Source organism: Sphingomonas phyllosphaerae, assembly GCF_029623345.1.
Lineage (GTDB): Bacteria > Pseudomonadota > Alphaproteobacteria > Sphingomonadales > Sphingomonadaceae > Sphingomonas > Sphingomonas phyllosphaerae_C.
The window spans coordinates 167,979-224,867 of record NZ_JAPYKH010000003.1 but is presented as its reverse complement, the minus strand read 5'-3'; the positions used below and the strand labels follow the sequence as shown (position 1 = coordinate 224,867).

Genomic DNA, 56,889 nt, shown 5'->3' with positions numbered 1-56,889 from the left:
CAGCGATATCTCCGACGCCTCGCGGCTCGACGCGCAGCTCAGCCGCGCGACCTTCGAGCCGGTCGACCTCGAGGCGATGCTGGCGGCGATGGTGGCGCAGCGCGACGCCCGCGGGGTGCCGCGGGGCGTCCGTGTGCGGCTCGACGCGCGCGATCACGGCGAGCTCCACGTGCTCGGCGAGGGCGGGCGGCTGGAGCGAGTCTTTGCCAACCTGATCGACAATGCCATCTCCTTCTCGCCCGATGACGGCGTCGTCAGCGTCGCGGTGCGGCGCGACCGCTCGATGCTGGAGGTGCGGGTGGAGGACGAGGGTCCTGGCGTGCCCGAGCAGGCGCGTGAGGCGATCTTCCAGCGCTTCCACTCGGTGCGTCCGACGCAGGAAGGCTTCGGCGAGCATAGCGGCCTGGGCCTCGCGATCGCGCGCACCATCGTCGACGCGCACCAGGGCGAGATCGGCGTCGAGTCGCGCGAGGACCGGCTGAGCGGCGCCCGCTTCGTCGTGCGGCTGCCGCTCGCCGAGCGGGAGGCAGCGGCGTGACCGCGCCGGTGACGCTTCATGCCACCGCGGTCGCGCTCGGCGGGCGCGCGGTGCTGCTCACCGGACCGTCGGGCGCGGGCAAGTCCGACCTGGCGCTGCGGCTGATCGATCGCGGCGCCGAGCTGGTGGCGGACGATTACACGTTGCTGGTGCATGACGGCGAGCAGTTGGTGGCAGGTTCGCCCGCGACGATAGCGGGGCGGATGGAGGTGCGCGGGCTCGGTATCGTCGATCGGCCGTACCGGCGCGGCGCACCGGTCGCGCTCGTGGTGGCGCTCGGCGAGGAAGACGAGCGCATGCCCGATCCGCGCTGGATCGAGCTCGCCGGCGTCACCCTGCCCGAGATCGTGATCGACCCGCGCTGGCCCTCGGCACCGATCAAGGTCGAATATGCGTTGGCACGGCTGAAGGAGATGCCGTCGTGACCGAGGTGCTGCTGATCACCGGCATGGCCGGCGCGGGCGTGACCACCGTACTCAAGACGCTGGAAGACCTCGGCTGGGAGACGGTGGACAGCGTGCCCTTGTCGCTGCTGACCCGCGTCGTCGCGCTGCCGCCCGACAGCGGCGAGACGCCGCGCCCGCTCGCCTTCGGCTTCGGCACGCGCACGCGCAACTTCGACCCCGCCGCGGTGCTGCGCCGCTTCGAGCAGCTGCGCGAGGAGCCCGGGGTCGAGGTCGGCATGCTGTTCCTCGACTGTTCGGAGGGCGAGCTGGCACGGCGCTTCGCCGAAACGCGCCGCCGTCACCCGCTCGCCGACGACCGCCCGGCCGCGGAGGGAATCGCGCTGGAGCGGCGGCTGCTCGAGCCGCTGCGTGCGCGCGCCAACCGGCTGATCGACACCACCCGGCTGACCAGCAACCAGCTGGCGCAGGAGATCCGCCGCACCTTCCGCCGCGACGGCACCGTCGGCACGACGCTGACGGTCGAGTCGTTCGGCTTCGCGCGCGGCGTGCCCGCGGGGGTCGACCTGGTCTTCGACATGCGCTTCCTGCGCAACCCGCACTGGGTGCCCGAGCTGCGCCCGCGCACCGGGCTGGACCCCGAGGTCGCCGCCTATGTCGCGGCGGATCCGGCCTATGATGAGGCAGTTGGCCGGATCGAGGAGTTGCTCCTGCTGCTGGTCCCGCGCTATCACGCCGAGGGTAAGCCCTACGTCACCGTCGCCTTCGGGTGCACCGGCGGCAAGCACCGCTCGGTGCATGTCGCCGAGCGGGTCGGTCGTCGGTTGCGCGAGGCGGGCTTTTGTCCCACCATCACGCATCGTGACCTGGCGGCGGCACCGCAGGATGCGCTCGAAGGACGACCATCGCGTCAATGAACGAAGTATCGAAGCCCATGCTCGGACCCGTGATCGGTCTGGTGCTCGTCACCCACGGCCGCCTCGCGGACGAGTTCGTGACGGCGATGGAACATGTCGTCGGCCCGCAGGGACAGGTGCGCACGGTCGCGATCGGCCCTGACGACGACATGGAGGCGCGGCGCGCCGACATCGCCGGCGCGATCGCCGAGGTCGATTCGGGGCGCGGCGTGATCGTGTTGACCGACCTGTTCGGCGGCACCCCGTCCAACCTCGCCATCTCGCTGATGGAGCGCGGGCGGATCGAGGTGATAGCGGGGATCAACCTGCCGATGCTGATCCGGCTCGAGTCGGCGCGCAAGGCGATGACCGTCACCGCCGCGGTCGCCGCGGCGCGCGAGGCGGGGCGCAAGTACATCTCGGTGGCGTCGGAAGTGCTCGGCGAGGCGGCGGCGTGACGGTGTCGCGCACCGTGGAGGTGACCAACCGCCGCGGGCTGCATGCGCGCGCCAGCGCCAAGTTCGTCACGCTCGCCTCGGGCCTGCCCGCGCCGGTGAAGGTCGCCAAAGGCGACTCGGAGGTGGTCGGCACCTCGATCATGGGGCTGATGATGCTCGGCGCCGCCAAGGGCGACCAGATCACGATCAGCGCCGAGGGCGATTCGGCCGAGGACGTGGTCGCAACGATGTGCGCGCTGGTCGAAGGCAAATTCGGCGAGGACTGAGCTCCGCGCCGCGACCCGCTCATGCCCCGCACCGTCACCGCTTACTCCAACCCGCTCGTCAAGCGCGTGCAAGGCCTGCGCGACAAGCGCCACCGCCGCGAGGAAGGGCTGTTCCTCGCCGAGGGGCTGCGCATCCTGACCGAGGCGCGCGAGACCGGGCGCATCCCGGTCTACCTGTTTTTCGCCGCGGCGAGCGCGCGCCATCCGCTGGTGCTCGCCCTGGTCGAGGCGGTCGAGGCGCGCGGCGGCGAAGCGATCGAGACCATCCCCGACATCCTCTCCAAGCTGTCGGGCAAGGACAATCCGCAGGCGGTGGTGGGCGTGTTCGAGACGTTCGAGACGCCCCTCGCCGCGCTCGACCGCCATGCCGCGCCGATCTGGCTGGTCGCGGAGCGGCTGCGCGATCCCGGCAACCTCGGCACGATCCTGCGTACCGGCGATGCGGTCGGCGCGGGCGGGCTGATCCTGGTGGACGAGTGCGTCGACCCTTTCTCCACCGAGGCGGTGCGCGCGAGCATGGGAGCGCTGTTCACGGTGCCGATCGTGCGCGCGCCCTGGGGTGACTTCCTGGCGTGGCTGCGCGGCGGCGCCGGACAGCTTGTCGGGCTGAGCCTGCAGACCGAGCAGGGCTATCGCGACGCGACCTATGCCGCGCCGACCTTCCTGCTGACCGGCAACGAGGCGCAGGGGCTGCCAGAGGCCTATGAGCGCGAGTGCGACCTGCTGGTCAAGCTGCCGATGCTGGGCAAGGCGGACAGCCTCAACGCCGCGGTGGCGACCGCGGTGATGGCGTACGAGGTGCTGGCGCAGCATCGCAAGTGACGGAACGAGCGTGCGCCAACGGCCGAATGTTGCGAATGTTGAGTCGCCGGCGAGGTTCGCGGCAGGGGCGAATGTTGCGAATGTTGAGTCACTGGCGCGAATAGCGATCGGTGCAGCGACGCGCGTGCGGATCGCCCGTGAGAGACAGGGGCGGCGGGGTGGCGGCTGTGCGGTCACGCCGTCGTGATAACGCCTCGGCGCCGACGTAGGACAGTACACCTGCGCGCACCTTCGATGCCGAAGCGGCGCGCAGCGGTGCCGAGCGGGCGCCGGATAGCGTGATCGGGGAAGCGACAGCGTCTTCTCCGCGGTGGGCGTTTGCGCCGACGCGCGCGCCGCTCACAGGCAAGTGACGGGGCCGCCCGCGGCACCCTTCGACTTGGCGCAGAGCAGGATCGGTTGGGTCTGGATCAGCCGTAACGATCGCACCATCCGCTCGGTCGCGCTCTTATAGCTAAGGAAGTGCGGCGATCGGATGTGCGCCTCATAAGCGGCGCGACTGGCATACACTTCGAGCAGCCGCACCGACGTCGGCCGCTCGACCAGCGCGACCGAGTGAAGCATCAGCACGCCGGGTTCGAGCCGAACCGAAGCCTCCTGTTCCTCCGCGAGGAGCCGCTTGTACGCGTCGAGTTGCGCCGGATCGATCTCGAGCTCGGCGATGCGGACCATCGGCGCGGGCTCCGGCGCCGGCCCCGCGGCCGTGCTGGCGGCGAGCGCCGTAGAGGCAAGGAACAACACACTCATGGCGATACTCTCGTCATCCCTTATGACCGGCAGGTCACGCTATTCCGCGGCCTCCTCCAGCGCGCCCTCGCTCGGCACGGCCGGCTCCGCCACCGCCAGCTTGGTCAACGGCCGCGCCGCCTGCTCCCCTACCGGCAGCGGTTCGATCGTCTTGTTGCCGGTGTCGATGTTGAGCGCCTCGAAGCGCCGCGCGCTGGTCAGCACCTGGCTCTCGAGGCTTCCCACGAAGCTGTTGTACGCGCCCATAGCAGTGTCGAGGTTCTTGCCGAGCCGCGCCACGTGCGTCCCCATCGTCGCCAGCCGTGCGTACAATTCCTTGCCGAGCGCGCCGATCTCCTGCGCCTCGCGCGCCAGTTTCTCCTGCCGCCACACCGCCGAGACCGTGCGCGCGATCGCGATCAGGTTGGTCGGCGTGGCGAGCAGCACGCGGCGATCGAAGGCAAAGTCCCACAAGGTCGGATCATGCTCCAGCGCGGCGGAGAGGAAATGCTCGCCTGGCACGAACATCACGACATATTCGGGCGCGTCGCTGAACTGGGTCCAATAGGCCTTGGCGCCGAGCGCGCTGACGTGCGCGCGCATCGACTGGGCGTGCGCCGCAAGCCCGAGCTGGCGCTCTGCCTCGTCCACCGCGCCAAAGGCATCCTGATAGGCATTGAGCGAAACCTTGGCGTCGACGATCAGCGACTTGCCGCCCGGCACCCGAACGATCGCGTCGGGGCGCAGCCGCCCGCCGTCTTCCGCAGTGACGCTGACCTCCATCTGAAAATCGGTGTGCTCCGCCAGCCCGCACGACTCGAGCACGTTGCGCAGCTGCTGCTCGCCCCAGCGCCCGCGCGCCTTGGGCGCGTTGCGCAGCGCGTTGACCAGCTTCGCCGCCTCGCCGGAGACACGCTCCTGCCCGGCGCGCATCGCCTCGATCTGCCCGTGGAGCTGGCCGAACGCGTCGCGCCGCTCGGCTTCGATTTTGGCGACGCCCTCCTCGTAGCGCTGGAGCCGGTCGTTGACCGGCTGGAGCAACGCCTTGATCCCCTGCCCGGTCTGCTCCTCGGACTGGCGCAGCCGCGCCTCGGCGCGCTCGAGAAAGGCTTTCTGCGCGTCGGTGAGCGCGATCTGCGCGGCATCGCGGAAGCGCGCGCTGAGCTCGTCGGCGGCGAGCTTGAGGTCGGCGATGCGCTGCTCGGCGGCGCGTCCCTCAGCGGTCAGCCGCGCGACCTCGAGCCGCGCCGCCTCGCGCTCGTCGCGCACCTGGACGAGTTCGGCGCGGAGCGGCTCGACCGCGCGCGCGCGCTCCTCCGCGCCGGCGAGATCGGCGATGGCGCGGCGGAACAGCTCGGCCTGCGCGTCGCGCTCGGCGCGGAGCCGCTCGGCCGCGGCGCGGGTCAGCAGCCAGCCGGCGAGCGCGCCGAGCGCAAGCGCGATCAGCGCAACGGGAAGGAGGTCGATCATCGCCGGAACATAGATCGAACGGGGGCGCGGTCGCAAGCGCGGGGTGCGAGAGCGGGGATATCGGCGGTGGCGGTCTTCCCGCGACGGTAGAAATCCTGAGCGGCGAGCGGGACGCTCGCGGCCCTGGGTGCCTGCGTGCACCGGCATACGGACGCGCGCGGCGCATCTCACCCACCGCGGGCATCATCCTGAACTCGTTTCGGGATTCCCCCGGCCGCGTGTCACCGCCCGATGGAGGCACCGCACCGTAGATCCTGAAACGGGTTCAGGATCACGCCGATAGATAGGTTAGGACGTTGGCGCGGCTACCCTCCGCTCACCCGCCGCGGCGGAGCTTGTCCAGCTTCTTCAGCAACATGCCACGCTTCAGCCGCGAGATATGGTCGATGAACAGCACGCCGTTGAGATGGTCGATCTCATGCTGCATGCAGGTCGACATCAGCCCGTCGAACTCCGCCTCGTGGCGCTCGCCGGCGGTGTCGAGCCAGGACACGCGGCAACGATCGGGGCGCGTCACCTCGGCATATTGCTCGGGGATGGACAGGCAGCCCTCGTTGTAGCTCGACTGCGCCTCGCTCACCCAGGTGATTTCGGGGTTGATGAAGGCCTGAGGGGCGCGCGCCGCTTCCGGTGGCTCGCCTTCCTCCAGCTCGCGCTCCTGCAGGTCGATCACGACGATCCGCCGCAGGATGCCGACCTGGATCGCGGCGAGGCCGATGCCATGCGCATCGTACATCGTGTCGAACATGTCGGCGACGATGCCGCGCACCTCGTCGTTGACCTCGGCGACAGGGGCGCAGGTCTCGCGCAGCCGCGCGTCGGGTACCTCTACGATCGGAAGAATGGCCATGCGCGCGAGCTAGGGGCGCACCGGAGAAGCGTCAAGCGAGCGCGCTCACCCCACCGGCCGGCGCGCGCGCAGCGCCTGCGCCAGCGTGCCCTCATCGAGATAGTCGAGTTCACCGCCGACCGGCAGACCGTGCGCGAGCTGCGTGAGCCGCACCGGAAAGCGCTCCAGCCGCTCGACGAGATAATGCGCCGTGGTCTGACCCTCCAGCGTCGCGTTCATGGCCAGCACGACTTCGTCGACCCCGCCCACGGCCACACGCGCGAGCAGCGGCTCGATCGCGAGGTCCTCGGGCCGCACCCCCTCCAGTGCGGAGAGCCGCCCACCGAGCACGTGGAAGCGCCCGGGGAACAGCCGCGAGCGTTCCAGCGCCCATAGGTCCGCGACATCCTCGACGACGCAGAGCGAGCGCTCGTCGCGGCGCGGGTCGGCGCAGATCGCGCACGGATCGGTCGTGTCGACGTTACCGCACGTCGAGCAGGTCGACAGCCGCTCCTCCACCGCCACCAGCGCCGAGCGCAGCGACGCCAGCGCACCCTCACGCTTCTTGACGAGGTGGAGCACCGCGCGGCGCGCCGAACGCGGGCCGAAACCAGGGAGCCGCGCCAGCGCGTTGGTCAGCGCCTCGATCTCGGGGGATGCCATGTGGAACAGATAGGGGGTTGCGTCGCGCCGCGCCAGCGTGTCGAGAGCTGGCGCCATGCGGATCATCTTCATGGGAACTCCAGACTTCGCCGTGCCGACGCTCGACGCGGTGGTGGCCGCGGGGCACGAGGTCGTCGCGGTGTACAGCCAGCCGCCGCGCCCGGGCGGTCGGCGCGGTCGCGAGCTGGTCGCCTCGCCGGTGCAGCGCCGTGCCGAGGCGCTCGGGCTGGAGGTGCGGACGCCCGTGACGCTGCGCGACGCGGGCGCACAGGCCGCGTTTGCGGCGCTCGGCGCCGATGTCGCGGTGGTCGCCGCCTACGGGCTGATCCTGCCGCGCGCGGTGCTCGACGCGACCCGGCTCGGCTGCCTCAACGTCCATGGCTCGCTGCTGCCGCGCTGGCGCGGCGCAGCGCCGGTGCAGCGCGCGATCCTCGCCGGCGACGCCGAGACGGGAGTCGGCATCATGCAGATGGAGGCGGGGCTGGACACCGGTCCCGTGCGGCTCGAGGGGCGTACCGCCTGCGCGGGCAAGAGCGCGGGCCAGCTCACCGCCGAGCTCGCCGCGATGGGCGCGCGATTGATGGTGCAGGTCCTCGCCGACCCCGACGCCTATCCGCCCCGGCCGCAGCCCGATGAGGGCGTCACCTACGCTGCCAAGATCAGCAAGGAGGAGGCGCGCCTCGACTTTACCGCACCCGCCGCGCAGGTCGAGCGCCAGGTGCTTGCCTTCGACCCCGCGCCGGGCGCCTTCGTCGAGCATGCCGGCGAGCGGATCAAGGTGCGCGCCGCGCGCGCCGAGGACGGCACCGGCGCGCCGGGCGAGGTGCTCGACGACTCGCTGCTGGTGGCCTGCGGCAGCGGCGCGATCCGGCTGCTGCGGGTGCAGCGCGCCGGCCGCGGCGAGATGGACGCGGGCGAGCTGCTGCGCGGCTTCGCGCTGCCGCCGGGCACGAGGCTGTGACCCGGTACGCGCTCACCGTCGAGTTCGACGGGCGTCCGTTCATGGGCTGGCAGCGCCAGGCACATGGGCCGAGCGTGCAGCAGGCGATCGAGGAAGCCGCGCATGCGGTCACCGGCGAGACACTGGTGGTCCACGCCGCGGGTCGCACCGACGCGGGGGTCCACGCCAGCGCGATGCGCGCGCATCTCGACGTCGCCAAGCCGCTTACCGCCTTCCGCCTCGGTGAGGCGCTCAACGCGCGGCTTCGCCCCGCCCCGGTGGCGATCACCGCGTGCGAAGCGGTGGCGGACGATTGGCACGCGCGCTTCTCCTGCCTGGGCCGCGCCTACACCTATCGGATCGTCAACCGCCGCGCGCCGCTGACGCTGGAGCGCGGCCTCGCCTGGCAGGTGACGCAGCCGCTCGACGCCGAGGCGATGCACGCGGCGGCACAGCGGTTCGTCGGTCAGCATGATTTCACCACCTTCCGCTCGGCGCACTGCCAGTCGGCGAGCCCGGTCAAGACGCTCGACTCGATCGTGGTGACGCGTGCCGGTGACCGGCTCAAGGTGGAAGTGGCGGCGCGGTCGTTCCTCCACCATCAGGTGCGATCGATGGTCGGCTGCCTCGCGCTGGTCGGACTCGGACGGTGGACCGCGGACGATCTGGGCGACGCACTGCGGGCAGCGGATCGAGCGCGGCTCGGGCTCAACGCGCCACCGGACGGCCTGTATTTCGTCGAGGCGCGCTATCCGGCGTGAGGTGTCGAGCCCACGCTCCCGGCTTTCCGTCGCCGTACGCTACTTCCCCGCCGCCCACTTAGGCCCTCCCGCCGTCATCCCGAAGCAGGCAGGAATCCAGAGAGGCGCGCGCCAGCGATAAACGCCGCTACGTGCGCGCGTCTGGATCCCCGCCGCGGCGCGGATGACGAGAGTACGGGCTTCACGATCAGGCCGTCTCCGACCCTTCCCGCGACAGCCGCGCCGCGAGCTCGACATGGGTCGACCAGCGGAATTGCCCCACCGGCTGCACCCAGTCGAGCCGATAGCCGGTCTCGACCATCTCCTTAGCATCACGCGCGAAGCTGCTGGGATTGCACGAGATATAGGCGACCACCGGGACCTTGCTCGCGGCCAGCTGCGCGGCCTGCTCGCGCGCGCCGGCGCGCGGCGGGTCGAGCACCACCGCGTCGAACCGGTCGAGCTCGGCCGCGGTGAGCGGGCGCCGGTACAGGTCGCGGTGCTCGGCGAAGACCGGCCGCCCGGCACGCCCCGCCGCCGCCTTCAGCGCCAGCAGCGCGTCGCGCCCGCCCTCGGCGGCATAGACACGCGCGGGCAGCGCCAGCGCGAAGGTGCCGAGCCCCGCGAACAGGTCGGCCACGGTGCGCGGCGCACCGACCGCCTCGCGCGCCGCCGCGACCAGCGCCGCCTCGCCCTCGCGCGTCGCCTGGAGAAAGGCGCCGGGCGGCAGCGGCACCGCGACTCCGCCGAGCGTCACCGTCGCGGGCTCCGGCTCCCATCGCGTCTCCGCGCCGACCCCGGCGTCGAAGGCGACGCGCGCGACGCCGTGCGCCTGGGCGAAGGCCGTAATCGAGTCGTGGTGCTGCAAACCCTCGGGCGCGACCCCGGTGACGAGCACGTCCGGCCCCTGGTCGGCGAGGGCGAGATGCACGTCGAGACGCCGCTTCGCCCTGAACGAGGCGAGCAGCCGCTTGAGCGGCTTGACCAGCGCGAACAGCTCGGGCGCGAGCACGTGGCATTCGTGCAGGTCGACGAGCTGGTGGCTCTTCTCCGCGCTGAAGCCGAGCCGTCCTGACGGCTCGAAGTGGAGCGTCGCGCGACGTCGCGTCAGCGGCGGCGACAGCAGCGGCGCGCGGATCGGCGCGACGAGCCCCTGCGCCGCCAGCGCCGACTCGATCTTCTCGATGATGAAGCTCGCCCAGCTCGGATCGTCGAGATGCTGGAGCTGGCAGCCTCCGCAGGTCGGGAAATGGCGGCACGGCGGCACCTGGTGGTGCGGGCCGGGCAGGACGCTGCCGTCGTCGGCAAGCGTGTCGCCCGGCGCGGCGAAGGCGGCGTAGCGGCCGTCGGCGGTAACGCCGTCGCCGCGACCGGCGACCTTGACGATCAGGCTCACGCAGGTGTCTCCCGGATCAGCGCGGTGAGCGCCGGGGCGAGCGCCGCGGCGAGATCGTCGGCGATGAAGCCCGCGCCGAGCCGGCGCGCCGCGGCGGCATGGAGCCACACGCCCGCCGCGGCGGCGTCAAGCGCGTCCCCGCCCGCCGCCAGCCGCGCCGCGATCGCACCCGCCAGGACGTCGCCGCTGCCCGCGGTGGAGAGCCAGCTACTCGCCTCGCCCGCGAGCAGAACGCGGCCATCGGGCGCGGCGATCACCGTGTCGGCGCCTTTGTAGACCACGACGGCGCCGATGCGCTCCGCCGCAGCGCGAGCGGCTGCGAGCTTGGAGCCGTGGGCCGCGCCGAACAGCGCGTGGAACTCGCCCGCGTGCGGCGTGAGCACGATCGTGCCGCCGCGCGCGCGCAGCCGCTCGGGCGTGACGAGATGGAGCGCGTCGCCGTCGATCAGCAACGCGCGGTCGCTCGCCAATGCCCGCTCGAGCAGATCGCGCGCGTGATCGTCGCGGCCGAGCCCGGGGCCGACCACCAGCGCGCCGATACGCGCGTCGGCGAGCGGGTCGTCGCGGTCGAGCGAGCGGCGTACCAGCGCGTGCGGCGGCTGCGGGATGGTCGCGCCGAGCAGCGCTACGTACCCGGCGCCGGCGTGCATCGCGGCGCGCGCGGCGAGCTCACCCGCGCCCGCCATGCGGCCCTTGATCAGCGCGACCATGCCGCGACTGAACTTGTGGCTGTCCACCGGAGGAGCCGCGAGACGGGGCGGTGCGAGCGCGCGCGTGTCGCCGTTCAGCGTGATGCCGAGCGGCAGCACGCGCACCGCGCCGCAACGCGCCGCGGCGGGCTGAAGCAGATGCGCCGGCTTGGCCGCGCCGAGCGCGAGCGTGACATGGTGGTGCGGGACCTCGCCGAGCACCGCGCCGTCGTCACTGGCCACCCCGCTGGGCAGATCGACCGCGATCGCCAGCGTCGCACCGGCGGCGAGCCGCACCAGCGCGGCGGCCTCGTCCGCCGCGAGCGCGCGGCTGAGCCCGGTGCCGTACAGCGAGTCGACCAACACGGGAGCTGGCTTGGCCGTGCCAAGCGGCTCGACCGCCCCGCCCCACGCCTCGCGTGCGGCGATGGCGGCGGTACCGCGCGGCTCGGCCGCAGCGGCGACGCGGACGGTGCGACCGAGCGCGCGCAATCGCGCCGCGGCGAGGTAACCGTCACCGCCATTGTTGCCGGGGCCGCACACCACCAGCACCGCGTGCGCACCCGCGAGCCGGTGGACCGCATCCCCGACCGCGCGGCCGGCGCGCTGCATCAGCGACTCGACGCTGTTCCCGGCGGCGATCGCCGCATGCTCGGCGGCCCGCATCGCCGCGGCGTCGAGCACGATCGTGCCGTCAAGCGGCGTCATTGGCGTCAGGTCCCTCATCTCACGGCGCGGGCGCGATCGGCGCGGGCGCGAGCGGCACGTCTGAGCCGCATGGCGGCGCGCCTGTCAATGCGGGTTGATGCTGCGGATCGAAGATGCGGGCGATGCGAACGCTTGGCGGGCGTCGCCGCGACTGGCTGCGATCAAACGTCGACGTCGTCGTCCGGTCGCGCGAGGCACGCCGCGCCTTTGACACTTTCCGTCGTCCCGGACCGGGTGCGGGATTCATGCGGCCGCGTACTCGGAAGCCGGTGCTCCGGCGGAGCCTGGATCCCGGATCAAGTCCGGGACGACGGGGGAAAGTGGCCCGATCCGCTTCCTCAGCTGGGTGACGGCACCTCCGCCCCCTCGGTCCTCGGTGCCGCGACACTGGCCGTGGCGACGCAGGGCACCCCCGCTCAGATATCCGCGAACATGTGGCGCTCCGCCTTCGCGCCGGGGTGCGTCACCGCGCCCTGATAGGCCGGCCCGACGCTCTGCGCGTAGCGCCACAGCGCGCCGGCGCCATAAGCGTTCTCACGCGCCTGCCAGCGTGCACGGCGCTCGGCCACCACCATTTCGTCGACCAGCAGGTCGATCGTCCCCGCTTCGGCGTCGATGCGGATCGGATCGCCGTCCTCGACCAGCGCGATCGGACCACCGTCGGCCGCCTCGGGGCCGACATGGCCGATGCAGAAGCCGCGCGTGCCGCCCGAGAAACGGCCATCGGTGATCAGCGCCACCTTCTCGCCCATGCCGAGGCCGTAAAGTGCCGCGGTGGTCGACAGCATCTCGCGCATGCCCGGACCGCCCTTGGGCCCCTCGTAGCGGATCACGATCACCTCGCCCTCGGCGATCTGGCGTGCCTCCACTGCGGCAAAGGCGTCCTCCTCGCAGTCGAAGCAGCGCGCCGGCCCCTCGAACTGGAGCCGGTGCATGCCCGCCACCTTGACGATCGCGCCGTCGGGCGCGAGCGAGCCGCGCAGCCCGACCACGCCGCCGGTCGGGGTGATCGGCGTGGCGACGTCGTAGATCACCTTCTGATCGGGGTTCCACGTCACCTGGTCGATGTTCTCGCCGAGCGTACGCCCGGTGACCGTCAGGCAGTCGCCGTCGAGCAGCCCGCCCGAGAGCATCGTCTTCATCAGCATGTAGACGCCGCCGGCCTCGTACATATCCTTGGCGACGTACTTACCACCGGGCTTGAGGTCGGCGATGTAAGGTGTTGTTTTAAAAGCCTCCGCAACGTCGAACAGGTCGAAGTCGATGCCCGCCTCGTTGGCCATGGCGGGGAGATGGAGCGCGGCGTTGGTCGAGCCGCCGGTGGCCGCCACCACGCGCGCGGCATTGATGAAGGCCGCGCGCGTGCAGATGTCACGCGGGCGCAATTGGCGGCCCACCAGCTCCATCACCTGCGCGCCCGCCGCGACGGCGATCTGCTCGCGCGTCGTATAAGGTGCGGGCACCATGTTGCTGTTGGGCAGACTGAGGCCGATCGCCTCGCCGACACAGGCCATGGTGTTGGCGGTGAACTGGCCGCCGCACGCGCCGTGGCCCGGACAGGCGACCTTCTCGAGCTCGTGCACCTCGGACAACGGGCAGGCGCCCGCGGCATATTTCCCGACCACCTCGAACACGTCCACGACGGTGACGTCGCGGTCGTGGAAGCGGCCGGGCAGGATCGAGCCGCCATAGACGAAGATCGACGGGATGTTGAGCCGGAGCATCGCCATCATCATGCCCGGCAGCGACTTGTCGCAGCCGGCGAAGCCGACGAGCGCGTCATAGCAATGGCCGCGCACGCTGAGCTCGACCGAGTCGGCGATCACCTCGCGGCTGACCAGCGAGGCCTTCATGCCTTGATGCCCCATCGCGATCCCGTCGGTGACGGTGATCGTGTTGAAGCGCCGCGGCATCCCGCCGCCCTGCTCGACCCCGCGGCGGGCGGCATCGGCCTGGGCGTCGAGCGTGGTGTTGCACGGCGCGCTATCGTTACCGGCCGAGGCGAGCGCGACGAACGGGCGCGCGATCTCCTCCTCGCTAAGTCCCATCGCGTAATAATAACTGCGATGCGGCGCGCGCTCGGGTCCGACCGACACGTGGCGGCTCGGCAGACGGGATTTGTCAAAGGTCTGGGTCATATTGCGCACGCCTATGTCGCGGGAGGTAGCGCTCGCGCAAGTATGTTGTGGCAGAGAGATGGCTCAAGCGGCTGACGGTTCGTCAGCGCTGTGATCCCCGCCACCGCGGGGATGACGAGAGTGGAACGGGACGACGAAACAACGCTCCGCCGCGAGCGGCCTCAGCGGCAGAGGGCGCGAGGCAACTGGAGGGCACCGGGACCCAGACGCCCTGACCTTCGCCGCACGCTGCCAAGCCCCTCCGCCCTCACCCCAGATCGGCGAGCGCCTTCTCGACATTGTCCATCGTGAAGGGCTTGGCGAGGCGCGGACGCGCGCGATGCTCGAGCGCGATCTCGTCGCCGCCGCCGCCCGTGGCGAAGACGAACGGGATGTCGCGTGCCGCCAACGCGTCGGCGATGGCGAAGCTCTTCTCGCCGCCGCGCAGGTTGACGTCGAGGATCGCGGCGTCGAAGCCGCCCGCCTCCACCATCGGCAGCGCGGCTTCCACGCTGTCGGCGGTGCCGGCATGGCTTTTATCGAGCGCGTCGAGGAAATCCTCGAGCATCATCGCGATCAGGGGTTCGTCTTCGACCAAAAGCACGCGCATCGTCATGCCGCGTGCCATAGCGTGCTCCCGCGTGGGCGCAACAGATGGTTGGACCCGTTATGATCCGCCACGGGCCTCCTGCGCCACCAGCGCGTCGCGCGTCGCCTCGGCGAGCTGCTGGACCGAGAAGGGCTTCGGCAGGAAGGCGACGTTGTCGAGGTCGATAGAGCGGCGCAGCTGCTCCTCGGCATAGCCCGACATGAAGAGGATCGGAATGTTCGGGTGCGTCTGGCGCAGCTGGCGCGCCAGCGTCGGCCCGTCCATCACCGGCATCATCACGTCGGAGATCACCAGCGTCGGCCGGTCGACTCCCTGCATCAGCTCCAACGCCGCCTCGCCATTCTCGGCGGCGAGCACGGTATAGCCCTGGCGCGCGAGCGCTCGCTCCGCCACCGCGCGGACCATGTCCTCGTCTTCGACCAGCAGGATCGTGCCGCTGCCCCACAGGTCGCCGGTGCGCTGGCGCGGCGCCGGCCTGCTCGCGGCAGGTGCCGCCCCCGCCTCCGCCCCGGCGGCGGCATAGACCGGCAGGTACATGGTGAAGGTGGCGCCCTGCCCCGGCTTCGAATCGGCGAAGATGAACCCGCCCGATTGTTTGACGATGCCGTAGACGGTCGACAGACCGAGCCCGGTACCCTTGCCGACATCCTTGGTGGTGAAGAAGGGCTCGAAGATCTTGGGCAGCACCTCGGGCGGGATGCCCGTGCCGGTGTCGGACACCTCGAGCGCGGTATAATCGCCGATCGGCATGATGTCGCTGTTGCGACGGCGGATCTCGGCGATCGGCACAGATCGCGTCTGGATCGTCAGCTTGCCGCCGCTGCCCTTGCTCAGCATCGCGTCGCGCGCATTGACCGCGAGGTTGACGACGACCTGCTCGAGCTGGCCCGGGTCGGCGCGCACCGGCCCGAGGTCGCGGCCGTGCTTGACCTCCAGCGTCACCGTCTCGCCCATCAGCCGGCGCAGCAGGTTGGACACTTCCGAGACGACGTCGGGAAGCTGTAGCACCTGCGGGCGCAACGTCTGCTGGCGCGAGAACGCGAGCAGCTGGCGCGTCAGGCTGGCGGCGCGATTCGAGTTGGCACGGATCTGCTGGATGTCGTCATAGTCGCTGTCGCCGGGCGAGTGACGCATCAGCATCAGGTCGCAGTGGCCGATGATCGCGGTAAGGATATTGTTGAAATCGTGCGCGACGCCGCCGGCGAGCTGCCCCACCGCCTGCATCTTGGTGGCCTGCGCCACCTCGCGCTTGAGCCGGTTCTCCTCATTATTGTCCTTGAGGCTGAGCAGCACCGCGGCGTCGCCCAGCCCGCGCGCGGCCGCGATCGAAAGTGCGACCGGCTCGTCGGGATGGTCCTTGAGCCGTACCGCCAGATCCATCGGGCGGCCGCCCCCGCTGGCACGCCGGATCGCGTCCGCCACCGCGGCCTTGTCCTCGCGCACGACGAGGTCGCCGGGATAGGTCGGGGTCGCGCCGGGCTCGACGCTGGCGGCACGCGCGAAGGCGCGGTTCATCTGGGTGAAGCGCCCCTCGCGATCGACCAGCGCGACGCCGAACGGCATCAGCATCAGCAGTCCCTCGAGGTCCTCCGCCGCGCCGCCGCCGGCGATGCCGCTGTCGACGTCGACCATCGCCACCAGGATCGGCGCTTCCGGATCGTCACCGAGCGGTATCTGGAGCAGCCGCAGCGGCGTCGCGCTCGCCCCCTCGGCGAGGAAGCGCACGGTGCCGCCGGGATCCTCGCTGAGGAAGCGCGCGAGGTCCTCGTCCACGATCGTGCCGTCGGGCGTGCCCGTGGCGCGCGTGCGCAGCACCGCGTTGGCGGAGAGGACATGGCCGTTGGCGGTGATCAGCGCCGCCATCACCCCCGCCGCGCCGAGCTGCTGGCCGAGCCCGCCGTCGATCGATTCGAGCAGCCGCGCCACCTGCCCGGTGGGCGCCGCCGCGCCGAGGAAGCGCCAGATCAGGAAGTCCTGCTGCTGCCCGGTGCGTGCGATCACCGCGTCGATCGCGCCCGCCGCCCCGCGCAGCGAGGCGCGCGCGGTGCCATCGCGCCACGCCGCGCGACCGCACACCGCCAGCTGCCCGGCACCGTCGCCGACCAAAGGCAGAGCAGGCGGCGTCGGGAAGCCGCCGAAGAGCTGCTCGTAGCGATCGTTGGCGCAGACCAGTTTTCCGCCGCGATCGGTGATCGCAACCGCGTCGTCGCTCGACTCGGCGAGCGAGCGGACGAGCTCCCAGTCATGCTCGACCGCCGGCCCGACCGTCTCGGGCGTGCGCAGCCGCATGACGGTGACCGCGACGCCGGCGAGCACCAGCGCGGCAGCGAGGAACCCGCATGCCACTGCCATGTCGCCGATCAGCCACAGCACCAGCGCCGCCGCAAGCGCGCCGGCGAGCAGCGCTATGCCGAGCGCGCCGCGCTGGCCGCGCCACCAACCGCGCGAGTCGAGCGAGGCGAGCGGGATCATCGTCCCGCGCTCACCACATCGTCACGCGCTGGTTCGGGACGAGGTACGGCGTCTCGCCCGGCGTCGCGCCGAATGCCTGACGCCGAGGCGACACGTCGCGCACGAGCGATCGCGCTGCTCGGTGGACGCACGCGGACGGGAAGGCAGCCGCCGCAACCCGTCGATCCCGCGCGAATTGCATCACGGGACGGGAAGCGAGCAGCGACGTCGCGGCCGCAGCGGTCAAACGCATGTACGTGGCACCCTCTCGTCTGTCACAGCTGGGCTGCGCTCTCTTAACCATGCGGGGCACAAGGCGCCAGCGTCGCGGGGGACTTAGTGGCAGCCACCATTGCGGCGATGCTCGTGGCGATGCCGCCACTTGCGCGCGATCCACAGCCGCCAGCCGAGCGCTGCCAACGCGTAGCCGAGCGCCGCGGCGACCGCGGTCAGCACCAGCAATCCGAGCACCAGCGGCGGCCCCGCGTCCCACAGCCACTGCAGCCAGCCCGTCGCCGCATCCGCCACCGGTTGGGCCGCCGCGGGTGCGTTGGAGCGCAGCAACCAGGCGCCGATCTGATAGGCCACGAACAGGATGAAAGGCGTGGTGAAGGGATTGGTGATGAAGGTCACCAGCGCCGCGACGGGGACGTTGGCGCGGAACGGCAGCGCGATCAGCGCGGCGATCGCGATCTGCGCCACCGGGAAGAGGATCCCCGCGACCATGCCCAGCGCCACCCCGCGCGGCACCGAGCGGCGCGTGAAGCGCCACAGCTCGGGCGCGAGCACGCGGTGCGCGACGGGGCGGAGCAGCCGGCTGCGCTCCATCGACTCGCGCGTCGGCAGGTTGCGGCGGCTCCACGCCGCGATCCGGTCCCAGGCGGTGATCGGCCGTGCCGACATTCAGCTGTGCTCGCGCAGCACGCGTCCGGCCTCGCGCTTCCACTCGCGTTCTTTGATATGCTCACGCTTGTCGTGCGCCTTGCGGCCCTTGGCGAGCGCGAGCTCGACCTTGGCGCGGCCCTGGCCGTTGAAATAGACGGTGAGCGGCACGAGCGTCATGCCCTCGCGCGCGACGGCGCCGTGCAGCTTGTTGATCTCGCGCTCGTGGAGCAGCAGCTTGCGCGGGCGCTTGGGCTCGTGGTTGAAACGGTTGCCGTGACTGAACTCGGGGATGTTTGAGTTGACCAGCCAGACCTCGTCGCCCTTCACTTCGGCATAGCTCTCGGCGATCGAGCCCTCGCCGAAGCGCAGGCTCTTCACCTCGGTGCCGCTGAGCACAATCCCCGCTTCATAGGTGGTGTCGATCGCATAGTCGAAGCGCGCGCGGCGGTTCTCGGCGACGATCTTCTTCTTGTCGAAGGTGGCGGGCTTGGGACGCGACATGGGCGCGATGTAGGCGCAGCCGCGCGCCAGGGCAAAGGGGGACGTGCGGGTTGGTCGGAATGGGGCTGAGACGATCGCCTGTGCGGCAATTCTACTTGCCGCGACGACCGCAGACACAGAGACGAGAGAGGGCGCGCGTCTCGCGATCTACAGACCAGCGTGCGCCAGCGCGGCGTCGACCGCCTGCCGGCTCGCCTCGCTCGGCCAGGTCATCGGCAGCCGCAGCCCCGCGGGGAACGCCGGGCGTACGCGCGTCATCGCGTACTTCACCGGTCCCGGAGACGCGTCGCTGAACAGAGCGACGTGGAGCGGGAACAGCCGGTCGTGCAGCGCCAGCGCGCGCGCAGCGTCGCCCGCGGCGCAGGCTTGCTGGAAATCGGCGCTGAGCCGCGGCGCGACATTGGCGGTGACCGAGATGCACCCCACCCCGCCCGTGGCGTTGTAGCCGAGCGCGAGATCGTCATTGCCCGAGAGCTGGCAGAAGTCCGGCCCGAGCGCGGCGCGGTGCTGCGACACGCGCTGGAGCACGCCCGAGGCGTCCTTCACCGCCACGAACACCCGCGGGAAAGCGGTGACGATCCGCACCAGCGTGTCGGGCAGAACGTCGGTCACGGTGCGCGCGGGCACGTTGTACAGCACGATCGGCAGCGGCGCGTCCTGCGCCAAAGCCTCGAAATGACGGTAGATGCCCTCCTGCGAGGGGCGGTTGTAATAAGGTGGGACCATCAGCGCCGCGTCCGCGCCGGCCTGCTTGGCGGCGCGCAGGTTGGCGGCGGCGACCCGCGTGTCGTTCGAGCCAGCGCCCGCGATCACGGGGACGCGCCCGCGCGCCTGATCGACGCAGACCCGCACGATCGCGAACTGCTCCGCTTGCGTCAGCGTCGCGGCCTCGCCGGTGGTGCCGCAGGGAACGAGCGCGGACGAGCCCTCGGCAATCTGCCACTCGATCAGGTCGCGGTAGGCGTGCTCGTCGAACGCGCCGGTCGGGTCGAACGGGGTCACCAGGGCGGGGATGGAACCGGAGAACATGAGGTGAATTTGCTCCTGCGACCGATTGGGGGGCGCCGTTCAGCGCAGATACGGCTAGGGTCGCTAGTCTGTCCACCGGTCGCGTCGGTCAGAGAGTGAAGGCAGGTTCGTTGATCTTCGTCGTAGCAGCAGCAGGCGCCGCGGTTCTCGCGGCGAGTCACTATGGTAGCGTCTCCGAGCCGCAGGGTGCTCCGGCCCCAATCCCCGGCCCGGCGGCGTCGTTACCCGGCATGGCGCAGCCGCTGGCGCAGTGGAAGGTGCTCCAGCAGACCGACGCGCTGCCGTTCGACAGCTATGTCAGCTTCCTCACCGCGCACCCCGGCTGGCCCGGCGAGGCGGCGATGCGCCGCACCGTGGAGCGCAAGGCGTCCGACCCGAACGTCGCGCCTGCCAGCGTTGCGGCCTATTGCCGCCGCTGGGCGTCGCTGACCGCGGCGGGCTGGGTCGCCTGCGCGCGCGCCTATATGGCCACGGGCTCCAGCGCGCAGGCGCAGGAGGCGGCGCGCACCGCGTGGCGGCTGGGGTCGCTTTCGGCGCAGGACGAGGCGGCGGTGCTGGGCCAGTTCGGCTCGGCGCTCATCCCGGCCGACCACGACCGCCGCTTCGACGCGCTACTCTGGCAGGGCAATGTCTCGGCGGCGGCGCGCGTGCTTCCCTACACCAGCGCGGCGGCGCGGCCGCTGTTCACCGCGCGGCTCGCCTTTCGCAGCGACTCGCCCGAGGCATCGTCGCTGGCGGCGAGCGGCGATGCGATCGGCGCACGCGACCCGGGCTATATCGCGGACAAGGCGACATGGCTGCGCAATGCAGGCGCCTCGCCCAGCGCACGCTCCTGGCTGGCGCGCGCGCGCAGCGGCATGGCGCTGCCTGGCAATGCCGAGAAGTTCTACGAGGTGCTGCTGGTCAACGCGCGCGCCGCGGCAGCCGATGGTCAGTGGCAGACCGCCTATGACATCGCGCGGCAGATCGACGACGCCTATCCGCCGGGCACCGATGTCTCGACCAAGGGCTATGGCGAGCGCGACGATTACACCTCGCTGGCATGGCTGGCCGGCCAGGCCGCGACCAGGCTCAACCGCCCGGCCGACGCCCGCGCGATGTTCGAGCGCTACGGCCGCGCCAGCCAGGCACCGCAGACGCGTGCCAAGGGCTTCTACTGGGCGGCACGCGGCGCCGAGAAGGCGCAGCAGCCCGACACCGCCGCGCTGTTCGAGCGCGCCGCTGGCTATCGCGACCAATTTTACGGCCAGCTCGCGATCGAGCATCTCGGGCGCCGCCTCACCGCCCCGCCCGCACCGCCGACGCCAGCGATCGATCCCGCCGCGCGGCAGGCCTTCTATGCGCGCGAGATCGTCCGCGCCGCGCAGTTCCTTGGCCAGACCGGCCAATATCAGGACCAGACCGCCTTCGTGAAGCAGATCGCGGCGGTGGCGAAGGGCGACACCGACCATTATCTCGCCGACGAACTGTCGCGCCAGCTGCGCCGCCCGGATCTCGGCGTGCTGGTGGGGCGCAGCGCGATGCAGAACGGGCTGACCGAGTATAGCGCCAACGGCTTTCCGACCGTGGCGGTGCCGAGCGGCTACGAGGACCAGTGGACGATGATCCACGCGGTCGCGCGGCAGGAGAGCCAGTTCGACCGCACCGCGCGCAGCCCCGTCGGCGCCGCCGGGCTGATGCAGCTGATGCCCGCTACCGCGCGCGAGCAGGCGGGCAAGCTCGGCCTGTCCTATGACGCCGGGCGGCTGGTCGACGACACGGGGTACAATATCCAGCTCGGCTCGAGCTATTTTCAGCGGATCTTCGGGCTGTATGGCAGTTACCCGCTGGCGATCGCGGCCTATAACGCCGGGCCGGGCAACGTGAACAAATGGCTCCGCGCCAACGGCGACCCACGCACCGGCGCGGTCGACATGGTCGATTGGGTCGAGGCCATCCCTTATTCCGAGACGCGCAACTACGTGCAGCGCGTGCTCGAGAACGCCGTGGTGTACGACCTGATGAACCCGCCCCGCGCGCGCAGCCGCGGGCCCAACAACCTGAGCTGGTACCTGGGGCGGAGCCGCGGCGGCTGACCGCGCCGCCTGACCCGCCGACGACGGGTCAGACCAAAGCGCCGCTCACTTCCGCTCGGCGCCGCTTCGGTCACGCGTGGCGGCGAACTCGCTGCCCGGGCTCCAGCTCGGCCACACCCCGGGCCGCGCCAGCCGCACGCCGACCGTGTGGAACAGGTCCACGTCCATCGCCGCGCCGCGCAGGTCCCAGCCAGCGTCCCAGCTGTCGCAGGTCTTGTGGTAGCAGGCCATGTAATCGTCGAGCCACTTCTGCCCAGCGGTCTGACCGCCCTCTGCCAGATCGGGCGCGCCGCCGAGCGCCATCAGCAGCAGCGCGGGGACGCCGCGCCGCACCGTCGAGAAATGGTCGGCACGGTAGAACAGTCCGCGCTCGCTGAACGTCTCGGGCGTGATCGTTCGCCCCTGCCCGCGCGCCGCCGCGGCGAGCAGCGGGTCGAGCGTCGATTGGCCGGGGCCGACCAGCACCACATCCTTCGCCGGTCCCGCGGTCTGGAGGATGTCGAGCGTCAGGTTCGCCGCGGTGGTGGCAAGCGGCATCGTCGGGTGCGCCGCATAAAATTCGGACCCGAGCAGCCCGCGCTCCTCGCCGGTCCACAAAGCGAAGACGAGCGAGCGCTCGGGCGCCGGCCCCGCCTTGAACAGCCGCGCCAGCTCGACGACGCCCGCGGTGCCGAGCGCGTCGTCGTTGGCGCCCGGCCGCAGCGTGCGGCCGCTCGCGTCGGGCGGGCCGTCGCCATAGGCGTCCCAATGTGCCGCGAACATCACCGACTCACGCGGGCGGGTGCGGCCGGGGATCTTGGCGAGCACGTTGGCGCTGGTGATCCGCTCGACCTTCACCGTCGCGGCGGCGGAGAAACTCTTGCCCATCGCCACCGGACGGAAGGACGCCGAGCGCGCCTTGACGCGCAGCGCCGCCAGGTCGAGCCCGGCGGCGGCGAACAGACGCTCGGCGGTGTCGTGCTCGATCCAGCCCTGGAGCGGAACGCGCGGGTCATCCGCGCCGCGAACGATATCGTAATTCTCGCCGTTGGACGCGTTGACGGTCGACCAAGGATAGCCTGCACCCGCAGTATCATGAATGATCAGCGCCGCGGCGGCGCCCTGCCGCGCGGCCTCCTCGAACTTATAGGTCCAGCGCCCGTAATAGGTCATCCGGCGGTCGCCGAAGCGGCCCTTGGCGTCGTCGCCCGGCTGCGCCTCGAAGTCGGGATCGTTGACGAGGAAGACCAGGGTCTTGCCGCGCAGATCCATGCCCTTGAAATCGTCCCACTTGGCCTCGGGCGCGCGCACGCCATAACCGACGAAGACCAGCGGCGAGTCGGTGATCGCGATCGTCGCCGCCGGGCGCACGCTGGTCACCGCGACCTCCTTGCCCTGCACCATCGTCAGGTCGCCGACGCGCATCGCGGCATCGGGTGCGACGCGGGTGTGGACCAGCGGGACCTGCTGGAGATACTGCCCGTTCGACCCGGCCGGCGCGAGCCCCAGCGCCTTGAAGCGTGCGACCAGCCAGTCGAGCGTCCGCTTCTCGCCCGGCGTCCCCGGCGCACGCCCCCCGAAGTCGGGTGCGGCGAGCGTGCGGACATCGTCGGAGAGTCGCTTCGGATCGGCATGCGGCGCGGTTTGCGCGAGCGCTGGTGCCGCGATCAGCATAAGCGCGGCCAAGGGCGTGAGGCGTCGGGTCAAAGGTCAGTCCTTCCAGCGCACGTAGACGTGGTTCTCGCGCCGATCGACGTCGATCGAGGGGATCGCATCGACCAGATCGGAAAGCCGCTTGTAACCATAATTGCGCACGTCGAAGCTCGAGCGGTTGGCGGCGCGCTGCCCGAGCGCCGAGAGCCCGACGAACCCGTCCCTGTCGGGCTTGAGCGAGTCGTACGCGTCGTGGAGCAGGTGAAGCAGCTCGGGATCGTCCACCGTCCCCGCGGCACGCGCGGGAGCGGCAGCGGCGGCGGCGGTGCCGATCGCGGGCGGTACCGACTGGTCGAACGGCACCTCTACCCGGCGCGCGCGCTTGGGCTTGGTCGTCTCGAGCAGCGCGTTGACGTCGATGAAGCGCGTGCAGGCGTTGCGGAAACCTTCCGGCGTGTTGCTGTTGCCGAAACCGTAGACGTCAAGCCCGTCCTGCCGGATCCGCGTCGCGAGCGGCATGAAGTCGCTGTCGGACGACATGATCCCGAAGGCGTCGACGCGGCCGCGGTGGAGCAGGTCCATCGCGTCGATCGTCATCTTCATGTCGGTGGCGTTCTTGCCGCGGGTGAGATCGAACTGCTGCTGCGGCTCGATGCCGTGCTTGACGGTCATGTCGCGCCAGCCCTTGAGCGCTTCCTTGACCCAATTGCCGTACACGCGGCGAACGTTGACGCTGCCGAACTCGGCGAGCGCGGTCAGCACCGGATCGAGCGTGTGCCAGGACGCATTGTCGGCGTCGATCAACAGCGCGATGTTGCGGGTGGGAAGGTCGTCAGAGGGCATGCCGCTGCATCGACGGTGGGAGGACGCAGGTCAACGATTATGAGGATAGCGCCGCTAGTCGGTTGAGATCGCGCACGGACTGCGCCTTACCTGACGTTCGTTTAAACCGTTGGTGAGCGGCGACGGCGTGCACCGTCGCCGACCCGGCCTGTCCGATAGCCGCCTCACCCTCTATCGCTGCGATAAGCCACGCCCGCGTCGATATCGTCCTGCTTGGTTGGTCGCACGCTGCCCTCGGGATCGTCGACCTGGTCCAGATCGGCCGCGCTGCCGACCTCCCGTGCCAGCGCGCCGCCGCCGCTGCTCGGCACCGCCGCACCGCCGGGGATCATGCCCTCGATCACGGCTTTGTCGTCATGGTCACGCGCGCTCTCGGTGCGCGGGTTCTCGCTCGCCATCGTCTCTCTCCTTGTTGAGAGATCAACGGCTTAGCTGACGTCACCGTTCCTCAGCCGGGCGGATAGGATATTGCCACGACCTCATAGTCGCGCTCGCCCGCGGGGAGATGGACGCGGCGCAGGTCGCCGACCGCGGCGCCGCGGAGCGCGCGCGCCACCGGGGCATTCCAGCCGACCTTCCCGGCGCCCGCATCGGCTTCGTCGTCACCGACCAGCGTGAGCACGCGCTCCTTGTCGTCCTCGTCGACGATCGTGACAGTAGCGCCGAACCAGACGCGCGCGCGATCGGGCTGCTGCGCCGGATCGACCACCTTGGCCGCCTTCATTCGCTTCGACAGCCAGCCGAGGCGGCGGTCGATCTCGCGTAGCCGCTTGCGGCCGTAGATGTAATCGCCGTTTTCGGAACGATCGCCGTTCCCCGCCGCCCAGGCGATGGTCTCGACCAATGCGGGCCGCTCGGTGGCAAAGAGCTGGTCGTACTCGGCCCGCAGCGCGGCAAAGCCCGCGGGGGTGATGTAATTGGGTCGTTCCATCCGCGCAGCGCTAGGCCATTCGCCACCGCGAGGGGAAGCGGAGAGCGCGGCGGAGGCGGGCAGGCGGCGGCGCGCGCACGATCGCTCGCGCCCGCCACCCCGCCCCGCCTACCCTCAGCGAGTCAGCTTCTTGTACGCCAGCCGCGTCGGACGATCGGCCGCCTCGCCCATGCGGCGGCGCTTGTCCTCCTCGTAGCTCTCGTAATTGCCCTCGAACCACTCGACGTGGCTGTCGCCCTCGAAGGCGAGGATGTGCGTGCACAGGCGATCGAGGAAGAAGCGATCGTGGCTGATCACCACCGCACAGCCCGCGAAGGTCTCCAGCGCCTCCTCGAGCGCGCGCAGCGTCTCGACGTCGAGGTCGTTGGTCGGCTCGTCGAGCAGAAGGACGTTGCCGCCCTCCTTGAGCATCTTGGCCATGTGGACGCGGTTGCGCTCGCCGCCAGAAAGCTGGCCGACCTTCTTCTGCTGGTCAGGCCCGCGGAAGTTGAACGCGCCGACGTAGGCGCGCGTGCCCAGCTCCTGCTTGCCGAAGCGGAACACCTCGAGCTCGTCGGAGATCTCCTGCCAGACGTTCTTGTTGGGATCGAGGTCGTCGCGGCTCTGGTCGACATAGCCGAGCTTGACGGTCGAACCGACCTCGATCGTCCCCGCGTCGGGCTGCTCCTGCCCGGTGATCAGCTTGAACAGGGTCGACTTGCCCGCGCCGTTCGGACCGATCACGCCGACGATCCCGCCCGGCGGGAGCATGAAATCGAGGTTCTCGAACAGCAATTTGTCGCCGTACGACTTGGTCAGCCCCTTGGCCTCAATGACCTTGCCGCCGAGCCGCTCGGGCAGCTGGATCAGGATCTGCGCCTTGCCGGCAACACGATTCTCCTGCTTCGCCATAAGCTCGTCGAAGGCGCGGATACGCGCCTTGCTCTTGGTCTGGCGCGCCTTGGGAGTCTGGCGCATCCAGGCGAGCTCGTCGGCGATCGCCTTCTGCTTGCCCGCCTCCTCGCGCTCCTCCTGCTCGAGGCGCTTGGCCTTCTTCTCGAGATAGCCGGAGTAGTTGCTCTCATAGGTGTAGTAGCGCCCGCGATCGAGCTCGAGCACCCAGTTGACGACATTGTCGAGGAAGTAGCGGTCGTGGGTGACGAGGATGACGTTGCCCGCATACTCCTTGAGGAAGTTCTCGAGCCACGACACGCTCTCGGCGTCGAGGTGGTTGGTCGGCTCGTCGAGCAGCAGGATGTCGGGCTTCTCCAGCAGCAGCCGGCAGAGCGCGACGCGGCGGCGCTCGCCGCCCGACAGCTTGGTGACGTCGGCGTCGCCCGGCGGACAGCGCAGCGCCTCCATCGCCACCTCGAGCTGGTTGTCGAGCGTCCAGCCGTCGACCGCGTCGATCTTGCCCTGGAGTTCGCCCATCTCCTCCATCAGTGCATCGAAGTCGGTATCGTCCTGCGGATCGCCCATCTCGGCCGAGATCGCGTTGAAGCGGTCGACCAGGTCCGCGACGGGTCGCACGCCGTCCTTGACGTTGCCGATCACGTCCTTGGTGGGGTCGAGCTGCGGCTCCTGCGCGAGATAGCCGACGCGGATGCCCTCCGCGGCCCAGGCCTCGCCGGTGAAGTCCGGGTCCATGCCCGCCATGATCTTCATCAGCGTCGACTTGCCGGCGCCGTTGGGGCCGATGATCGCGATCTTCGCCGAGGGGATGAACTGCAGGTGGATGTTGTTGAGCACGGGCTTGTTCGCGCCCGGGAAGGTCTTGGTCAGACCCTTCATGACATAGGTGTACTGGACGGCCATCTGGCGCGCTGCTCCATGAACTGGGTGCGTCGGGAAATCGGTGGCGCGCATGTAAGCCCGCCGGCGTGCGTTGGCAAACTGGCAACGCTTGATTACGCCGCTGCGGATGAACCGCTCCCCGCTCCGGATCGCCGCGCTCGCCACCAGCGCCCTTGCCACCCTCGTCGCGCTCGTCGCGCCCGCTGCCGCGCAGCACGCGGTGCCGCGTGCGCCCGCCGCGGTGGCGCCCGAGGTGGCGGCGCTGCGCGACGCCGCGCTGAAGGACGACCTCGCCTATGAGCTGGTCGAGGGACTCACCACCGAGATCGGCCAGCGCCTCGCCGCGACCGACGCCGAGGCGCGCGCGCGCGACTGGGCGGTGAAGAAGCTCACCGCGCTCGGCTTCAGCAACGTCCGCGCCGAGCCCTTCACCATGCCGCTCTGGCTGCGCGGCGAGGAAGAGGCCGAGATCGTCGCGCCCTTCCCGCAGAAGGTGAAGCTGGTCGCGCTCGGCCATTCGGCCGCGACGCCGCCCAAGGGGCTCACCGCCGAGCTGGTCGTGTTCCCGACCTACGGCGACCTGGTGGCCGCGCCGGCGGGCTCGCTCAAGGGCAAGATCGCCTATGTCGGCAACAGCATGCAGCCGACGCAGGACGGCTCCGGCTACGGCGCCAACGGCGTCGCGCGGTTCAACGGCCCCGGCGTGGCGGCGAGCAAGGGCGCGGCCGCGATCGTGATCCGCTCGATCGGCACCGACACCCACCGCCTGCCGCATACCGGCACCACCGACTTCCCCGAGGGCGTCAGGCCGATCCCCGCCGCCGCGCTATCGGTGCCGGACGCCACGCTGATCGAGCGCATGGCGCAGCGCGGCCAGCCGATCCGGATGCACCTGCTGCTCACCCCCCGTTCGCCCGGGCCGAGCCAGTCGGGCAACGTCATCGCCGAGGTGCCCGGCACCGACCCGAGCGCGGGCGTGGTGCTGGTCGGCGGCCATCTCGACAGCTGGGACCTTGCCACCGGCGCGATCGACGATGCCAGCGGCGTCGCGATCACCGCCGCGGCGGCCAAGCGCATCCTCGACAGCGGGCAGCGGCCGCGCCGCACGATCCGCGTCGTGTGGTTCGGGGCGGAGGAAGTCGGCGGGCTCGGCGGCGCGGCCTATGCCGAGCGCCACGGCAAGGAGCGCCACGCGATCGCGGCGGAGAGTGACTTCGGCGCCGATCGGGTGTGGCGGTTCGAGACGATGCTGCCGGAGAGCGCTGCGGCGGTGGGCGACCGGCTCGTCAGCGCGCTCGCCCCGCTCGGCATCGTGCACGGCGCGGGCAAGGCGGGCGACGGCACTGACATCGCCGCCACGATCGCCACCGGTGTCGCCGGCATCGACCTCAACCAGTCCGGGCTGCGCTATTTCGACACGCACCACACGCCCGACGACACGCTCGAGCGCGTCGATCCCGAGCAGCTGCGCCAGAATGTCGCGGCCTGGACGACGATGCTGGCGGTGGTCGCCAACGCGCCGGAGGAGATCGGGCCGGTGCCGCGGCCTTGAGCTAAAAGGCTGCGCCAAGCGACCACCGTTCGTCGCAGTCTTTCGGAGAGATGAATTTTGCTTATTGACCCCCCACCGCGGTAGGGTATGGCGGGAGTTCGCGACGGCGTTGGGGTCGGCCGCGAATGGTTTATGATGCTTGGGAGCATTCAGATGAAGAAGATCCTGCTCGTCGCCGCCGCCGCGTCGCTGATGTCGGTCGCCGCCTGCTCGAAGTCGCCGGAGGCCGCCGCGGTCGAGAACAATGCCGACATGATGGCGGACAACATGGACGCGCTCGCCAGCAACGTCGCCGACGTGTCGAACACCACCGCGAACCCGTTCGCCGAGGACAATGCCGAGGCGGTTGCCGAGAACATCCACTCGGCCGCTGACAACGTCCGCGACGCCGGCGAGGACGCCGCGCACAACATGTGATCGACCGGGTCGGGTTCGGGAGGATGAGGCGCTCGCTGCTTCCGCTGCTCGCCGCCGTCGCGCCGCTCGGCGCCACCGCGTGTGACCGCAGCCCCGAACCCGCCTCGATCGGGAACAATGCCGAGATGATGGCCGACGCGCTCGAGCGCCGCGCCGACAATCTCGAGGCGATGGCTGAGGCTGCCGCCAACGACAGTGCCGCGGCGATGCTGGCCGGCGCTGAGACGAACTTCGGCGACGAGGCGGGCAATGCCGGCAACGTTGCGGCTGAACCGGCGACGCGCTGAGCGGAACCGGGGAGGCGTCGGGATCGGCTAGGGGCACCTGCGGGTGCCCCTTCGCTTGTCCAGCCGAGCTTGCGCCGCCACGCCGCGGCGACTAGGCCGGCAATCGCGTCGGGGAGTGGCGCAGTCTGGTAGCGCGCCTGCTTTGGGAGCAGGATGTCGCAGGTTCGAATCCTGTCTCCCCGACCACAGCCCTATTCCGCCACAGCCCTCGCAGCGCCGAACCGATCTGGCGCGTGCCGGCGGACGCGCTGAAGCTGGGCGTCGAGCACCAGCGCGATCCCGCGTCCGAACATCCTGTCGCCGTCGGTTTAGGCGGTGGAGGACGCCGCCGCGCTGGCGAAGCGGCCGATGCGGGTGCTAGTCGACATCAAGTGAGATGTCGCGCTCGCTGCCTGCATCATGGGCTTTGTGGTTTCTGTCTATCCGCCGCCGGCAAGCGATCGAGGCGCGTGCGCGCTCTCCTGCATCAAGTCCTTCGGAATCACTGCGGCCTAGCTCGTGGCGACTTCACGGCGGTGACGTGATCGGCGATGGCGTGGAGTTCGTCCGCGAATAAGCCCATCGCTTCGATCACCCGATCGGTCTTACCCGACGCGCTCCTGTCCGCGGCCGCCACAATGTCCGTCTTGGGACGCGCGAGCCTGGCTGCCGTCCGGATGCCCTCCGCTGCTGATTGAACATCGACAGCAGCAGGACGGCGACGCTGACCCATGTGCTCGGGATAGCTCGACAACCGAGCTCCAGCATTAATTACGATCTAGCTCAGATACATAGACCCACTTTTCGCGACGTGTTCGCCGGCTTGACCGAGAGGGCGTCCCATGCGCCGACCAAGAGCGGATCTCAGGTGCTCAGATGCCGGATCGCACTCGACATGATCTTGGCCGACGATGACGTTGTCGTTGCGGCTGCTGGCATCAAAGGATTACGCCTGCCCGCTTTTCCCTTCTGCTGGCAAGCTGCCGCCCACCTTGCTCATGGCATAGCCAAAGGCGGAGGCGACGCGTTCAGCCGCGGGCTCCCATTCGCGGCGCGATGAGACGTAATGGTCGGCACGATTGGCCTGCACCGCTACATGAGCGTGCGAGAGGATCGTCGAGGCGGCAAGATAGCGGTGACGGAGCCGCCAGCTCTGCTCGGCGTGCCGCAGCGGCCCGACCTCGTGCGCCGCCTCGCGGTCGAGTGCCCCGTGACGGGCGAGATCCCCACCGTCGACCCGCAGCCCGCCGCCCGCAAGGGCGGGGCCGATCGCTAGGAGCTTCCCCATGCGCGCACTCTGCTGGAACGGCGTCAACGACCTTCGCGTCGAGACCGTGGCCGATCCCGAGATCCTCAATCCCAGTGACGTGATCCTCAAGGTCCGCCTCTCGACCACTTGCGGCTCGGACCTGCATCTGATCGACGGCCTGATCCCGACGATGCGCGAGGGCGACGTGCTCGGGCATGAGTTCATGGGCGAGGTCGTCGAGGTCGGGCGCGACGTGACCAAGGTGGCGAAGGGCGATCGTGTCGTCGTCCCCTCGTTCATTTCCTGCGGCCAATGCTGGTATTGCCAGCACGATCTCTACTCTTTGTGCGACACCACTCACCCAAGCCCGAGTTGCAGGAGCCGCTGCTCGGTTATCCCACCGCGGGCACGGCCAGGCCAATGTCGATCGCCTGCTCGAACACGCGCAGCGCAGCGAACTAACCCCGCCGCGCTGGCGACGCACCGCTTCGCGCTCGAGGACAGCCCTACCGGCTATCGCATGTTCAAGCATAAGGAGGAGGGCTACCTTCGTGCCGTGTTCGTGCCGTGAGCGACGATCCTCATCGCTCGAGCAGCGCGGCGTCGCGTGCTCGCACCCTGTCGCAGGATAACATTTGTCTCATCGGATCTTCAGCAACGAGCGACCGCCAGCGACCTGCCCGATCTCAGCGGCAAACAACTCTTTGCACGCCGCACCGCGACCGTCGCCACGCGCTGCCGCTCGGCGCGCCGCTCGTGCGCGCAGCTACACGCGCCGGCGTAGGTGAAGGTAGGTCGGATCATCGCCGCACATCGCGCGCAGCGGATTGATGTCGTGCACGTGGATTATCTTCCTGGTCACGAAGATCAGGCCTGTGCGACGGGCGGATCTGAGCGCACGCGATCACCATAGCTGCGACCTCGCGTATCACGCCGGTTGCCGTCTTGCTCAGCCGTCGAACGGGTGGCGTGACAAGGGCTCCCACGGGCCACCGCGATACCAATAGGCCGCGAGCCCCGCGATCGCCACCGGGCGCGCCACGAACGTCGCCGTGAGCTGCTCGAGCAGCGCGCGCGCCTCCCTCGGCTCGACCTTGTTCTGCACCGTCACGTGCGCGCGCCAGCCGGCCTGATCCTGCGGCGTCAGCAACCCGCTGAACGCCTCGGCGAGGCGCGCACGGATCGCCTCCAGCTCGGCGCTTTCGATGCGATAGGCGACACCGCGCCCCAGCGAGATCACCCCCGCGAGCCGCGCCCGCGGCGGTGCCACGCCGCGAGTCTCCGCCACCAGCCGCTGGCGCAGTTCGGCCGCGCCGCTCGGCGGCAGATGGTGGAACATCGTCAGGTGCGCCGCCAGCTGGTTCCGTTCGGGCGGGAAATGAGCGCGACGCTGCGCGTCGAGGAACGCCTGGTCCGCCGCACCGAACAGCGCGGTGACGATGATCGGCGCCTGGGTCGGGGCGGCAGGCTCGGTCAAATCTCGATCTGACTGCCCAGCTCGACCACGCGATTGGTCGGCAGGCGGAAGAATTCCATCGCGCTCTCGGCGTTTCGCAGCATCCAACTGAACAATTTCTCGCGCCAGATCGCCATACCCGGCCGGTCCGAGGCGAGCAGTGTCTGGCGGCTAAGGAAGAAGCTGGTGTCCATCATGCGGAACTCGGCACCGCAGCCGTCATAGGAGCGCAAGTGCGCGGGCACGTCGGGCTCTTCCATGAAGCCATAGCGCAGCACCACACGGTGGAACCCCTGGCCGAGATCCTCGTGAAGAAAACGGTCTTGCTCAGGGAAGTACGGCATGTCCGTGACGCGCACTGTCAGCAGGATCACGCGCTCGTGCAGCACGCGATTGTGCTTGAGATTGTGCAGCAGCGCGTGCGGCACGCCCTCCGGCGTCGAGGTCATGAATACCGCGGTGCCGGGGACGCGCGTGGCGGAGGTGGCGGCGGAGTCGATGAAGATCTTGATCGGCATCGCCGCCTCGCGCATCCGCTCGAGCATCAGCTTGCGCCCCTGCGACCAGGTGGTGAGCAGCACGAAGACGATCACCGCGACCAGCAGCGGAAACCAGCCGCCGTCGGGCACCTTGGTCAGGTTCGAGGCGAAATAGAGCCCGTCGATCGAAAGAAAGGTGATCTCGAACAGCGCGGTCGCCCAGATCGGCCAGTGCCATACGCGGCGGATCAGCACCCCGACCATGCAGGTCGAGATGAACATCGTTCCCGTCACCGCGATGCCATAGGCCGCGGCCAGGTTGGACGATTCGCCGAAACCGAACACCAGCAGCAGCACCATGATCATCAGTGCCCAATTGACCGCCGGAATGTAGATCTGGCCCGCTTCCGACGCGCTGGTGTGCGTGATCCGGATCCGCGGCATCAGTCCGAGCTGCACCGCCTGCTGCACCACCGAATAGGCGCCGGTGATCACCGCCTGGCTCGCGATCACCGTCGCCATCGTGGCGAGGATCACCAGCCACAGACGCCAACTCTCCGGCGCCATCAGGAAGAAGGGGTTCTCCGCCGCGGCGGGGTTCTCCAGCAGCAGCGCGCCCTGGCCGAGATAATTGATCATCAGCGCGGGCAGCACGAAGCCGAGCCAGGCGTAGGAGATCGGCTTGCGCCCGAAATGCCCCATGTCGGCGTAGAGCGCCTCCGCGCCGGTCACCGCCAGCACCACCGAGCCGAGCGCGAGGAAGGCGAGCGTGCCGTCGTTGGCGGCGAAGCGCACCGCGTACATCGGGTTGAGCGCGTAGAAGATGTCGGGGCGCTCGACGATGTGGATCCCGCCCATGACGGCGAGGACGACGAAATAGACCAGCATGATCGGCCCGAACAGCCGCCCCACCTTCTCCGTCCCGATCGATTGCATGTAGAAGAGCGCGATCAGGATCGTCACCGCGATCGGCAGCACGAACGAGTCGAAGCCCTGCTCCACCGTCGCCAGGCCCTCGACCGCGGACAGCACCGAGATCGCGGGCGTGATCATGCAGTCACCAAAGAACAGCGCGGTGGCGAGCACGCCGAGGATGACGAGGCTCGGCCCCCAGCGCTTGCCCGCCCCCGAGCGGCGCTGGATCAACGCGAGCAGCGCGAGGCTGCCTCCCTCCCCGTTGTTGTCCGCGCGCAGGATGATCAGCACGTATTTGAGCGTGACGATCAGCATCAGCGACCAGAACACGAGGCTGATCACGCCGAAGATATGAAGCGGGTCGACCGCGAGCGGATGGTGCCCGACGAACACCTCCTTCATCGCGTACAAAGGACTGGTGCCGATATCGCCGTACACCACGCCGATCGCGCCCAGCGCGAGCCGGGCGAGCCCGCCGCCGCTGCCGTGATGATGCCCCGCCTGGGCCTGCGCCCGGACCGCGGGATCGTCGGTGTTCACGCTCATGCGTTGCCGACCGTGCTCGAGGCGTCGCCCGCGTGTTTACCCATGGTACTGGCGCGCCTAGCACGCGCGCCGGGGGCCGGCAACGCGGAACAGATATCGAACGGCGGGGTTGTGGACACACTACAGGAGATGGTGATGAGCGACGACAACCCCAAGACCCACCCCTTCTCGAACGCCGAGAAGAATCCCGACGACTGGACCACCGGCGACGAGCCGATGACTGGCGCGCAGGCGAGCTACCTCAAGACGCTGAGCGAGGAGGCGGGCGAATCGTTCGACGAGACGCTGAGCAAGGCCGACGCGTCGAAGAAGATCGACTCGCTGCAGGAGCAGACCGGGCGCGGCAAGGCCGACTGACCCGATCGCGCGGGCGTCACCCTCCGCGTGAGGGTTCGACGCCCGCCGCGATGAACTGATCGAGCACCAGCACGCGCCGCACCAGCTCACGGCGATAATCGGTGCCGGGCGCGGAGAGTGCCACCGCGCGCAGCCACAGCGCGCGCGCCTGCGCGAGCTGGCCCGCCTTGAGATATGCCATGCCGAGATAGTAAGGCGGGGCCGGATGCTCGGGCGCAATCCGCGCCGCCTGGCGGAAGGCGAGCAACGCTGGCGGCGAGAGCCGGTCGTCCGCGTCGGCGGCGAGTGTCACGCCTGCCCAAGTCCACAGGATGAAGCTCTTCGGCAGCTTCGAGAGGCCCCCCAGCACCACCCGCGCGGCGGCGCGGCTGTTGCCGCTGCGCGTCATCGCGTCGGCGGCGACAAGATAGGCGGTGTCCGCGGTGTAGCGACCGAGGAGGCTATCGCGTAGCGCGATCTCGTCAGGGTCGATCGGCGCGATCTCGGTGCGCGGCGTCGCCGACTTGGCAGCGAGCAGCGGCGAGCCCTGCCAGGCGTAGCCGGCGCCGCCGAGGCAAAGCGCCGCGGCGAGCAGCGTCCACAACGCCCGCTCCGCCCGCAGCAGCGCCAGGGCGGCGAATGCCCCGGCACCGAGCAGCAGCAGCGCGACGAAGCCCATCACTGCTTCTCCAGCGTGCGGGTCTCATGCATCTTGCCCGCCATCTGCGGCGGCATGTATTTCTCGTCGTGCTTGGCAAGCAGGTTGGTCGCGCTGAACGAGCCGTCGCGATTGAAGTGCCCCTCCGCGACCACGCCAGAGCCCTCGCGGAACAGGTCGGGGGCGATGCCGCTGAAGCGCACCGGAGTCGTCGCCTGCCCGTCGGTCACGGTGAAGGCGATCGATACGCCGTCACTTGCGCGCCGGAGCGAGCCGCGCTCTACCATGCCGCCGAGCCGCACCGCGCGGTCGGGCGCGGGCAGCGCGCCGCGCACGTCGCTCGGGGCGTAGAAGAAGGCGGCCTGCCCGCGCAGCCCCGACAAGGCCAGCAGCGCCGCCGCCGCGAGCGCGACGAGGCCGAGCGCCACCAGCGTCATCCGCTGCGACTTGGGCGTCATTTCTCGTGCTTCCGCATCGCGCGATAGCTCAGCCAGCCGACCAGTACGCCGGCGCCGAGGACGAGCGCATAGGCCGCCGTGACGAAGGGCCAAGGGTTCACGCCAGCGCCCTCCGCCGCAGCCGCGCCTCGGCCTTGGCGGCAGCGAGGATCGCGCGCATCCGCATCAGCACGATCGCGCCGAACAGGCAGGAGAAGCCGACGAGCATGATCGGCAGCGGCCACAGCAAGGACCGGTCGATCGTCGACGAGGTCAGCCCGATGCTCGGGCCCTGGTGCAGCGTGTTCCACCACACCACCGAATAGCGGATGATCGGCAGCAGCACGGTACCGGCGATGCCGTAGATCGCGGGCACGCGCCCGTCGCCACCGCGCTCGCGGTCGGCATTGGAGAGCGCGATGAAGCCGAGATAGACGAAGAACAGCAGCAGCATCGAGGTCAGCCGCCCGTCCCACTGCCACCACGTTCCCCAGGTCGGCCGCCCCCAGATCGCGCCGGTGACGAGGCACAGAGCCGCGAAGGTCGCGCCCGGCACCGCCGCGGCGCGCGCGGCGACCTCCGCGAGCGGGTGACGCCACACCAGGAAAGCGGTGCTCGCGATCGCGATCGCGCTCCACCCGCCCATGCCGAGCCAGGCGGCGGGAACGTGGACGTAGAGGATCCGCACCGTCTCGCCCTGGAGATAGTCGGGCGGGGTCTGGGTCAACCCGGCCCAGCTGCCGAACGCGACCAAAGCCACGCCGAGCCACCACAGCCAAGGGGTGAGCGGGCGCGCGATCCGCAGGAAGCGGGCGGGATTGGCGAGGGCGTGAAGCGTCGGCAAGGGGCGGTGCGATCGATCAGGTCAGGCGGGTGAATCAGCTAGGCGATGGAGCAGCTTAGCGGCACTCGCGCGATGACGCGAGCGGATCAGTCGCGCGACGACGGCGGCGCCGCGGGCGGCACGGTGCTGGGCGCGCTGACCTGCGCAGTGGTGACCGGCGGGCCCTTGGCGATCACTGCGGCGAGTTCGGTCGCCTGGGTGCACTGGCCCTGGCACAAGGTGCGCACCCGAGCGAGGTTCTGCTTGGCGCGCTCCACCGCACCCTTGGCCACCATCGCTTCTCCCTGACCGGTCAGCGCGGCGATGTCGTTGGGCTCGAGCAGCAGCGCCTCGCGATAGAGCCGGATCGCCTTGCCCGGGAGCTGACGCGCCTCGGCCACCTGCGCCAGCGCGATAAAAGCCTGGCGGTTGCGCGGATCGACCGCCGCCGCGCTCTCGAACAGATCGGTCGCGCCGTCGATATTGCCCGCGGCGCGCGCCGCTTTGCCCTGCTGGAGCAGCGCCATGCTGCGCGCGTCAATCTGGTCGTCGGGACGCTGGCCGTGCAGCGAGGTCGAGATCGACACCAGCGCCAGCGCCGCCGCAGCGGCGACCGAGGTGAAACGCATGAACGGCTCCAGCTTCGACACGATCGCCAGCGCCTAGCATGGTGCCCGCAGCCGCGCGACGAAAAAACCGTCGGTGCCGTCATGTGCGGGGGTGAGCCGGACGCCGCGTCCCCGCGCGCGCCCGAACGGCAGCGCGAGCGGCTCGGCCGACCAGCCGGGAAGACCGGCGAGGAAGTGCTCGACCTGGTCCGCGCCCTCGGCGTCGAGCAGCGAGCAGGTGACGAACACCAGCGCGCCGCCGGGGCGCACCGCTGGTGCCCCGAGCGCGAGCACGTGGCGTTGCATTGCGGCGAAGCGCTCGAGCCGCGCGGGGGTGAGGCGCCAGCGCGCCTCCGGATTGCGTCGCCACGTGCCGCTGCCCGAGCAGGGCGCGTCGACGAACACGACGTCCGCGCTGATGTCGGCGAGCGCGGCGGCCTCGCGGCCACCGTCGAGCAGGCGAGTCTCGATGATCGTCGCCCCGGCTTTGTCCGCTCGCGGCGCGAGCCGGGCCAGCCGCGCGCGGTCGACGTCGCTGGCGATGATCCGCCCCTGGTTCGCCATCGCGGCGGCGAGCGCGAGGCTCTTGCCCCCCGCCCCGGCGCAGAGGTCCAGCACCGTCATCCCCGGTGCGGCACCGGCGGCGAGCGTCACCGCCTGGCTGCCGGCGTCCTGTGGCTCGATCAGACCGGCGTACGGTGCGAGATCAGTGCCCGCCGGCAGCCGCAGCGCATCGGGAAGTCCGGCGATCGGCGTGGCGCTGTCCATCACCGGCGCGTCGCCGCACAGCCGATTGACACGCACGTCGAGCGGCGCACGCTCCACCAGCGCGGCCTGCTCGTCGCCGCCGAGGCCCGCCGCCATCAGACGCTCCGCGAGCCAGTGCGGCAGCACGCCCAACACTGCCGCGGTCTCGTCGCCGATCGGCGCCGGACCGTGCGGCGAGCCGTCGAAGGTGGCGGCGAGCGCCGCGTCCTGACGTGCGAGCGCGACCAAGGCGGCGCGCCCGCTCGCCGGCCGCTCGCCGAGCGCGCGGATCGCGGCATAGACCAGCTCGCGCACCGCCCGACGATCCTTCGATCCAGCGTAGCGCCGTGCGGCGAAATAGCGCGCAATCAGCGTGTCCGCCGCGGCGCCGCCCTGCTCGGCGGCGGCGACGATCGAGTCGAGCAGCTCGATCGCCGCCTGGGTACGCGCCGCGGGAGTCACTCAGCGCGTCGGATAATTGGGCGCCTCGCGCGTGATCGTCACGTCGTGGACATGGCTCTCCTTGAGCCCCGCGCCGGTGATCTGGACGAAGCGCGCGCGCTCCTGCAGGTCGCGGATCGTCGCCGAGCCGGTGTAGCCCATCGCCGCCTTGATGCCGCCGACCAGCTGGTGGATCACGTCGCGCGCCGGACCCTTGTAGGGCACCTGCCCCTCGATCCCCTCGGGAACGAGCTTGAGCTGATCGCGCACCTCACCCTGGAAATAGCGGTCGGCCGAGCCGCGCCCCATCGCGCCCACGCTTCCCATGCCGCGATAGGATTTATACGCACGCCCCTGATAAAGAAAGGTTTCTCCTGGCGCCTCCTCGGTCCCGGCGAGCAGCGAGCCGACCATGCAGGTCGAGGCACCCGCGGCCAGCGCCTTCGCGAGATCGCCCGAGGTGCGTAAGCCCCCGTCGGCGATCACGGGCACGCCCGCGGCGGCGCCGGCCTCGGCACAGTCCATCACCGCGGTGAGCTGGGGCACGCCGACGCCCGCGACGACGCGCGTGGTGCAGATCGAACCCGGGCCGATGCCGACCTTGATCCCGTCCGCGCCAGCGCCGATCAGCGCGCGAGTCGCCTCGGCGGTGGCGACGTTGCCGGCGACGACCTGGACCGAGTTCGACAGCTTCTTCACCCGCTCGACCGCGCGCGCCACATCGAGGTTGTGGCCGTGCGCGGTGTCGATGACGATGAGATCGCATTCGGCGTCGACCAGCGCCTCGGTGCGCGCGAAGCCCTTGTCACCCACGGTGGTAGCGGCGGCGACGCGGAGGCGACCCGCGGCGTCCTTGGTCGCCTCCGGGTACATCACTGCCTTTTCGATGTCCTTCACGGTGATGAGCCCGACGCAGCGATAGGCGTCGTCGACGACGAGCAATTTCTCGATGCGGCGCTGGTGGAGCAGCCGACGCGCCTCTTCCTTCGCGACGCCGGTCGAGACGGTGACGAGGTTCTCGCGCGTCATCAGCTCGGCGACCAGCTGGTTCGGGTTCTCGGCGAAGCGCACGTCACGGTTGGTGAGGATGCCGACCAGCTTGCCGTCGCGCTCCACCACCGGGATGCCGCTGATCCGGTTGAGCTTCATCAGCGCCTGCGCCTGCGCCAGCGTCGCCTCGGGCGCGATCGTGATCGGGTTGACCACCATGCCGCTCTCGAAGCGCTTGACCTGCCGCACCGCAGCGACCTGCTCGTCGACGGTGAGGTTGCGATGGAGCACGCCCATGCCGCCCAGCTGTGCCATCACGATCGCCATGTCGGACTCGGTGACGGTGTCCATCGCCGAGGACAGGATCGGGATGTTGAGCGCGATGTCGCGCGTCAGCCGCGTGCGCGTGTCCGCCGCGCCTGGGAGCACCGCGGACTCGGCGGGCGTGAGCAGCACGTCGTCGAAGGTGAGGCCGAGGCGGATGTCCATGGGGCGCCGAATCCTTGGGAGCGAGGAGTGGCGCGCCATGTAACCGCGTTCCCCGCATCTCGCTAGGCCCCCCGCTCCGCACCGGCTATGACAGCGGCGTGATCGTGGTGAGACCGCGGGGGAGAGAGACGATGACGGTGACGCTGGCCCTGTTGTTCCTGGCGCTGGTCGTCTTCTACCTGCTGACAAGCATCAAGATCGTCCGCCAGGGCTATCAGTACACGATCGAGCATTTCGGCCGCTACACTGGCACGGCCTCGCCCGGCTTCAACTTCTACCCCGCCTTCTTCTACCGCGTCGGCCGGCGCGTGAACATGATGGAGCAGGTGATCGATATCCCAGGGCAGGAGATCATCACCAAGGACAATGCGATCGTCTCGACCGACGGCGTCGTCTTCTTCCAGGTGCTCGACGCCGCCAAGGCAGCCTATGAGGTGTCCGACCTCTATGTCGCGCTGCTCCAGCTGACGACCACCAACCTGCGTACCGTGATGGGGTCGATGGACCTCGACGAGACGCTGTCGAAGCGCGACGAGATCAACGCGCGGCTGCTCTCGGTGGTGGACCATGCCACCGTGCCCTGGGGCGTGAAGATCACCCGGGTCGAGATCAAGGACATCCGCCCGCCCGCCGATATCGTCGCCGCGATGGGCCGCCAGATGAAGGCCGAGCGCGAGAAGCGCGCCAACATCCTCGACGCAGAGGGGTCGCGCGCCTCCGAGATCCTGCGCGCCGAGGGGCAGAAGCAGGCGCGCATCCTCGAGGCCGAGGGTCGGCGCGAGTCGGCCTATCGCGATGCCGAGGCACGCGAGCGTGCGGCGGAGGCGGAAGCCAAGGCGACGCAGGTGGTGTCGGACGCGATTGCGGCGGGCGGCACGCAGGCGATCAACTATTTCATCGCCCAGAAGTACGTCGAGGCGGTGGGCAAGTTCGCGACCAGCCCCAACGCCAAGACGATCCTCTTCCCGGTCGAGGCGACGCAGCTGATCGGCACGCTGGGCGGGATCGGCGAGCTGACCAAGAGCGTGCTCGCGCCGAAGGATCCGCCCGAGCCGCCGCTCGACCTGCCGCGCTCGGCGCTCGACCCGCGGTGATGAGCTGGGACTGGTTGAGCGAACCCGGCGCCGCCTGGCTCGCCGCGGCGCTGCTGCTCGGGATTGCCGAGCTGGCCGTGCCGGGCGTGTTCCTCGTCTTCCTCGCGCTCGCGGCGGCGGTGACCGCGGCGATCAGCTACGCGCTCGTACCTTTGCCGCTCGCGGCACAGCTTGTCTGCTTCGCGCTGTGGAGCGCGGTCGCGGTCGTGGTCGGTCGGCGCTGGTACCGCGACTATCCCGTGGCAGGCGGGGATGCGCGCCTCAACGATCGCGCCGCACGACTGGTCGGCGAGGTGACGCGGCTGGAGAGCGCGATCGTGGATGGCCGCGGCCGCGTCGCGGTGGGAGATGGAAGCTGGCCGGCGCGCGGCCCCGACTTGGCCGCGGGCGCGCGGGTGCGGATCGTCGCGGTGCGCGACGGCGTGGTCAGCGTAGAGGAAGCGTAAAGGCGTGAGCGCATCGGCGCGGTGCGTGCGCTATGCTGTGTCCCGCTCGCGCTGATTTGGAGGAGCCAGCCTCTTCGGACGACGTCCTGAGCTCGTTTCCGGATTCGCAGCGCGGTCCGTCTCTGCCCGTCCAACGATGTGGTGCGGTAGATCGCGCGACGAGTTCAGCACTCGGTGGAGAGCGGACGGTCGCTCCCACACAGCGAAAACCGCCTCAGATCAGTTCGTCGTCGTCGTCCTCGGCGAGCAGGCGACCCATCGAGTCGAACAGCGCGTCCATCGCCACCGGCTTGAAGATGACGTCGTCCGCGCCCGCCTCGAGGCAGCGCTGGCGCAGGTCGACGGCCGTGTCCGCGGTGACGACGATGATCGGCAACCGCGCCTTGACATCGTGACGTGCGCGGATGTGGCGGATCGCGGTGATGCCGTCCATGCCGGGCATGCGCAAGTCGACGAGGATCACGTCGAAGTCGTCGCGGTCGATCAGCTCGAGACCGAGCTCCGCGCTCTCGGCCTCGACCATGGCGACGCCGGCGACATCGAGCATGTCGCGGACGACGCGCCGGTTCATCCGATCGTCTTCGATAAACAGAGCCGTCAAAGCCGTCACTTCCGAGAACCCCTCCCCCTTCGGCAACGCGACCCCGCTTCTTCTCTCACAATGATCCTACCACATCATGCGGCGTCGCGCACGGTCGCGCGAGGCATGCTCAGCACTGCCGCGACCAACGCTTTCTTGGCTATCGGTTTCTCGATAACATGGGTGATTGACGTCGCCCATTCGGCGCGCCGCGCCGCGGTCTCGGCGGTGGCGAGCAGCGCCACGGGAGCACCTTCGGCGGCCGCGACGATCGCTGCCAGTTGCGCGGCCAGCCCGGTGGGAGAGAGCGACGCCGCATCGACCAACACGCGGTCGGGACGCGCGCGCGCCACTGCCGCGGCTGCCTCATCGCCGTCGGCGAAGAGGATCGGACCCTGCCCGTCGAACAGCGTCTTGTACATGGCCCGGGTGATGGGATTGCGCTCGATCACGACCAACGCGACCGCCGCCTCCTCCTGCTCCACCTCCGCGGCGGCAACATAGGGCAAGTCGAGCACGAAGGTCGCGCCCTCGCCGAGCCGGCTCGTCACGCTGACGTCGCCGCCCATCGCACGCGCCAGGTTGCGGCAGATCGCCAGCCCGAGGCCGGTGCCGCCGAACTGCCGGGTCGTCCCCGCGTCCGCCTGGCGGAACGATTCGAAGATCAGCTCCTGCGCCTGCGCGGCGATGCCGATGCCGCTGTCGGCCACGGTCACGCGCAGCCGCTCGCCCGCGACGGCGACGCGTAGCGCCACGTGCCCCGCCGGGGTGAACTTCACCGCATTGGAGAGCAGGTTGAAGATGATCTGTCGCAATCGCCCGGGATCCCCCATGATCCAGTGCGGCGCCGCGTCCGCGTCGACGTCGAACGCCAGCCCCTTGGCGCGTGCGGGGTCGCGCCACAGCCGAGTCGATTCGGCGAGCACGGCGCGCAGGTCGAGCGGCACGGTCTCGATCGTCATCCGCCCGGTCTCGATCTTGGCGACGTCAAGGATGTCGTCCACCAGCGCGCGCATCGTCATGCCGGCGCCGTGGACGATGCCGAGCCGGTCGCGCGTCAGGGGGTCGAGCGTCGCGTCGGCGATCATCACCTGGGTCATGCCGAGGATGCCGTTGAGCGGGGTACGGATCTCGTGGCTGGTGGTGGCGAGGAACTCGGTCTTGGCCCGCAGCGCCTTGGCCAGCTCGGTGTTGCTCGCGGCGAGATCGGCGTTGGCGGCGCGCACCTCGTTGCGGCTGCGCCGGATCGTGAAGAGGCCGATCGCGAGCAGCGCGATGATCAGCAGCGTACCGGCAACGGTGCCGTAGAGCAGCAGCCGCTGCGTGTGCGCGGTCTGGCGCTCGAACGCGACCGACTTGGCGAGATCGGCCGCCTTGAGTCGTGCAATCCGCAGTTCCTGGTTGGCGTAGTCGAAGCGCGCGGCGGCGAGCGCGACGCTGTTCGAGCGCGCGATCTCGGTCGCCTGATCGTCAAGCCGCTTGACCGCGCGCAGCTGCGTCAGCGCAGCGGCGGCGTCACCGCTCGCGACGTAGATGCGATAGGCGATGTCGTGCACGTCGCGGTCGGCGATCAACGTGCGCTCGGGATCGACGCCCGCGAAGCGCTCCATGATCAGATCGCGCGCGCGCGGAAGATCGCGGGCCTGCAGTGCGGCTTCGGCAGCGAGCGCGACGAACTGCGGACGCTGCACCTCGGCGCCGGCCTGCCGGGTCAACGCAAGGCCACGCTCGATCGTGTTACGCGCGCGCTCGATCCGCCCCTGCCGCAGTTCGGCTTCAGCGACACCGCTGAGCGCCTGCGCGAGTGCGAGTGGACTGCGGAGCGCCGTCGCCGCGCCGACCGTTCGTCGAAACGCTGCCTCTGCCTCGGCATAGCGGCCGAGCGCGGTGAGCGACTGGCCACGGCCATTCTCGACCGCGACGGTGAGTCCCGGATCGTCAGCATAGCGCTCGGACGCTTCGGAGAAATACCGCAGCGCCGTGGCATGGTCATTGGCGCTGCGGTAAAGCAGCGCGATATAGGTCAGGGCCTTGGCCTGGCTTCGCTGATCGCGCAGTTCGACGTAGCGATCGTGCGCGCGTTGCAATGCCCCGAGCGCGTCGGTGATCTGCCCCGCATCAGTCAGCGCTCCGCCCTGCGAGAGCAGGATATCCGCGGCGAGATGGGAGCCGCGATCGGCCTTCTCGGCCTGGCGCTGTGCCACCGCGAGCAGCTGCAATGCGCGCCGCGGCTGATCGATTCGCGTGTACGCTTCGGCCTCAAGCCAGTTGAGCGTCGCCGAGCGCGTGTAGTCGGCGCGGGTCGCCGCCGACCCGAGCGGCTGCCGCGCCTGCTCCACCAGCGCGATCGCGCCGCGCGGGTCAACCAGCATCTGCTGCTGGACACGCGCGACGAGCGGGTCCTGGACGGTTGCCGCGGCCGCCGCGGTGACGAAGGCGAGCGCCAACGTGACCGCGGCGACGAGGCGCCTTAGGCGCGCTTCCACGTCGCGCTCAGTCGCGTGAACGAGGCGCGCGTGTCAGCCGAGGCGCGGTGATGGCGCTCCTCCGCGAGGAATCCCGCGAGCGTCTCGAGTTCAACGGGACGGCTGAGCACATAGCCCTGCACCATGTCGCACCCCATCACCGAGAGCAGGGCCAGTGCGGCGTGCGTCTCGACCCCTTCGGCGACCACCTCCATGTCGAGCGCGTGCGCGAGATCGATGGTGGATCGGACGATCAGCGGGTCGCGATGCGAGCTGGTGATCCCGGTGATGAACAATTTGTCGATCTTCAGCTCCCGCGCCGGCAGCTGCTTGAGATAGGCGAGGCTTGACAGGCCCGCGCCATAATCGTCGATCGACACGGTGATGCCGATCGCGGCGAAGCGCTGGAGATTGGCGATCGCGCCCTCGGGGTCGCGGATCACCGCCGTCTCGGTGATCTCGAAACCCAGCCGCGCGTCGGGCGCCGCGGCGAGATAGTGGCACACCGCCTCGGCGAAAGCGGCGTCGGCCAGCACCTGCCCGGATATGTTGATGAAGATCCGCACGTCATGGCCGAGCCGCCGCAGCCGGCGCTGGTCCTGGATCGCGCGCCGGACCGTCCACAAGGTGAGCGGGCCGACGCGGCGGCGCTCCTCCGCCAAGGGGATGAAGTCGGCTGGGGGGATCAACCCTCGCGCCGGATGGCGCCAACGGATCAGCGCCTCGGCGCTCTTGATCACCTGCTGGCGCACGTGGAGCTTGGGCTGGTAGAACAGCTCCATCTCGTCCTCGGCGAGCGCACGATCGAGCTCGCTCGCGAGATCCTGACCGGCGACCAAGGCGGCGCCGCCGGTCTCGCTCACGGCAGACGCCAGCGCCTGCACCAGTGCCGCCTCGCTGGTCTCGGCGAGCGTCACGTCGTCGACTTCGGGCGCGGCCAACGCGCTGCCCACCGCCCAGCCGTGACGCGCGGCATCGTCGCACCGCTCATCCGTCGGATCGAAGAAGGCCCGCACTGCCGCTGATACATGCTCCACCTCGTCGAGCGCGCCACCGCACCTAACACGTACTACATCTTGCCCGATCGCGGCGACCCGCGCCAGCGGCAGCATGCCAGCCAGTCGCGCCGCCGCGTCGGACACCAACTTGCCCGCCGCATCCGCCCCGAGCGACCGCCGGACGGCGGCGAAGTCGCGCAGTCGCGCCAGCAGTTCGCCACGATGGCCGGCACCCGCGAGCTGATCGTCACGCGCGGCGCAGTCCGATCCGGACGGCTTAGAGGAGCAAGGCATATCCATTCCGGAGCCACCCTAGGCCTGCCAGCTTAATGAATAGCTTAAGTACGTCCCACTTTGGGTTAACCACTGGTTAATGCCATTGAGACGTGGTGAAAAAAGCGTTACCTGCGCGTTACCCTTCGGGGGGGTTGAGCAATAAATAGGGAGAAGACCCATGTTCGCATTCGTTCTCGCGCTGATCGGATTCGTCGGCACCACCATTCGCCCCTGGTAATCGGGAGTAGATCGATGCTCGCTTTTGTTCTCGCGCTGGTCGGCTTCGTCGGCACCACCATCCGTCCCTGGTAATCGGAGGCTCGTGATGTTCGCTTTCATTCTCGCGCTGGTCGGCCTCGTCGGCACCACCATCCGTCCCTGGTAATCGGAGAAGTACGATGCTCGCTTTCGTTCTCGCGCTGGCCGGCTTCGTCGGCACGACGATCCGTCCCTGGTAAGCAGATCCTCGGCCCGGTGTGTGCCGCGACTTCGTCGCCACCACCGGGTCAAGTATTGTATCGGGTCGTAACTAAGCCCGAGTGCGTAAACCGCCCGCGGCGAACTCGATTTCCTCGGTGACCGAGCCGAAGCGTAATGCCAGCACGTCGAGCGCGTAATTCTGGTTGAGCCGCCATGGCCTGCGGTGCCCCTGACGCGGCAGCGACGATAGGGCACGCCGGATGTAACCCGAGCTCAGATCCGCAAACGGCACCTCAGTGACGCTGCCGCTCCGCACCCGCGGCGTCGCGCTCGTCGCTTCACGTCGCCGCATCGCGCGGAGCAGCCGACACAGATAGGCCGCGACGAGGTCCGCCTTCAGCGTCCACGAGGCGTTGGTGTAGCCGAAGGCGAAGCTGAAGTTCGGTACGTCGGACAGCATCATTCCCTTGTACTGGAGCGACCGGGCCGGATCGATGACCGTCCCGTCCCGGGACAAAGCGAGCCCACCGAGCAGTAAAATCTCGAGACCCGTGGCGGTCACGACGATGTCAGCCGGGACATGGGTGCCGTCGGCGAGCAGCAGGCCGTCGTGGGTGAGATGCTCGATCGTCCCGGTAGCGACGCTGGCGCGCCCCTCGCGCAACGCGACGAAGAGATCACCGTCCGGGACGAGGCAGAGCCGCTGATCCCACGGATCGTAGCGTGGGGTGAAGTGGGTCGCGACGTCGTAATCGGCACCGAGCTCATGGCGCACCATCGCGATCAATCGCCGCGCGACGCCACCCGGTCGCGCCCTCGCCAGCCGGTAGAAGAATTGACCGAGCAGTACGTTCTTCCACCGCGTGACGGCGTAAGCGGCGCGTTCCGGCAGCACCTTGCGCAGACGATTGGCGGCGCGGTCGCGCGCCGGCCGCGACACGACGTAGCTCGGCGAACGCTGCACCATCGTGACATGCGCCGCCGTGCGCGCCAGCGCGGGCACCAGCGTCACCGCAGTCGCACCGCTGCCGATCACCGCGACGCGACGGCCGGCATAGTCGAGCCGCTCGGGCCAGAATTGCGGGTGGACGATCGTGCCCGCGAACACCTCCTCCCCGGTGAAAGCGGGCCAATGCGCGCGGTCATAGGCGTAATAGCCGGTACAGGCGTGAAGCCAGTCGCAGGCGAGTAGGAGTGACGATTCGCCCTCCCGCTCGACCGTGAGCGTCCAGCGCGACTCGACGCTCGACCAATCCGCCGCGGTGACGCGATGACCGAAGCGGATGTGCTCGGCGACGCCCTCCTCGCGCGCGGTCTCCTCGATATAAGAGCGGATCGCGGCGCCGTCGGCGATCGCCTCGGCGGCGAGCCAAGGGCGAAAGGCGTAGCCGAGCGTGTGCATATCCGAGTCCGAGCGGACGCCGGGATAGCGGAACAGGTCCCAGGTGCCGCCGATCGCGTGTCGCGCCTCGAGGATCAGGAAACGCCGGTCGGGCAGCCGTCGCCGCAACCGGCAGGCCGCGCCGATGCCGGAGAGACCGGCGCCGATGATGATGACGTCATTTCGCTCCACCGCGCCTCTCCCGCTCTCTGGCGCCATCCTGAACTCGCTTCAGGACCCACTGCTCCGCAGTGAACCTCGCCACCTGAGTGCGCGGCACGTGGGCCCCGAGACGAAGTCGGGATGACGGCGGCGAAGGGGGGGGGGCTGGCCCACGCCGCCCCCCCCGACCGCCCTAGAAGTCGCGCGAGTACCGCAGCTGCACGTTCGACCCGCCGAACGACCCGGCCTGCGACAGCACGCTGATGGCGCGCGTCAACGCGATCGTCAGCTGGGTTGCGGTGAAGCCGCGCGCATCGGTGACGATCTCGACGTAGATGTCGTCCGTCAGATACTTGCCTGCCGCCAACGCCGAGCCGCGCCCACTCGCCTCGTCGGCCCCGAGGATGCGCAGCCGGTCGAAGCCGGTGGCCGAGCGCAGCTTGCCGAGCGGGTTGAGCCCGCCGCCCGAGCCGCGCAGCGAGTTGAGCGCGCTGGCCAGCTGGATCGCCTCGGTCGCCGACAGATTCTCCGGGTTGGTCCCGAACAACAGGCGGCTCAGCACTTCGTCCTGGGGCAGCGAGGGGGTCGAGGTGAAGGCGATCTGCGGACGTTGGCCAGTGCCGGTGATCGCGATGTTGAAGGTGACGTTGTCGTTGGTGGTGGTCGCCAGGATGTTGATGTCCGGATCGGTCAGCGCGCCGCCGCGGAAGCGCACCTGCCCGCGCTCCACCTCGAAGCGCTTGCCCGCGAAGGAATAGGTGCCGCGCACCAAGTCGAGCCCGCCGTTGATCACCGGCGCCGCCGAGGTGCCGCCGATGCGCATGTCCATCTGCCATTCGCTCTCCAGCCCCATGCCGGAAACGTAGAGCTGGTTGTCGGCGCGGACCCGCAGGTCGAGCTTGAACAAGCCGGGCGGCGACGCGGGCGCGGGCGGCTGCCCCGCCGCCTTGGCCGCGGCCGCGGCAGCCTGCTGAGCGATCACGCTCTTCTTGCGCACGCCGGTGAGCTCGGGCACCTCGGCGGCGCCCTGGCGGATGATCTCGTAACGCGCGTTGGGCACGTTGATCTGCCCGCTGATCAGCCCGCCGCTCGCGCTGTTCTGGATGCGAATGTCGCCGCTGGCGGTGGCGCCGAGCGCGTCGGAGCGCGCCAGTTGCGCCTCGCGCATCACGACGCGGACGTCGAGCGGGAAGCCCTGCGCCGCGGCGAGCCCGACGTTACCCGACGCCTGCACCGTACCCTGCCCGGCGCGCGCCTGCATCTGCTGCAGCTCGAGCCGGTCGTTGTTGAAGCGCGCGGCGATCTTCATGTTGGTCAGGCGGGTGCCATAGGCTTCGTTGTCGTAGGTGAGGTTGTCGGCACGGATCAGACCGATCACGCGCGGCGCCGACACGGTGCCGCCAAAGTCCGCGGCGATCGCCATCGGCCCGGTGAGCTGCTGCTGCGCCAGGCCGGCGAAGCTGAACAGCACGCCCGCGGGCCCGTTGTAGCGGATTCCACCGCCAAGCGGCCCCTGCATCAACTGAGTCGTCCAGCTACCGCTACCCGTCGGGGTCAGCGTCGCCACCAGCCGCCCGACCGGCGTGCCGGCGCGCTTGATGAGCGCGCGCCCCTCGCCCGCCGCGCTCGACAGCCGGCCCTGGAAGACGACGTCGACCGGCTCGGACACCGCGACCAGGCTCGATCGCGTGAAGTTGGTGACGTTGAGCCGCGCGTCGGCACGCGGGAACGCCTCGCCCCTGTCCTGGACATAGTCGAGGCTGCCGGTCGCCTGGCCGTTGACGCCGAGGTTGGGGACGAGCGCGCTGATCAACGACAGATCGAGCCGGTCGAGCCGCATCTGCGCCTGGGTCGCGCCGCCGCCGAAGCGGCCCGCGAGCCGCACCGACCCCTTGTCGAAGTCTAGCCGCGCGGGCTCGAGCCGATAGCCGCCGCCCGCCGGCACGATCCGCGCCGGCTGCACGGTGCGGAACGCCACATTGTTCGCCGCGCCGCTCAGCGCGACGAGATAGAGGCTGGGCGAGAGCCGCGAGTTGACGGCGAGCCGGAACGGCACGCCGTTGGAGCCGTTGAACAGCGCCTGCGCGATGCCCGCCCCGTTGCGATAATCGACCTTGACGCGGCCGGTCTGAAGCAGCGTCGCGCCATAACGCAGGTTGGCCACCTGAGCGTCGGCAACGATCTGCGGCTTGTCGTAGAGCACCGCGTCGGCGGTGACGATCGCGCGGCCGATGCTGAAGCCCGCCATACCGGGGATCGTCGCACCCGCGGCGCGCGCGTTGACGCTGGCGCGCTGATACTTGCCTTGGGCGCCGAGCGCGACATTGCCGTTGAGCCCGTTGCCGGCGAAGCGCACCTGGCCGGCGAAGGGCCCGGCGGCGGTCTGGACGACGCGGCCGGCGAAGTCGATGCCGGCGAACAATACCCGACGGATATCGACAGCGAGCTGGTTGCCTGGGGTGACCAGCACGTCGGCGGTGAAGCCACCGTAGTTGGTCGCGCCGCTGGCATTGACCTGATAGGCGCCGCCGCGCCCGACTACGCGTGCGTCGAGGTTGGCGAGGCCGACTCCAACGCCCGCGCGCGGCGCGCGCAGTCGCACCACCGGCGCCGTCGAGGAGCCGGTCACGCGCGCGTAGAGCGGGCCGTACTGGGTCGAGTAAGCGTCGGCGTCGACCAGCAGTGCGCCGCTCGCGGGGTCGAAGCGACCCTGGCCGCGCGTGACGCGGAACTGCGGCGCGTTGAGCGACAGGCTCTGGAACGTCACCACCCCGGTCGGCGAGTAGCCGAAGCGCGTGCTCATCACCGCGTTGCCGCCGAGGAAGGTGCGGACGCCCTCGTTGAACAGCTGCTTGGTCTGGAGCGCGACGCGGCCGGTGATGCCGAACCCGCCGTTCGGCCCGGGCACGAGCCTGGCGTCGGTCTGCACGTTCACCACGCCGACGCTGTCGACGCGGAAGTTGTTGACGCGGCCCTGCAACCCACCGGTGTAGCGGCCGGTGGCGGTGTTGGCGGCGATGATCGCGGTGGCGTCGATCGTGTCCGAGCGGATGCGGAGATTGTCGGACAGGATGCTGGGCATGGCGATGGCGAGGTCGCCGTCGATGCGCGCGTTGGTGGTGAGCCCGCCGAGCGCGGCGTTGAGCCCCGCGATGCGGCGCGCGCGCGCGTGGACCGGCACCAGGATGCGGTCGCTGTTCACCCGCGCCAGGCCCTCGGCGTACAGGTCCTGCACCGAGGTCTGCTGGAAACCGAGCGCGGCGGCGCGGATCTTATAGTCCACCGTCGGGGTGGCGAAGGCGCCGTTGAGCACCACGCGCGCAAGCACGTCGCGCCCGCTAACGCCCGGCATGATCGCGCCCGGGGTCAGCAGCTTGGCGTCGACCGCGAAATTGCCGAAGCGGCTGTTGGCGAGGTCGAGCATCCCGCCGGCGTCGACCGCGAGCGCCTGCGAGGCGAGCCTGATCCGGGTGTCCGCGCGGCGTTCGGCGAGCGTCACGTCGGCGGCGACGTTCAAGGCGGGGGCGGTCAGCCGCTCCACCGGCCCCTCGATGTAGAGACCCGGCCGCGTCGGCCCGCGCACCTCGAAATGGCCTTTGCGCGCGGTAAGGGCGAGGTTGGCGAGCTCGCCGCCGCCGAGGTTGGCGAGCAGACGCCCCTGCCATGATGTCCAGCTGCCTTTGCCGCCGAGCGTAGCGGTGAGCGGCGCCTTGAGCCCGGCGAGCTGCGCCACCGCGCCGTTGGCGGGCGCGGTGAGCCGGACGTCGAGGTCGAGCTTGTCGTCGTCGGGCACCGCGTCGAGCCGCACCTGCGCGACGTCACCGCCGGCGACGCCGGGCGCGCGCAGCGTTGCCGCGTCGACCACGAGCTGTGCCCGGCGATCAGCGATATGCGCCTGCCCGTCGAAGCGCGCGACATGGCGTGCGCCGGCGACCGGCGGCTCCATCACGAAGCGCGCGACGTGGAGCCGGTCGATGTCGATGTCGAGGTCGGGCAGCAGCGGCGCGTTCTCGTCCTCGGGCGTGGTCGGCGTCGGTTTAAGCTCGGGGTTGCGCCGCAGCGTGATCAGGCTGGCCGAGACGCTGCGCACGTCAACGTGGTTGCGGGCGAAGGCGAACGGCCGCCAGTCGAGGTCGAGCCGCGGCGAGGTCAGGAACACGCCCTTGGGATCGCTGACGCGCACGTCGCTGAGCCGCAGCTGGCCGTACAGCGATCCGTCGATCCGCCCGACCTTGATGTTGAGGCCCGAGGCGGTGGTGTAGCCGCCGATCTTGTCGGCGACGAAGCGACGGCCGGGATCGGTGTTGATCCCCAGCACGATCGCAACCACGAGCAGCACCAGCGCGGCGAGCACGATGCCGACCCACTTGAGCACGCGCTGCCAGAGAGGACGGCGGACGACGACGGTCTCGTCGGCGGTCGGGAGCGTGTCCTCGGCCATCAGAATGCCTGCCCGATCGAGATATAGAGCGCGATCTTGCCGTCCCCTTCGCGCGGGTTGAGCGGCGTCGCGACGTCGACGCGCAGCGGCCCGAAATTGGTGTAGAAGCGGCCGCCGATGCCGGCGCCGATGCGCAGGTCGCTGCCCTTGGGCAGGCTGCTCTCATAGGCGTTGCCGGCGTCGACGAAGGGCACGATCCCGAAATCGCCGAAGCGGTACCGCGCCTCGAGCGCGAACTCGTTGATGCTGCGGCCGCCGAGCGGGCGCAGGTCGGCGCGATCGACGTTGCCGCTCGAGTCCGGGGTGAGCGAGGCGACCGGCTCGAGCGGCCCGAGCCGCTGGAAGCCGTAGCCGCGCACCGAACCGCCGCCGCCACCGTAATAGCGCCGCGATGGCGCGATGTCGTCGCGCGCAATGCCGACGATGCTGCCGGCGCGCGCGCGGCCCGCGATTACCAGACTGTCGCTCACGGGATAATAGGCCGTACCCTCGATCAGCGTGCGCGCATAGGGCTTGGTCTGGCCCGAGATCGACACCTCGGGGCTGAGGTTGAGCTTGAGACGATAGCCGCGCGTCGGGTTGAGCAGGTCGTCCGAGGTGTCGAACAGCACCTGCCCGGGGAGCGCGACGACGCCATAGGTGCGGCGGTCGCGGTCGAACGTGTCGAAGTCGAACACGCTCTCGTTGGTGCCGACCAGCTCGAAGCCGTAGGCATAGGTGAAGCGCTTCTGCCAGATCGGCGTCGAATCGTAGCTCACCCGGCCCGACAGCGTGCCGGTGAAGGCGTCGAATGCGTCGTAGCTGGAGTGATTCGCGCTCGCGAGCAAGCTGACGGTACGGTCGCGTTTGCCCGCATTCTGTCGCCGCAAGCCGACCGACAGGCCCTGCTGCTGCGTGCCCGCGATCACGCCGAGGATCAGCGCGCCCTCGGGCGGGAAGCGGTTGCGGTTGGTGAAATTGGCCTCTGCCTTGACGCCCTCGCCGGTGTTGTAGCCGACCGAGCCCGACAAGCTCTTCGCCGGTCCGCGCGTCTGGCGCACCAGCAGGTCGACCTGCTCGGTCCCGTCCGCCGCGGTGACGCCGGTGCGCACCGGCTCGACCCCGACGCCGTTGAACAGCCCCGTCGCGACCAGCGCCTCGCGCAGGTCGTCGGTGAGCCGCGCGTCGTACAGCTGGCCTTGGTCGAAGCGCGGGAAGACGTCGAGATGCTTGAGATCGAACACCGGGTCGCCCTCGGTGCGCAGCACACCGAACGAGGAGCGCGGGCCGGTGTCGACGGGCAGTGTATAGTCGCCCTTGCCGGTCTGCTCGTCGAGCAGCACGTCACGCTCGCCCAGCTTGATGAAGGGATAGCCTTGCTGCGGGAGCCGCAGGCTGACATTCGCCTCGGCGCCCTGAATCCGTGCCGCCTCGATCGGATCGCCGACCTTGAGCGGCAGCTCGCGGCGGACGAGCTCGGGCGGCTGGGTGGCGGCGGCCTTCACCGTGACGCTGCCGAGCTTGTACTGCTGCCCCGGCGAGGCGGTGACCAGCGCCCGCAACTTCGCCGGGGTGCCCGCCACCGTCTCCACCGTCGCCACCGCGGTGCCGTCGTAATAGCCCAGCGACTTCATGAGCCGCAGCGCGAGTTGCTCGTCCTCGCGCGCGCGGGCCGAGACCTGGGTGGCATTGTCCGCCTTGCCGCCACCCTTCTTCAGCGCGGAGAGCGAGTCGAACTCGTCGGTCAGACCGAGCGGGTCGAGCCCCTGCACCTCGCTGGCGTAGCGCACGTCGGGCTGGTCGCCGCTCGCCGGATCGGCGACGGTCTGCAACGGCTCGGTGTTGAAGCTGGAGAGCGGGTCGAGCGGTCGCGCCAGCTGCGGGTCCTGCGGCGGCGCGGGGGGCAGCGCGCCGGGCGTGATCGGCTGCTGCGCCGCTGCCTGCGCCGGAGCGTGAGCGGGATCGGTTGCTGGCGCCGGAGTCGCCGTGTCGGTCGGCAATGGTTCGAGGGGCGCATTGAGGTCGCCCGACAGCGGCGGCAACGCGGCGTCGAACTCCGCCTCGGGGACGATCGGCGTGCTATCCGCGGTCGGCGCCGCTTCAGCAGGCTTGGGTGAGTCAGGCCCCTGCGCCGGCGCGCTACCCGGCTTCTGCATCTGCGCCGACGCGGCGGCACAGGCCAGCGCCAAACCCGCAGTGGCGAGCAGGAGACGCGAGCGACGGACAGGAAAAGACAAAAACTGCGCCCCTTTAGGTAAGGCATGCGGCATTCCGCTAAAGCCCCGTTAGCCTGCAACGAGCCAGCGCGGGATCGGTTTCACGACGCTGCCGCGCCACTCCCTCGCACGATCGCCATAGCAGGTCGATGGCGGCGAAAAATCTGGCACCCTTGCGAAACATTTGCGACAAATTGCGGTTAGGCGCGGGGGCAGCCCTAAGTCTCTCGCGGGGAATTGACTGAGAATGCGTATCGAGGTTCGGCCGGGCCGCCAGGTCATCGGCGGTGTGGCGGCGTCGGCGCTGCTCGCGCTCGCCGCCTGCGGCGGTGGTGGGGGCGATGCGGCCAAAGGCAAGGATAAGGGCGGCGCGCCGGGCCAGTCGGGGCCGGTGACGGTCGGCTTTGTCGTCGTCCAGCCGACGTCGGTGCCGACGACCAGCGAACTGCCGGGCCGCACCGTCGCTTATCAGAGTTCGGAAGTGCGCCCGCAGGTCTCGGGCGTGATCCAGCGTCGCTTCTTCACCGAGGGCGCGATCGTGAAGCGCGGTCAGCCGCTCTACCAGATCGATCCCTCGCTCTATCGCGCCAGCGCCAACCAGGCGAGCGCCAACGTCGCCAACGCCCAGGCAACCTTTGAGGCCGCCAAGATCCGCGCCGACCGCTACAAGCCGCTCGCGCAGATGGAGGCGATCAGCGCACAGGACTATACCGACGCCGTCGCGACGCAGCGCCAGGCCGCGGCGACGATCGCGGTCAACCGCGCGCAGCTCGATACCGCGCGGGTCAACCTGCGCTTCACCACCGTGCCTGCGCCGATCAGCGGGCGGATCGGCCGCTCGCTCTTCACCGTCGGCGCGCTGGTCAGCTCGACCCAGACCGATCCGCTCGCGACGATCCAGCAGCTCGATCCGATCTTCGTCGACATCCAGCAGTCCAGCGCCAACCTGCTCGCGCTGCGCCGCAGCCTCGCCTCGGGCGGCGCGGTGCCGGCACGCGCGGAGGTGACGCTCAAGCTCGAGGACGGCAGCGACTATGGCATCAAGGGCGCGGTCGAGTTCGCCGAGGTGGTGGTCGATCCCAGCACCGGCACCGTGACGCTACGCGCGCGCTTCCCCAATCCCAACGGTCTGCTGCTCCCGGGCATGTTCGTCCGTGCGGTCTTCTCGCAGTCGATCCAGCAGAACGCCTTTCTCGTGCCGCAAACCGCGGTGACGCGCGACCCCAAGGGCAATGCCACGCTCTACGTGGTCGGCGCCAACAACCGCGCCGAGCAGCGCACCATCACCGCCGAGCGCACCCAAAGCGCTTATTGGGTGGTGACGTCCGGTCTCAAGGCGGGCGACAAGGTCATCACCCAGGGGCTCGCCAACGTGAAGCCCAAGACACCGCTCCAGCCCGTGCCGGCCGACACGCCGCAGAAGGTACAGGCGCCCTCCCCCGAGCAGATGGACAAGATGTCGTCGGCCAAAGGCAAGGCCGGCTAATCCAGTATGTCCCGCATTTTCATCGATCGGCCGATCTTCGCCTGGGTGCTCGCCATCATCGTGATGCTGGCGGGCGTCGGCGCGATCCTGTCGCTGCCGATCGCGCAATATCCCGACGTGGCGCCGCCACAGGTCTCGATCCGCGCGACCTTCCCGGGGGCCAATGCGCAGACGCTGCAGAACAGCGTCACCCAGGTGATCGAGCAGCAGCTTACCGGCATCGACGGACTGCTCTACTTCCAGTCGAGCTCGTCGAGCCGCGGCTCGGTGACGATCACCGCGACGTTCAACAAGGGGACGGACCCGGATATCGCGCAGGTCCAGGTGCAGAACCAGGTCCAGCAGTCGCTCAGCCGGCTGCCGCAGCAGGTCCAGCAACAGGGCCTGGTGGTACGCAAGTCCAACCCGGACTTCCTGCTGATCGTCGGCGTCTATGACGTCACCGACAAGCTGACCAACCAGGACGTCTCCGACTATCTCGTCTCCAATCTCCAGGATCCGCTCGGCCGCATCCAGGGCGTCGGCGACACCAACGTGTTCGGCTCGCAATACGCGATGCGGGTGTGGCTTGATCCGGAGAAGCTCAACAGCTTCCAGCTGATGCCCGGTGACGTCGTCACCGCCATCACCAACCAGAACACCGAGGTCGCGGCGGGCGAGATCGGCGGCCAGCCGATGCCGTCGACGCAGATGCTCAACGCGATCGTCACCGCGCAGTCGCGGCTCCAGACGCCCGCCGAATTCGCCAACATCATCCTCAAGACGCAGAGCAGCGGTGCCACGGTGCGGCTCGCCGACGTGGCGCGGATCGAGCTTGGCGCGGAGAGCTACAACGCGTTCAGCCGGGTCAATCGCCACCCCGGCGCCGGCATCGCGGTGCTGCTCGCCCCCGGCGCCGACGCGCTCAAGACCGCCGAGCTGGTCAAGGCGCAGGTCGCCGCGGCCGCCAAGGGCTTCCCGCCCGGCCTGGAATACGCCTTCGCCAACGACACCACCGATTTCATCAAGCTGTCGATCGAGGAAGTGGTGAAGACGCTGATCGAGGCGATCATCCTCGTCGTCATCGTCATGTTCGTGTTCCTGCAGAGCTGGCGCGCCACGTTGGTGCCGGCGATCGCGGTGCCCGTGGTGCTGCTGGGGACGTTCGCGGTCTTCTACGTTGCGGGCTTCTCGATCAACACGCTCACGCTGTTCGGCCTCGTCCTCGCGATCGGCCTGCTGGTCGACGACGCGATCGTCGTGGTCGAGAACGTCGAGCGGCTGATGGACGAGAATCCCGGCATGACGCCTCGCGAGGCGACGATCGAGTCGATGAAGGAGATCACCGTCGCGCTGGTCGCGATCGCGCTGGTGCTCTCCGCGGTGTTCATGCCGATGGCGTTTTTCGGCGGCTCGACCGGCGTCATCTACCGTCAATTCTCGCTGACGATCGTGTCGGCGATGGTGCTCTCGGTACTGGTCGCGCTGATCCTCTCGCCCGCGCTGACCGCGACCCTGCTCAAGCAGAGCCACGATGGAAACGGCGACCCGATCGAGCAGAGCTGGCTCGGACGCAAGTTTCCCAAGGTGGCGCACTTCCTCGAGCGCGCACGCGACAAGTTCAACGACACATTCGACAGGGGCGTGGCCCGCTACGTCGCCGGCGTGCGCCGCGTAATCGACCGCAAGTGGATCTTCCTGCTGGTCTATGTCGCCACCGTGGCGCTGCTGGCGATCCTGTTCCTGCGCCTGCCGACGGGTTTTCTGCCGACCGAGGACCAGGGCAGTGCGCTGGTGCAGTTCCAGCTCCCCGCCGGCGCCACGCGCTCGCGCACGGAGGAGGTTCAGCATCGCGTCGAGGACTATCTCGCCGGCAGCGAGGGCAAGAACGTCACCACTATGTTCACCGTCAGCGGCGGCGGTGGCGGCGGCGTCAGCGGGCAGAACACCGGCCAGGGCTTCGTCAACCTGACGAACTGGGACGACCGCAAGGGCAAGGAGAATACCGCCGACGCGATCGTGGCGCGCGCCTCGGCGGCGTTCCGCGGGCTGCGCGACGCGCGCGTCTTCGCGCTGGTGCCGCCCGCGATCCGCGGCCTTGGCCAGTCGAACGGCTTCACCATGGAGCTGCAGAACACCAGCGGCATGACCGCGGAGAAGTTCAA

The 56,889-nt window shown here is 69.8% G+C and carries 50 protein-coding genes, 1 tRNA gene and 1 pseudogene (2 of these 52 running past the window's edge); 19 read left to right on the top strand and 33 right to left on the bottom strand.

Annotation, left to right across the window (positions count from 1 at the left end):
• The 6 genes in view from QBJ89_RS04625 to QBJ89_RS04600 are tightly spaced (at most 29 nt apart) and all read left to right on the top strand, a layout consistent with a single transcriptional unit that may run on beyond the window.
• Positions 1-538, top strand: the final stretch of a protein-coding gene (locus QBJ89_RS04625; protein WP_277979361.1) for a sensor histidine kinase. It extends 1,040 nt beyond the left edge of the window; only the last 538 of its 1,578 coding nucleotides appear in the window; its start codon lies beyond the left edge, outside the window; it ends in the stop codon at positions 536-538.
• Positions 535-963 (top strand): HPr kinase/phosphorylase, encoded by a 429-nt coding sequence (locus QBJ89_RS04620; RefSeq protein WP_277979360.1) that lies wholly within the window; start codon positions 535-537, stop codon positions 961-963. Before QBJ89_RS04625 ends, QBJ89_RS04620 begins: the two co-directional genes overlap by 4 nt.
• Complete coding sequence (gene rapZ, locus QBJ89_RS04615; protein ID WP_277979359.1) at positions 960-1,859, top strand: RNase adapter RapZ; 900 nt, start codon at positions 960-962, stop codon at positions 1,857-1,859. The genes QBJ89_RS04620 and rapZ overlap by 4 nt, the downstream gene beginning before the upstream one ends.
• Before the next feature lie 29 nt (positions 1,860-1,888).
• Positions 1,889-2,296 carry a PTS sugar transporter subunit IIA gene (locus QBJ89_RS04610; RefSeq protein WP_183921381.1) on the top strand — a complete coding sequence of 136 codons (408 nt, stop codon included), beginning with the start codon at positions 1,889-1,891 and terminating at the stop codon, positions 2,294-2,296.
• Positions 2,293-2,562 (top strand): HPr family phosphocarrier protein, encoded by a 270-nt coding sequence (locus QBJ89_RS04605; protein ID WP_277979358.1) that lies wholly within the window; start codon positions 2,293-2,295, stop codon positions 2,560-2,562. Before QBJ89_RS04610 ends, QBJ89_RS04605 begins: the two co-directional genes overlap by 4 nt.
• Positions 2,563-2,583: 21 nt before the next feature.
• Positions 2,584-3,384 carry a TrmH family RNA methyltransferase gene (locus QBJ89_RS04600; RefSeq protein ID WP_277979357.1) on the top strand — a complete coding sequence of 267 codons (801 nt, stop codon included), beginning with the start codon at positions 2,584-2,586 and terminating at the stop codon, positions 3,382-3,384.
• Positions 3,385-3,723: 339 nt separating this feature from the next.
• On the opposite strand, the gene QBJ89_RS04595 is transcribed toward QBJ89_RS04600, so the two are convergent.
• The 4 genes from QBJ89_RS04595 to recR form a co-directional block, all read right to left on the bottom strand.
• Complete coding sequence (locus QBJ89_RS04595) at positions 3,724-4,131, bottom strand: putative quinol monooxygenase (protein WP_277979356.1); 408 nt, start codon at positions 4,129-4,131, stop codon at positions 3,724-3,726.
• Positions 4,132-4,170: 39 nt separating this feature from the next.
• Positions 4,171-5,580, bottom strand: coding sequence for a DNA recombination protein RmuC (gene rmuC, locus QBJ89_RS04590; protein WP_277979355.1), 1,410 nt, complete (start codon positions 5,578-5,580; stop codon positions 4,171-4,173).
• A gap of 316 nt (positions 5,581-5,896) precedes the next feature.
• Entirely contained in the window at positions 5,897-6,430 is a 534-nt protein-coding gene (gene def / locus QBJ89_RS04585) for a peptide deformylase (protein WP_277979354.1), read from the bottom strand.
• Positions 6,431-6,475: 45 nt separating this feature from the next.
• The gene (gene recR / locus QBJ89_RS04580) at positions 6,476-7,072 is read right to left on the bottom strand and encodes a recombination mediator RecR (RefSeq protein ID WP_277979434.1); all 597 of its coding nucleotides are present in this window, start codon (positions 7,070-7,072) and stop codon (positions 6,476-6,478) included.
• Between the two features lie 55 nt (positions 7,073-7,127).
• Here recR and fmt point away from each other — a divergent pair, with 55 nt between their 5' ends.
• Together fmt and truA are read left to right on the top strand one after the other, a co-directional pair.
• The gene (fmt, locus tag QBJ89_RS04575; protein WP_277979353.1) at positions 7,128-8,033 is read left to right on the top strand and encodes a methionyl-tRNA formyltransferase; all 906 of its coding nucleotides are present in this window, start codon (positions 7,128-7,130) and stop codon (positions 8,031-8,033) included.
• A complete protein-coding gene (gene truA, locus QBJ89_RS04570; protein WP_277979352.1) occupies positions 8,030-8,773 on the top strand; it encodes a tRNA pseudouridine(38-40) synthase TruA in 744 nt (247 codons plus the stop codon). The genes fmt and truA overlap by 4 nt, the downstream gene beginning before the upstream one ends.
• A gap of 187 nt (positions 8,774-8,960) precedes the next feature.
• On the opposite strand, the gene QBJ89_RS04565 is transcribed toward truA, so the two are convergent.
• The 8 genes from QBJ89_RS04565 to dapA form a co-directional block, all read right to left on the bottom strand.
• On the bottom strand, positions 8,961-10,148 hold the full coding sequence (locus QBJ89_RS04565) for a class I SAM-dependent RNA methyltransferase (protein WP_277979351.1): 1,188 nt from the start codon (positions 10,146-10,148) through the stop codon (positions 8,961-8,963).
• Positions 10,145-11,545: an NAD(P)H-hydrate dehydratase gene (locus QBJ89_RS04560; protein WP_277979350.1), complete on the bottom strand. Its 1,401-nt coding sequence runs from the start codon at positions 11,543-11,545 to the stop codon at positions 10,145-10,147. The genes QBJ89_RS04565 and QBJ89_RS04560 overlap by 4 nt, the downstream gene beginning before the upstream one ends.
• A gap of 416 nt (positions 11,546-11,961) precedes the next feature.
• Positions 11,962-13,683, bottom strand: coding sequence for a dihydroxy-acid dehydratase (ilvD, locus tag QBJ89_RS04555; protein WP_277979349.1), 1,722 nt, complete (start codon positions 13,681-13,683; stop codon positions 11,962-11,964).
• A gap of 247 nt (positions 13,684-13,930) precedes the next feature.
• Positions 13,931-14,290, bottom strand: coding sequence for a response regulator (locus tag QBJ89_RS04550; protein ID WP_277979348.1), 360 nt, complete (start codon positions 14,288-14,290; stop codon positions 13,931-13,933).
• 39 nt (positions 14,291-14,329) lie between these two features.
• Entirely contained in the window at positions 14,330-16,744 is a 2,415-nt protein-coding gene (locus tag QBJ89_RS04545; protein ID WP_277979347.1) for a response regulator, read from the bottom strand.
• Positions 16,745-17,059: 315 nt separating this feature from the next.
• Entirely contained in the window at positions 17,060-17,626 is a 567-nt protein-coding gene (locus QBJ89_RS04540; RefSeq protein WP_277979346.1) for a DUF2062 domain-containing protein, read from the bottom strand.
• Positions 17,627-18,109: an SsrA-binding protein SmpB gene (smpB, locus tag QBJ89_RS04535; RefSeq protein WP_223010667.1), complete on the bottom strand. Its 483-nt coding sequence runs from the start codon at positions 18,107-18,109 to the stop codon at positions 17,627-17,629. It lies immediately after the preceding gene.
• A 147-nt stretch (positions 18,110-18,256) separates the two neighbouring features.
• Positions 18,257-19,138, bottom strand: a complete 882-nt coding sequence (gene dapA, locus QBJ89_RS04530; RefSeq protein WP_277979345.1) for a 4-hydroxy-tetrahydrodipicolinate synthase — start codon at positions 19,136-19,138, stop codon at positions 18,257-18,259.
• 230 nt (positions 19,139-19,368) lie between these two features.
• On the opposite strand from dapA, the gene QBJ89_RS04525 reads away from it, so the two are divergent.
• Entirely contained in the window at positions 19,369-21,213 is a 1,845-nt protein-coding gene (locus QBJ89_RS04525; protein ID WP_431522507.1) for a lytic transglycosylase domain-containing protein, read from the top strand.
• 45 nt (positions 21,214-21,258) lie between these two features.
• Here QBJ89_RS04525 and QBJ89_RS04520 read toward each other — a convergent pair whose 3' ends face one another.
• From QBJ89_RS04520 to ettA, 5 genes are all read right to left on the bottom strand, one after another.
• The gene (locus QBJ89_RS04520) at positions 21,259-22,866 is read right to left on the bottom strand and encodes a M28 family peptidase (protein WP_277979433.1); all 1,608 of its coding nucleotides are present in this window, start codon (positions 22,864-22,866) and stop codon (positions 21,259-21,261) included.
• Positions 22,867-22,902: 36 nt separating this feature from the next.
• A complete protein-coding gene (locus QBJ89_RS04515; RefSeq protein ID WP_277979343.1) occupies positions 22,903-23,688 on the bottom strand; it encodes an NYN domain-containing protein in 786 nt (261 codons plus the stop codon).
• A gap of 164 nt (positions 23,689-23,852) precedes the next feature.
• The gene (locus tag QBJ89_RS04510; RefSeq protein ID WP_277979342.1) at positions 23,853-24,086 is read right to left on the bottom strand and encodes a hypothetical protein; all 234 of its coding nucleotides are present in this window, start codon (positions 24,084-24,086) and stop codon (positions 23,853-23,855) included.
• 50 nt (positions 24,087-24,136) lie between these two features.
• Positions 24,137-24,619, bottom strand: a complete 483-nt coding sequence (greB, locus tag QBJ89_RS04505; RefSeq protein ID WP_277979341.1) for a transcription elongation factor GreB — start codon at positions 24,617-24,619, stop codon at positions 24,137-24,139.
• A 114-nt stretch (positions 24,620-24,733) separates the two neighbouring features.
• Positions 24,734-26,413 carry an energy-dependent translational throttle protein EttA gene (gene ettA / locus QBJ89_RS04500; RefSeq protein WP_277979340.1) on the bottom strand — a complete coding sequence of 560 codons (1,680 nt, stop codon included), beginning with the start codon at positions 26,411-26,413 and terminating at the stop codon, positions 24,734-24,736.
• A 106-nt stretch (positions 26,414-26,519) separates the two neighbouring features.
• Between ettA and QBJ89_RS04495 the strand changes: the two genes are divergently transcribed.
• The 4 genes from QBJ89_RS04495 (at position 26,520) to QBJ89_RS04480 (ending at position 28,834) form a co-directional block, all read left to right on the top strand.
• Positions 26,520-27,944, top strand: coding sequence for a M20/M25/M40 family metallo-hydrolase (locus tag QBJ89_RS04495; protein ID WP_277979339.1), 1,425 nt, complete (start codon positions 26,520-26,522; stop codon positions 27,942-27,944).
• 153 nt (positions 27,945-28,097) lie between these two features.
• On the top strand, positions 28,098-28,361 hold the full coding sequence (locus QBJ89_RS04490; RefSeq protein ID WP_223010674.1) for a hypothetical protein: 264 nt from the start codon (positions 28,098-28,100) through the stop codon (positions 28,359-28,361).
• Positions 28,362-28,384: 23 nt separating this feature from the next.
• Positions 28,385-28,648 carry a hypothetical protein gene (locus QBJ89_RS04485; RefSeq protein WP_277979338.1) on the top strand — a complete coding sequence of 88 codons (264 nt, stop codon included), beginning with the start codon at positions 28,385-28,387 and terminating at the stop codon, positions 28,646-28,648.
• A gap of 109 nt (positions 28,649-28,757) precedes the next feature.
• Positions 28,758-28,834, top strand: a tRNA-Pro gene (locus QBJ89_RS04480).
• A 295-nt stretch (positions 28,835-29,129) separates the two neighbouring features.
• Here the strand turns inward: QBJ89_RS04480 and QBJ89_RS04475 are convergent.
• Together QBJ89_RS04475 and QBJ89_RS04470 are read right to left on the bottom strand one after the other, a co-directional pair.
• Positions 29,130-29,381 (bottom strand): hypothetical protein, encoded by a 252-nt coding sequence (locus QBJ89_RS04475; protein ID WP_277979337.1) that lies wholly within the window; start codon positions 29,379-29,381, stop codon positions 29,130-29,132.
• Between the two features lie 192 nt (positions 29,382-29,573).
• On the bottom strand, positions 29,574-29,915 hold the full coding sequence (locus QBJ89_RS04470; RefSeq protein ID WP_277979336.1) for a hypothetical protein: 342 nt from the start codon (positions 29,913-29,915) through the stop codon (positions 29,574-29,576).
• On the opposite strand from QBJ89_RS04470, the pseudogene QBJ89_RS20195 reads away from it, so the two are divergent.
• Positions 29,914-30,243 (top strand): annotated as a pseudogene (locus QBJ89_RS20195) (alcohol dehydrogenase catalytic domain-containing protein); the annotation flags it as partial. The gene QBJ89_RS04470 and the pseudogene QBJ89_RS20195 overlap by 2 nt on opposite strands.
• A gap of 582 nt (positions 30,244-30,825) precedes the next feature.
• On the opposite strand, the gene QBJ89_RS04460 reads toward QBJ89_RS20195, so the two are convergent.
• Positions 30,826-31,353 carry a 2'-5' RNA ligase family protein gene (locus tag QBJ89_RS04460; protein ID WP_277979334.1) on the bottom strand — a complete coding sequence of 176 codons (528 nt, stop codon included), beginning with the start codon at positions 31,351-31,353 and terminating at the stop codon, positions 30,826-30,828.
• On the bottom strand, positions 31,350-33,272 hold the full coding sequence (locus tag QBJ89_RS04455; protein WP_277979333.1) for a potassium transporter Kup: 1,923 nt from the start codon (positions 33,270-33,272) through the stop codon (positions 31,350-31,352). Before QBJ89_RS04455 ends, QBJ89_RS04460 begins: the two co-directional genes overlap by 4 nt.
• 135 nt (positions 33,273-33,407) lie before the next feature.
• Between QBJ89_RS04455 and QBJ89_RS04450 the strand changes: the two genes are divergently transcribed.
• Complete coding sequence (locus QBJ89_RS04450; protein ID WP_183920062.1) at positions 33,408-33,629, top strand: DUF3072 domain-containing protein; 222 nt, start codon at positions 33,408-33,410, stop codon at positions 33,627-33,629.
• 16 nt (positions 33,630-33,645) lie between these two features.
• Here QBJ89_RS04450 and QBJ89_RS04445 read toward each other — a convergent pair whose 3' ends face one another.
• From QBJ89_RS04445 to guaB, 6 genes are all read right to left on the bottom strand, one after another.
• Positions 33,646-34,287: a tetratricopeptide repeat protein gene (locus tag QBJ89_RS04445; protein WP_277979332.1), complete on the bottom strand. Its 642-nt coding sequence runs from the start codon at positions 34,285-34,287 to the stop codon at positions 33,646-33,648.
• Entirely contained in the window at positions 34,287-34,724 is a 438-nt protein-coding gene (gene ccmE / locus QBJ89_RS04440) for a cytochrome c maturation protein CcmE (RefSeq protein WP_277979331.1), read from the bottom strand. Before ccmE ends, QBJ89_RS04445 begins: the two co-directional genes overlap by 1 nt.
• A gap of 97 nt (positions 34,725-34,821) precedes the next feature.
• A complete protein-coding gene (gene ccmC, locus QBJ89_RS04435) occupies positions 34,822-35,547 on the bottom strand; it encodes a heme ABC transporter permease CcmC (protein WP_277979330.1) in 726 nt (241 codons plus the stop codon).
• Between the two features lie 86 nt (positions 35,548-35,633).
• Positions 35,634-36,155: a tetratricopeptide repeat protein gene (locus QBJ89_RS04430; protein WP_277979329.1), complete on the bottom strand. Its 522-nt coding sequence runs from the start codon at positions 36,153-36,155 to the stop codon at positions 35,634-35,636.
• Positions 36,156-36,188: 33 nt separating this feature from the next.
• On the bottom strand, positions 36,189-37,343 hold the full coding sequence (locus QBJ89_RS04425; RefSeq protein WP_277979328.1) for an RsmB/NOP family class I SAM-dependent RNA methyltransferase: 1,155 nt from the start codon (positions 37,341-37,343) through the stop codon (positions 36,189-36,191).
• Positions 37,344-38,801, bottom strand: coding sequence for an IMP dehydrogenase (gene guaB / locus QBJ89_RS04420; protein ID WP_277979327.1), 1,458 nt, complete (start codon positions 38,799-38,801; stop codon positions 37,344-37,346). It abuts the gene before it with no gap.
• Positions 38,802-38,932: 131 nt separating this feature from the next.
• Here guaB and QBJ89_RS04415 point away from each other — a divergent pair, with 131 nt between their 5' ends.
• Together QBJ89_RS04415 and QBJ89_RS04410 are read left to right on the top strand one after the other, a co-directional pair.
• Entirely contained in the window at positions 38,933-39,895 is a 963-nt protein-coding gene (locus QBJ89_RS04415) for an SPFH domain-containing protein (protein ID WP_277979326.1), read from the top strand.
• Positions 39,896-39,909: 14 nt separating this feature from the next.
• Positions 39,910-40,341, top strand: a complete 432-nt coding sequence (locus QBJ89_RS04410; protein WP_347342817.1) for an NfeD family protein — start codon at positions 39,910-39,912, stop codon at positions 40,339-40,341.
• 214 nt (positions 40,342-40,555) lie between these two features.
• Here QBJ89_RS04410 and QBJ89_RS04405 read toward each other — a convergent pair whose 3' ends face one another.
• The 6 genes from QBJ89_RS04405 to QBJ89_RS04380 form a co-directional block, all read right to left on the bottom strand.
• Positions 40,556-40,942, bottom strand: a complete 387-nt coding sequence (locus tag QBJ89_RS04405; RefSeq protein ID WP_219749418.1) for a response regulator — start codon at positions 40,940-40,942, stop codon at positions 40,556-40,558.
• A 74-nt stretch (positions 40,943-41,016) separates the two neighbouring features.
• The gene (locus tag QBJ89_RS04400) at positions 41,017-43,407 is read right to left on the bottom strand and encodes an ATP-binding protein (RefSeq protein WP_277979324.1); all 2,391 of its coding nucleotides are present in this window, start codon (positions 43,405-43,407) and stop codon (positions 41,017-41,019) included.
• Positions 43,392-44,678, bottom strand: coding sequence for an EAL domain-containing protein (locus QBJ89_RS04395; protein WP_277979323.1), 1,287 nt, complete (start codon positions 44,676-44,678; stop codon positions 43,392-43,394). Before QBJ89_RS04395 ends, QBJ89_RS04400 begins: the two co-directional genes overlap by 16 nt.
• A gap of 511 nt (positions 44,679-45,189) precedes the next feature.
• The gene (locus QBJ89_RS04390) at positions 45,190-46,680 is read right to left on the bottom strand and encodes a flavin-containing monooxygenase (RefSeq protein WP_277979322.1); all 1,491 of its coding nucleotides are present in this window, start codon (positions 46,678-46,680) and stop codon (positions 45,190-45,192) included.
• A 136-nt stretch (positions 46,681-46,816) separates the two neighbouring features.
• Positions 46,817-51,064: a translocation/assembly module TamB domain-containing protein gene (locus QBJ89_RS04385; RefSeq protein ID WP_277979321.1), complete on the bottom strand. Its 4,248-nt coding sequence runs from the start codon at positions 51,062-51,064 to the stop codon at positions 46,817-46,819.
• Positions 51,064-53,199 carry an autotransporter assembly complex protein TamA gene (locus QBJ89_RS04380; RefSeq protein ID WP_277979432.1) on the bottom strand — a complete coding sequence of 712 codons (2,136 nt, stop codon included), beginning with the start codon at positions 53,197-53,199 and terminating at the stop codon, positions 51,064-51,066. The genes QBJ89_RS04385 and QBJ89_RS04380 overlap by 1 nt, the downstream gene beginning before the upstream one ends.
• A gap of 307 nt (positions 53,200-53,506) precedes the next feature.
• Between QBJ89_RS04380 and QBJ89_RS04375 the strand changes: the two genes are divergently transcribed.
• On the top strand, positions 53,507-54,745 hold the full coding sequence (locus QBJ89_RS04375) for an efflux RND transporter periplasmic adaptor subunit (protein WP_277979320.1): 1,239 nt from the start codon (positions 53,507-53,509) through the stop codon (positions 54,743-54,745).
• Between the two features lie 6 nt (positions 54,746-54,751).
• Positions 54,752-56,889, top strand: the 5' portion of a protein-coding gene (locus QBJ89_RS04370) for an efflux RND transporter permease subunit (RefSeq protein ID WP_277979319.1). The gene runs 1,180 nt beyond the window's last position; only the first 2,138 of its 3,318 coding nucleotides appear in the window; it begins with the start codon at positions 54,752-54,754; its stop codon lies beyond the right edge, outside the window.

Coding starts and splice junctions, on each gene's coding strand:
- QBJ89_RS04445 (WP_277979332.1), bottom strand. CDS start 34,287: ATGGGCTTCGTCGCGCTGCTGCTGCTCGGTGCCGGGGCATTCGCCGCC.
- def (WP_277979354.1), bottom strand. CDS start 6,430: ATGGCCATTCTTCCGATCGTAGAGGTACCCGACGCGCGGCTGCGCGAG.
- QBJ89_RS04515 (WP_277979343.1), bottom strand. CDS start 23,688: ATGCCCTCTGACGACCTTCCCACCCGCAACATCGCGCTGTTGATCGAC.
- QBJ89_RS04495 (WP_277979339.1), top strand. CDS start 26,520: ATGAACCGCTCCCCGCTCCGGATCGCCGCGCTCGCCACCAGCGCCCTT.
- QBJ89_RS04390 (WP_277979322.1), bottom strand. CDS start 46,680: ATGGCGCCAGAGAGCGGGAGAGGCGCGGTGGAGCGAAATGACGTCATC.
- QBJ89_RS04385 (WP_277979321.1), bottom strand. CDS start 51,064: ATGGCCGAGGACACGCTCCCGACCGCCGACGAGACCGTCGTCGTCCGC.
- QBJ89_RS04550 (WP_277979348.1), bottom strand. CDS start 14,290: ATGGCACGCGGCATGACGATGCGCGTGCTTTTGGTCGAAGACGAACCC.
- fmt (WP_277979353.1), top strand. CDS start 7,128: ATGCGGATCATCTTCATGGGAACTCCAGACTTCGCCGTGCCGACGCTC.
- QBJ89_RS04470 (WP_277979336.1), bottom strand. CDS start 29,915: ATGGGGAAGCTCCTAGCGATCGGCCCCGCCCTTGCGGGCGGCGGGCTG.
- QBJ89_RS04540 (WP_277979346.1), bottom strand. CDS start 17,626: ATGTCGGCACGGCCGATCACCGCCTGGGACCGGATCGCGGCGTGGAGC.
- QBJ89_RS04415 (WP_277979326.1), top strand. CDS start 38,933: ATGACGGTGACGCTGGCCCTGTTGTTCCTGGCGCTGGTCGTCTTCTAC.
- rmuC (WP_277979355.1), bottom strand. CDS start 5,580: ATGATCGACCTCCTTCCCGTTGCGCTGATCGCGCTTGCGCTCGGCGCG.
- QBJ89_RS04490 (WP_223010674.1), top strand. CDS start 28,098: ATGAAGAAGATCCTGCTCGTCGCCGCCGCCGCGTCGCTGATGTCGGTC.
- QBJ89_RS04450 (WP_183920062.1), top strand. CDS start 33,408: ATGAGCGACGACAACCCCAAGACCCACCCCTTCTCGAACGCCGAGAAG.
- QBJ89_RS04395 (WP_277979323.1), bottom strand. CDS start 44,678: ATGCCTTGCTCCTCTAAGCCGTCCGGATCGGACTGCGCCGCGCGTGAC.
- QBJ89_RS04380 (WP_277979432.1), bottom strand. CDS start 53,199: ATGCAGAAGCCGGGTAGCGCGCCGGCGCAGGGGCCTGACTCACCCAAG.
- ccmE (WP_277979331.1), bottom strand. CDS start 34,724: ATGACGCCCAAGTCGCAGCGGATGACGCTGGTGGCGCTCGGCCTCGTC.
- QBJ89_RS04430 (WP_277979329.1), bottom strand. CDS start 36,155: ATGCGTTTCACCTCGGTCGCCGCTGCGGCGGCGCTGGCGCTGGTGTCG.
- greB (WP_277979341.1), bottom strand. CDS start 24,619: ATGGAACGACCCAATTACATCACCCCCGCGGGCTTTGCCGCGCTGCGG.
- QBJ89_RS04375 (WP_277979320.1), top strand. CDS start 53,507: ATGCGTATCGAGGTTCGGCCGGGCCGCCAGGTCATCGGCGGTGTGGCG.
- recR (WP_277979434.1), bottom strand. CDS start 7,072: ATGGCATCCCCCGAGATCGAGGCGCTGACCAACGCGCTGGCGCGGCTC.
- ettA (WP_277979340.1), bottom strand. CDS start 26,413: ATGGCCGTCCAGTACACCTATGTCATGAAGGGTCTGACCAAGACCTTC.
- guaB (WP_277979327.1), bottom strand. CDS start 38,801: ATGGACATCCGCCTCGGCCTCACCTTCGACGACGTGCTGCTCACGCCC.
- QBJ89_RS04520 (WP_277979433.1), bottom strand. CDS start 22,866: ATGCTGATCGCGGCACCAGCGCTCGCGCAAACCGCGCCGCATGCCGAT.
- QBJ89_RS04545 (WP_277979347.1), bottom strand. CDS start 16,744: ATGATCCCGCTCGCCTCGCTCGACTCGCGCGGTTGGTGGCGCGGCCAG.
- QBJ89_RS04510 (WP_277979342.1), bottom strand. CDS start 24,086: ATGGCGAGCGAGAACCCGCGCACCGAGAGCGCGCGTGACCATGACGAC.
- ilvD (WP_277979349.1), bottom strand. CDS start 13,683: ATGACCCAGACCTTTGACAAATCCCGTCTGCCGAGCCGCCACGTGTCG.
- dapA (WP_277979345.1), bottom strand. CDS start 19,138: ATGTTCTCCGGTTCCATCCCCGCCCTGGTGACCCCGTTCGACCCGACC.
- QBJ89_RS04595 (WP_277979356.1), bottom strand. CDS start 4,131: ATGAGTGTGTTGTTCCTTGCCTCTACGGCGCTCGCCGCCAGCACGGCC.
- QBJ89_RS04560 (WP_277979350.1), bottom strand. CDS start 11,545: ATGACGCCGCTTGACGGCACGATCGTGCTCGACGCCGCGGCGATGCGG.
- smpB (WP_223010667.1), bottom strand. CDS start 18,109: ATGTCGCGTCCCAAGCCCGCCACCTTCGACAAGAAGAAGATCGTCGCC.
- QBJ89_RS04525 (WP_431522507.1), top strand. CDS start 19,369: ATGGCGCAGCCGCTGGCGCAGTGGAAGGTGCTCCAGCAGACCGACGCG.
- QBJ89_RS04485 (WP_277979338.1), top strand. CDS start 28,385: ATGAGGCGCTCGCTGCTTCCGCTGCTCGCCGCCGTCGCGCCGCTCGGC.
- QBJ89_RS04600 (WP_277979357.1), top strand. CDS start 2,584: ATGCCCCGCACCGTCACCGCTTACTCCAACCCGCTCGTCAAGCGCGTG.
- QBJ89_RS04455 (WP_277979333.1), bottom strand. CDS start 33,272: ATGAGCGTGAACACCGACGATCCCGCGGTCCGGGCGCAGGCCCAGGCG.